This window comes from Effusibacillus consociatus, assembly GCF_042652925.1.
GTDB lineage: Bacteria > Bacillota > Bacilli > Tumebacillales > Effusibacillaceae > Effusibacillus > Effusibacillus consociatus.
This window is the reverse complement of sequence record NZ_JBHSHC010000158.1, coordinates 1-52,283: the sequence shown is the minus strand read 5'-3', so window position 1 is coordinate 52,283 and position 52,283 is coordinate 1. Positions and strand designations below refer to the sequence as shown.

Below are 52,283 nucleotides of genomic sequence, written 5' to 3'. Positions count from 1 at the left end.
TGGCTCCAATTCGTTAACAAAGTGGCTCTCACTGATTAACTCACTGGCCTTATGGCAGTGAAATATTCAGGATGCAAAAACGCAGCAAAACTACGTCGAATTCATAGCTGAGAATGGGGCAAAACATCAGATCTGGATGGAAGATCAACAGTCCATGACCATGCTTAGAGATCTGGTCAATAAGTACCGGTTGATTGGGATTGCCGCGTGGCGAAACGGAATGGAAACAGCCGATATCTGGCCCGTATTTAACGTCTATCGGTAAAGGCAAACAAGGAGCCCCCGTCGAAGCCGGTGACTGGGGGCTCTGTCTATTGTTTCTGTATGGGGATGCCAGGAGCATAGTAATAGGGAGGAACTTTCAGCCAATAATCACTAGAGATGCATAAATATTGACAGACTTTTGCCATCTGACTTTGAAACACAAAAATCCTTAAGTCTCGCAAAAAACCATCTTCAAAGTACCTTGAAAACGATAAGCCGTATTCAAACACTCGCTGGAATAAAAAAAATAGAAGTCGACACCCCCCAGCCTACAACACATGGAAAAACACAAAACGAAATTTTCCCATTTTCCTCGTATTCATCACTTTACTCTTTGTTGTGAATTCATTTTGATCATCCCCAGTCACTTACAGTAAGCTCGGTGTTAGTCTTTCTTGGGAGATCCCTACTCTATAGCCCTCCCAACTACAAGTTCAAACTGCGACTTTGTAAGTAGAAGTTGGTACTTACTCTTGCTGTAGTCAAGTTTAGCTTTATTAAGTGCGGAGCGCATGTTTTCAACATCCATGGAGGAAGCCAATCCATTCTCGTATTGCAGTTGGATAATTCGCAGGCTTTTCCCCGCTTTTTCCAGTTCCTTAGCAGTGTATTCCACATTTTTATTGACTATTTTGTAATTTGATAATGCTTCCATAACGGATCGCTTTATCTTTCCAGTCTCATTTTTCAGTTCTAATTCTGCAAATTGCTTAGCCACGATTTCTGCTTGCTTGATTACTTGTTCTTCCTGTTGGGATTGTTGCTTTTGTTGTTTGATCTGCTCAATTTGGTCTTTAATTTCTGCTGATTTTTGTTTTATTTCTTCAATTGCTCTTTTCGCCTGTTCGGTGTCTTCTTTAGACAGCTCTTCAAGTTGTTTGGTGAGTTCGGCGTCTTGACTAACTAAATCTGACTCCTGTGTGTTATATGAATTAAGAACAGATGAATAGTGTCGTGAAATTTCATTTATTCTAATATCTGCTATCTCTAGGGCAATCTGTTTTTGTTGATAATTGGGGTTATGAGTCTTCACAATGGAAACCCATTCATCCAAAGATTTATCTGTGATGAGAACAGCTCCATTTAGAATCTTATTGGTTAGATTGTATTGCTTATCTTCGGATTCACCTAAAAGTTCGTTCAAATTCCACGTCGTTTTTTTTACTTCCTCTTCTAACTCAAAAACAGATAATTTGGTTTTCGCAAGATTTGTTTCGGCCTCAAGTATTTCTTTTTTTGATGCTATACCGGCGGTATATTTCTTCTGAGTGATTGTCAATTGCCTTTCCGCCCATTGTTGAGCGAATTGGGCACTTTCTAATTGTTCAATAGTTTGAGCTAGATCAAAGTACGCTTTTTTCACTTTAAATCCGACTTCCAATTTAGCGTAATTACTAGCAAGTTGTGACTGTTTGACTCTGAGCTCCGCTTGTTTTGGATTTGCGTATTTTGCCAAATGTGTTTCTAAAGTTGCCAAGGGCAGGTTGTTTGAAGGAATACGAATGGATTGAGCCATTTGATCTGCCACTGCTTTATCGGCTTTAGCCTTTTCAACCTCTAGTACCGCCTTTTTCATCTCATAGCTACTTTCGTAACCTTTTTGTAATGCTTGGTTGAGTGTAAGGTCTGTTGTCTGTTGAAATGCCAGAGGCTGGCTGATTGTTATTGCAAGTGCAGGAAAAACAAACAAATTCATTGGTAACCACCTGACATAATTTTTTTAAAACTTGCTGCAGACCCTAACTTAATCTCTAAGATCAATCTTCTCCAGCAAATAATACAAGATTTTCTTAGATTCTGTAACAATATAAGCTTCCGTAATCATTCCCACTTTAATAGTTGCTTCTTGCCCTTTGTAACTGTGAAGAGGCTTATTATCAAGGGTCGCTTCCGCCAAATAAAAACTTTCCCCCGTTTCCTGTTTCAGGATCGCATCCTTAGCTATTTTTGTGATTGTACCTGTAAGCTCACCATATTCATCGAAAGGAAGAGCCAGGAAATGATATCTAACGCGATCTCCTTCCTTAATTTTGGCAATATTTTTATTTGGCAGAGAAAGCTGAATCTTATATTGGGAGTTATTCTCGGGGATAATTGTTGCCAATTCTGTTCCGGTTTGAATGAGATCCCCTTTGCTAACTTCGGTTGTTACATTAACAATGCCATCGATCGGGGACTTGATCTCACGCTCCTGTATGTGGAGTTCCACGCTTTTTAATTGCTCTTCCAGTTGTTTTATTTTTTCATCTTCATTTTTGATTTGTTCGTTAATCCCGACCAATGTATCCATTTTCAGCTTTTGCAAAGCCACTGTCCGGCTGTTGGAATACAAATAGTCATCCTGATTCGTTTTTCTTAAGTTTTTTTTATACTCTACAAGTTGTTTTTCATGTTCTTCCATTTTCTCTCGAATGGCTAACAGATATTCATTCTGATAGCTATCCAATTCCAATTGCGCAAGCTCCAACTGATTTTTTTCATTCTCTATCTGCTGTCTCGAAAACACCTCGTCCCCCACAGTTTTCATCGTTTCATAGGATTTTTTCTTTTGATCAACAGCGTTTTTCAGTTTTTTGATTTTCATTTCATAATCGACATACTTGTTAAAGTATTCCTTATGTACTTCCGAAAAGAGATTTTGATTCTGCAAGATAGATCTCTCCAGCAGCCGCAATTGGTGTAATGTATCTTCAATTTCAACGATTTTTGAGCTGTAACTGGATTTGTTTTGGGACAGGTTTAAACCGGTGCTTTCCAGCTCCGTTTTTAAGCTTTGGGAATCCAACTGATACTTTAACAATCTTTCGTGAAACTCCTGTTCCCCCTTTACACCCCTGGAAAAGTAATTGTTTCCTTCTTCAACACCTTTTTTAAATTTATCGAGCAGAGCCACGTTTTCTTTTGATTCTTCCAACTGGTCCATCAGCGCTTTCTTTTGAACTTCCAAATCCTCTTTCTCAAGCGCAAACAACAGCCCCCCCTGTTTCACGCTTTGCCCCGCTTTTACATAGACCCTTTCAACCTTTCCTAACACCTTGTTTCGTATCGAACTGACACTGTCATTGGGTCTAACCACTCCTGCTGCCTTTACAACAATCTCTTTTTCCCCGAAATAGGCCCATAAAAATGCGATCGTAATCAAAGCCATCAGAATGTACATAAAAAACGAAATCACCGGGTTCGGTCGAGCCTCGTACAGTTCCCGGCTATCGGTCAACTCGCTAAAGTCTTTTATAATTGCTTTCATTTTCCCTACCTCTATGTTGGTTAATTACGGTTGCATAACAACTTCCAAACTTTTTTCATCTTTAAAATCAGGCAATTGGTCTTTCCATAATTCAAAATACTTTCCTCTTTGTTCCATTAGCTCCTCATGAGTTCCTGACTCAACGAATTCCCCTTGATTCATTACGTAGATCTTGTTACATCTCATAATCGTGCTTAAACGGTGGGCAATAATAATCGTTGTAATCCCTTTGCAGAAATCGTTTACCGTTTCCGCTATTGCCTTTTCGGTAGTGGAATCGAGATTGCTAGTTGCTTCATCCATAATTAAGATATCCGGATTTCGCAGTATTGCCCTGGCAATTGCCAAACGTTGCCTTTGTCCACCTGAGAGATTTGAGGCATTTTCCTCCAACATCGTGTTGTATCGTAATGGGAGCGTATTGATGAAATCATGTGCTTTTGCTATCTTTGCAGCCCCAACTATCTTTTCCAAATCTGTATTCGGATCAATCCCAAGACATAGATTTTCTCTGATTGTCCCGCTGAAAAAGAAGGTATCCTGTGAAATATAAGCAATTCGTTCACGCAACGCATCCAAATTTATATCTTTTATATTGGTATCATTGAGCAGAATTTCCCCTTTTTCATAGGGGTAAAATTTCATCAAAAGTTTCACCAGGGTCGTCTTGCCTGAGCCACTTTCCCCAACCAGAGCAATTTTTTCTCCCGGTTGAATGGTCAGGTTGATATTTTTTAATATCAATTGCCTCGTACCATACCTGAAATCGATATTTTGAAAAGCAACAGTGCCTTTCAACGAGGCGGGTTTTATTTTCTTATCCTCTTCAGGATCTTTTTCCAGGTCCAGATCAAATATTTCACCTAGTCTGTCCGCGGCAACCACTGCAGTCTGCACGGTAGGCTGCAAATTGATCAGATTTTGGATTGGTTCCAAAAAATAGGCCAACAGTGCATTGTAAGTAACCAGTTGTCCTATGCTCAACTTGCCCGTCAGCACTTCGTTGGCACCCACCCAGAGGATGACAATGCCGCCAACCGTCTGAACAAACAATTTGATGGAAGACTGCAGGTTATTCAGGTATCCGTTCTTAAAATAACTTTTTAAGAGTGCGATAAACCTTTTTTCGGTTTCAAAATTCGCCTTTTCTTCAGCGTTATACGCCTTTACGGTTTCGATGCCGTTGATCGACTCCACAATATAGGAGGTCAACAGAGCATTTTTCTCCATTTGGTCCCGATTGACTTTCTCAAACGGTTTGTGAAACGCCCATACAATCCCGATGAAGAGAGGGATCATCAATACAGTAACGCCAAACAAGAAGGCATTTTGGGAATATAAAATAATCCCTCCCGCCATCACCATTAAAATATCGATCATGATGGTGAGAGTAGCACTTGAAATCGCATCTCTTACTTTTGATGCATCCATCAACCTTGAGATGATTTCGCCAACTTTTCGGGTTCCAAAAAAATTCATGGGAAGATTCAAAACATGGTGATAGTAGCCCAATATCAAGGCAATATCGAGTTTTTGACTGAGATAGAGCAGCAGATGACTGCGAAAAGCGTTAAGAATCACCTTGAAGACGGTCAGGAGAATCACTGCGATGGAGACGATATGCAATGTCTTTTGCAATTGATACGGCAGGATCTCATCAATAAGAAATTTAAAATAAAAAGCGCCCAGTATCCCAAAGACCGTATACAGAACAGAAGCGGCAAAAATCCCGAACAGAAGCCGTTTGTGCGGGAGTAACAGACCGAAAAAGCGCGAAAACAATCCTTTTGTTTCGTCATCTTTCTGGAATTTCGGCGCAGGGACCATTAAGATTAAAATCCCTGTCCAGATTTGGTAAAATTCTTCCGGTGTAAGGGTCACGATCCCTTTTGCGGGATCTGCGATGATGATTTTATCCTTTGTAATTCGATGAATCACGACATAATGAAGCAAGCTTTGATCAATGACTACATGAGCAATAGCTGGAAGCGGAAAGGGTTCAAACAAAGCTTCCTGAGTACCTTTTACTCCTTTAGCTGTAAAACCTAGATGTTCTGCAGCCTTTATCATTCCATAAACATTCGTGCCTTGTTTATCTGTGCTGGCTATCTCCCGTATTCTCGAAATGGGTATTTTTAGCCCATGTTGTTGGGAAATGGTAGCTAAACAGGCTGCTCCGCAATCTTTCATATCGTGTTGTTGGATACAGACGTATCTAACAAATAAATTATTAAACATATTTTGTCCTCTCGAAAATAGTTGAAAACATTACAAAATGAAAATCTAACTGACTAATCTAATACAACTACTCCAGACATAACATAGACATTTCTCTGGTTATAAAAACGACAAATAAGTTACAAACCAGAAGATCAAAACAAAAAATTTAAACAAAATCCTCAAAAAGGAATTTTTATATTTTTTATCAATTTTATTAAATACATCCTTGATCAATTTCCAATCCTTGATCAACAGAAGAATCCATACAAAAAATAAGCCTATTACAATTAAAGCGTAAATCAAAGATTAGTCATCTCCTATTTTGAAAAAGTGCATTTCAAATTCTCCCCCGAATATAACAACTTGTTATTACCATCAAACGTACAGAAGGATTGTTTTAATGCGTCTTTGAGCTGTAGTAGGCATATCCAACTACAAAAGAAGTTAGTATGACGCTGATGGTTAAAGTAATAATACCGTGTTTAGCGAAAAATTCTGGGTAAAAAAGATCATATATTAATCCAGATACTCCTAAAAATATAAGTCCATAGATGGTTATCATTACCTTCCGTTTTTTTGTTTCAATATTTTTGAAGTTAATGACTCCAAACACCAAATAAATTACTCCCACAATAATTGTTATATAATAAAACAAAAATATTACCTCCAATTGTAATTAGATATTTATCAATCCATCTCTGCGAATTTTTTAATAAACGTATAAACAGCGCACGTAAATAACGTGCTCAAACATTCGCTTGTTTCATCACTTTCATGGCTGCTATGACTTCTTAAAAGCAGGGTTCTGGTTTTCTTCTTGGAGAATGTATTTTATGGCATCCGCCTGACACAGGCATGTTTTTATGTTACCTATAAGAATTATACATTTACCTCCAAAAGCCTTTTAGTTCCAGAAAATTCATCGAGGAAGAGATTTTATTCTCTTCCTCGATAAATTTTCTTAACTTTTAATGTGAATAAGCAACGTTAGAGCCATAAATGCCCGCCACAATCATAGCTGTTCCTACTCTACCTGCAGTCTGTCTTAAAGCAAAACCAAGTGCAGGGTTAGCAATACCGGCAGCTGCCACTCCTCCCCAAACAGCAACCCCGAGTGCTACCCGCCCCCAGTTCACAGCACCTCCATCAATCATTTGCATTTCCTCTTGATTCAATTCTTGCAACATTTCATACACTCCTTTTCAATTTTATCAATTAATTTATCCAATCAATAATACTCCCCTAGGATAAAAGCTCAAGTATTATTGATGTCGGATAAAATTAATCATTATATAAATAAATAATCATTAATTTAATATACATGTATTACGGTATTACATAAACAATAAACAGTTAATTCAATATCGTTATAGTATAGAAGGATTAACTCCAATATAAATATCGATTATTGGTTCATTACCTTGTAATGTATGTATATCATTTAAGTTCATATTGTAAGCCGGAGTAATTTGCTGTAATTTATTTTGTTGCAAAAAATCAGTCAATTCATTGTAAGTATTTTCTATTTGTAATGGATCACCAATATATCTCGCATAGACCGCATGAACTAAATGAAACAACGGTTTAAAAGTATATTCATGTGGCATATCAATTTGTTTATCAATTGGAATTAGGAATTCGATATCTAAAATTTGTTCTTGTTGATCATTCTCAACACCAAAGGTAGCAGTTATCATAGGACCATTTTTCTGTACGTTGTTCTGTTGAAGAAAATTAACAAACTTACCTAATTCCAAGTTAACCTCTGACTGTTTCATTTTCTTTCGAAACGAAGCAACATTTTCAAATCTAATGCTTTTACCTGTTTCAATTTGGATAGCATGGTTCACTTTTATCCCTCCAGAAACCACCTGATCTACTTTCAACTAACCACTACGGTTACGAGAACACGCAAGATAATTATGACGTATATATCAAATCGGATATTTTTCTGTAAAATAACCTTTTCTGACTCAATGATTGAATCATTGTATTGGAGATTGAAAGTTTTTTCGAGAAGTAAAAACGGATTGAGCCTTTGAGGCTGGTTTTTAGTCCACTCTTTTCATCACTTGAGTTCTCCAGATTTAGAAAAATTTCTAATATCGCAACCAATTTGATTCTACCGTTTAATTGGTAGATTCAGTAAGTACTATCTTTTTCTAGTACCTTCAAATTATTCCCATCTCCTTAGCTTTCTGCCCTACTTCCTTACTGCTTTTTTCTCCCAACTTCCGAAGTATATTACTTACATGGACTTTGACTGTCCTAATAGAAACAACCAATGTTTCTGCGATTTCTGCTTGCGTGTAGCCCTTGTAAATAAGGCCGATAATCATTCTTTCCGTGGGGGTAATCAGGGACTTGATCTGGTTCACTTTATATTCTTGCTCCAGATGCTTTAACCTGGTAAATTCCGTGCGAATTCTTTCGGCGACACAGGGACGAATCGGAGAACGATTGTGGTATGCCGCCCGAATAGCCTCCGGAATCTCTTCAAAATTGGTTTTGATTATGTAATCGATAGCACCAGCCCTGAATGAATCAAAAATAATTCGATCTTCCTCCATTGAAGTAAGCATGATTACTTTTGATTCGCACGACTGATGAATTTGCTTCGCTGCCTCAAGTCCATCAAAACGATTCCCCAAAAGGATATCCATAAGAACAACATCCACATCCAACTGTTTAGCTAATTCTATTGCCTCTTTCCAACTGACGGTTTGTCCCACGACTCTAATATCTTCCTGTGTCGTGAGAAAATGGGACAATCCCCGCAGCCACACCGGGTCATCTTCAACCAACAAAACATTGATCTGTCCCATTAGCAAGACCTCCTTAAGCTTCAGTCCACTTTCATTTCGGCAATTTGATAAAGACCGTCGTTCCTTGATTTTCTTTACTGAGAATTTCGATTGATCCTCTGTGCATCCTGATAACGTTATAACAATATGACAGACCCAAGCCAAAATTCCGACTGGAATCTCCTTTCGTCGTGAAAAAGGGATCAAATATACGAGGCAAATTTTCTTTCGAGATGCCTACCCCAGTGTCTTTGATTTCCACTACAACGTTCTTCTTGCTTTCCAAGACCCGGATGGTTAACTTTCCTCGATAGGACATTGCCTCGAGAGCGTTCGATAGAATATTGTAGAAAACTTCTTCAATTTGGTCCTCATCACAGAGTAACAGAGCGCTTGATCCATAATCCCTTACTACACGTATTTCTGTAAGAAACGGTCCTAGAGTACGCAAACACCGTTCTAAGATTTCAATTAAATTGATCATGTCCAAATACAAGGTTCTCTCTTTGATTTGTTCCTGAATCCGATTCAATAAAGAATAAATATGCTGTTGGGCATTCAGGATCACCTGTATGTCTTCCGTCAATTCTTGTTGTGAGCAATCGACCGCAAAACGTTTAATCTTATCAGAAAACAGCTTGATTTTTCCGAGGTCATTTTTTAGTGCGTGATTTAACATGGCAGTGCCCGATGTCATCGTTTGCATCTTATGAGTCAGTTGCTGCCTTTGAAAGGAAAGTTGAATTCCCAAAAATCCATGTCGAATAATCGACACAAGAAAAATGACAAAAGAAAATACAATAATCCACGTATTATATCTCCACTGATCTTCTACTCCGAGGCTTCGCAGGATAAAATTTGTCATTAATCCAAAAAGAATGGGCGGTATAAACACGAGATTGGTATAAAATCTGTTTCGTTTGAGAAACGGGTTTGTTTCTTTAAAGAATGAGTACATCAATAAATACACACCGAGCAATATATACGGAGCAACCCATAAAGTGGCGGTTGCGTAAGGTATCTTCAAATTCGGATAAAATGGATTAAGTAAAAACATAAAGAAGATGGGGAAAAGAAGACTCCAAGAAAGCAGTTTCTTCCGGTTTTTGATAAACAGTTCTGAATAGCTTACGGCAAACATTAAAAACGTGTAGGGTGTAAAATGTAGGGTGTAAAATAATGAGATATAAAGGAAAATGAAATCGCTGCAAAATTGAGAAGGTTATCGATTGGCAAGTTGTAGAATAACGCTTTCAAATAAGGACGAATCGTTTCATCGATAACTACAGAAAGACCTCCGGCTCCTCCGCAAAAGGCTGTTACACTCGCCCATCGAGTCGATTCTCTTTTTGGATCGCTGTAAAGTAAGATCGCCCCGCTCGTCCACAAACACAAAAAAAGAATGAACATGTATTCTTTCCCCTTACCCGCTTATCAGTGAATCTTCTATTCACCGATCCTTTCTTTCACAAACCGTGTGACATCTTCCGCAATTTTCCTTCGATACAACACAATCCCCGAATGTCCACAGGATATAAAAATCGTTTCGGATGATTCCAAGCCGTCCACAATGCCTCCGAGTCTTCCTTCCGGATATATTGATCGTGAATTCCTGAAATAAGTAAGATGTTCTCTTTTTTTACTTTTGGCTGCCAACAGCTTGGTTCCAATACTGACCAGCATTTTTTTAGTTGCTCATATGTAAATCCATGTTGTTCGAAATCCTTCTTGGTATACTTCCCAATTGGTGTCTTCCACACTTCGTACGATAAACTGTTCGCATACATCACCGATACAAGAACATCAATCTCTTCTTCCACTGCAGCTGAAAGGTTCGCGATCAATCCCCCCAAGCTTACCCCAATTAAAATCACTTTACCGCCGTAGTTTTTCTTAAGCCATTTAATGAGCGCACGGATTTCGATAACAGCTTGTCTTACGGACGCCACCGAACGGCCGACATTTGCACTGATCATATATTCCCCGCTGTAAAGTCCTCCCGAAGTCCGTTCAAAGTGATAAGGCAAATGAACAAAATACATGTTATTCCCCAACTTCATAAAGCGCTTCAGAAAGATGTTTTTTATTCGGTCCAAATTGTCCATTCTCCAACCATGTACAAAAATCACATGAACAGGTTCCTCTTCTGTTTCCTTCATGTAATAACTTCCGCTTGCGATGTTATTTGACGGATCTTCCGACTTGATTTCACTTTCAAAAAAATATCGGCCTACCCGGTACTCAAGGTTTTGGGAATCCAATTGCAATGTAACGTCAGGTAAACGAGGGAATGAGTAAAAATCTTCCGTTCTCTCAATATCCACCCATACTTGCTTTTCGCCCCCCTCATAAAACTGGGAGGTTCTACTTTTCTTCAAATGAAGCAGAAACAGCCCCATTTGATCTATTAATTTAGCTGTGTATTTGTCCATCTTTCCCCACCTATCTTGTGCACCAGTTCATTTATGTAGCTAAAATCCGTTAATGTCGCTTACAAATTATCAACCCTCTTTATAAAAGAGAAGAATGGGGTACAATCCATATAAATTTAAAGCAGTTTTTTAGTCTAATAATTTCATAAATGAACATGCAATGCCCAGAAAAATGATTAACTCGATGGTAACCAAACAACAAATCACTACGCCTTGGTTACAGAAACAATTCCAATTCAGGTAAATTGTATATAAATTCTTACATAACATTACAAATTTTTCAAGATAAAAGTTCCGCAAAAAACCCACGATCAACCGACCGTGGGTCAACTTCAATTTTTCACTTACTTACAAAAACCTGCGATGCGACTTCTTCCCGTCGAACGTAAACAGTACCGGCCGGTTTTCCAATACGGTCTCGATATGGACCGGGTGCTGTTCAGTCCTTCAAGAAGGCCGTTTTTCATCTTGGTTTGAAACCATCTGAGGATCCCTCTCTCATGTTTCCGGATTGTCTATGCGACATCTGCCATGGGCTGTAATCGACTACGGTTGGCCCGCTGAATCCATTCCGCAAGGGATAGATCAGCCAAGAGCATGGACACGCTCCAAAAGTCCTACAACGCCAGCTTCAATCGGTATACTTTGCCAGTCTTAAGATTCATGTCCTACAATCGCATCAAGTTCTCCCGATGGGGTTCTGACAGTTTGTCAGCATTGCCCAGCCACAAGTACTTGCTTTTTTTGAGCTCGGGTATTCCCCGTTGTTCTTCTCGCCGGACTTGATCTACCGCTTCGTTGACCAGGTCAATGAGAGTGAGCCACCGCCACAGCTTTCTTCACTTCCGCACAGCGGGCCGGCTTCGGAAAGATTTTATCCGGGTTGCACAGGTTATCCGGGTTGAAGACACGCATGATTGCAACCTGTGCATCGAGTTCTTCCCGCGTAAAAATTTTCGTCATGTCATTTTGCTTTTCAATGCCGATTCCGTGCTCCCCTGTAATACTGCCGCCAACATCCGCACATGCCTGGAGAACCTCGGAACCAACTTGAACAGCCAGCTCCGTTTCACCCGGAATGCGTGAATCGAATAAAATCAGCGGGTGCAGATTGCCATCCCCCGCGTGAAACACGTTCGCGATTCGCAGGCCCGATCGTTCACTAATCTCCGCAATTCTCTGAAGCACCTCCGGCAAACGGCTGCGCGGAATCACTCCATCCTGCACGAGGTAGTCGGGAGACAGATTGCCCATGGCTCCAAAAGCGGTCTTCCGGTTCGACCACCACAGGGTTCGCTCCTGTTCATTCCGGGCTACCCGCACTTCCCGCACGTTATACCCTTTACAGATCTCCACAATCTGATGGGCCGTTTCTTCCATTCCCGCTGTCAGCCCATCCAGCTCAATAATCAATACGGCTGCCAGATCTTTCGGATATCCCACTACGTACGTTCCCTTTTCAACGCCTTCAATCGCCAGTGTATCCATCATCTCAAGCGCACCGGGAATGATTCCGTTCGCGATGATGGCGGAAACGGTTTGACTGGCATCATCGACCGAATCGTACAAGGCAAGGATCGTTTTAACCCCTTGCGGTTTTTTCAGGATGCGGACAAAAATCTTTGTTACGATCCCCATTGTTCCTTCCGATCCTACAACCAGTCCTGTCAGATCGTAACCGGGCATATCGGGAACTGTTCCACCCAGTGTTACGACTTCTCCATCCGGCAATACCATCTCGACACCCAACACATGATTGCTTGTGACTCCATATTTAAGGCAGTGGGGTCCTCCGGCGTTCTCCCCAACGTTCCCTCCAATTGTGCATGACATCCCGCTTGAGGGATCCGGTGCGTAATAGTAGCCTTCATGTGCAATCGCTTTCGTCAGCCGCAAATTGACGTGGCCGGGTTCCACCACAGCAATCCGGTTTTTGAAATCCACCTCCAAAAGCCGATTCATCTTCACCAGACTGATAATGACCTCACCGCCAATCGGGATCGCCCCGCCTGACAGTCCTGTACCGGCTCCGCGTGGGAGAAAAGGGATTCGCTCCCGATGAAGCAGTTTCACTACAGACGCCACCTGTTCCGAATTATTCGGAAAGACAACCGCCCGGGGCCGGCTTTTGTGGATTGTAAATCCGTCACATTCATAGGCGAGTAGGTCATCCGGTTTGTGGAGGACAGATTGTTGGCCCACTATCTTTTGCAGTTCCGCAATTAAACGCTCCTGTTTCATGCCCCTTCCCTCCCGCGAACCAGCTCGGGTTTCGGACTTTCTTCCCGTTTGACTTGATGAGCAAGATCCGTTTCCGCTTGGTATGCTTGGTCGAGCAGGGAAACGGTGTGTACGACTTCCATTTCGGCCCCCGTGCGAAGGACTCCGACGGAGATTTGCATCATACAGCCGGGATTCCCCATTGCAACGCAGGAGACTCCGTCCGGCAGGTCAGCCATTTTTCGCTCCAAGAGAGGACCGGCAATTTCCGGGTGAGTCAAATTATAAATTCCGGCCGAACCGCAGCAGCGGTCCGATTCCCGCATCTCGATCAATTCCACTCCGGGTATGGAACGCAGGATCTCTCTTGGCTGGGACCGTATTTTTTGAGCATGGGCAAGGTGGCACGCGTCGTGATACGTTACTTTGACATCAAGGCGGCCTTTCGGCACTTCATACCCCACTTCCACAAGAAATTCGGAAATATCGCGGATCCTGGCCGCAAACAATTCCGCCTTGTGAACATAATCCGGATCAGAATGAAGCAGTTCCGGATATTCTTTAACGGCAGCCCCGCATCCTGCCGCATTCATAATAATGTAGTCAACGTTAGCCTCAAGAAAAGTATCAATATTGCGGCGAGCCATCTCCTTGGCTGTTTCCCGTTCCCCCGCATGAACCTGCAGGGCACCGCAGCAGCCTTGCGCTTCCGGGATCACCACGTCGAACCCATTTCGGGCAATCACACGTGCGGTGGCCATGTTGATGTCCGCATACAAAACATCCATCACACAGCCGAGGATCAAACCGACTGTTCCCCGTTTGACTCCAACAGCGGGAAGTACGGTCGGAAGTGCTTCACGGGATGTTTTCACTGGGACTTCCGGCATCGCCGCCTCCATCTCCTGAAGATGCTGCGGCAGGAGTTTCATGATGCCGGTGCCGCGAGCCAATTTTTGCAGCCCTGACTTCTGATAGAATCGAGTCAGTTTGCCAAGTTTCCGCAGACGGTGAGGAAAAGGAAAGATTTGTTTTAAAAAGGTGTTGCTGATCATCCCTTTCATTCCGGTCAACGGTTCCGCTTGGCGAATTTGTCCGCGAGCCTCTTCGATCAATGCCCCGACCTGAACTCCTGAAGGGCATGCGGTTTCACAGGCCCGGCAATCCAGGCAGCGAAAGACGGGATCGACAAAAGATTCATTTATGTCCAAGCGGCCTTCCGCAACCGCCTTGATCAGATAAACACGTCCCCGCGGGGATTGCGCTTCATTTCCCGTCTCCTGATAGGTAGGACACGCATCCAGGCACAATCCGCAATGGACGCACACCGAGAACTTATCCGGGTCCGGCGGGTCTGGCCATTTATAGTTCGACTTCGTTAACATTTCTGCCAGTTGCCCCTGCTTATCCATCTCAGATCCCCCCTACAAATCGTCCGGGACTTAGAATTCCGTTCGGATCGACCGTTTGCTTGATTCCTTTCATTAAAGAAAGCCCACCGCGAACCGTTCCCCAAACTCCCAAATCCTGCTTCAGGTTGGGGGATGCATGTTCGATCACCAAATATCCGCCGTTTGCTTCGGCCAACTCGCGCAAAACCGAAGTTGTTTGGTGAAGCCTGGTTGCTGCTTGCGGTGCTTCCATCTCGTTATCTTTCAATTGAATACGGAGTGTCGCGGTTCCCAAACTTGCCGAATATTGAATTTCCACGCCGCGGGAGGAGGCCTCCTTTTCATACAAGTCAAGGAGTACCGTCATCCGAGGAATTGGAAATCCGGCTCTAACGGACAGTACTTCAGGATCGGTCTGTCCCCATTTGCTCCGATACTCCAACCAGAATTGTTCCACCTCATCGTTGACCAAGGTTGTGAAGACAATACCACGGCTGACTTGTTCAGCCATCTCAAGAATTCGATCCGCTTGGTATTTGGCGGCACTTTCCACCTCATCCGAACCAACCGCCAAATGGTAAGAGACTGTCCCACCTTCAGTTGTCCGGATCAGTTCCAATGCGCTGGGAACACATTCCGATGCGAGAATCCGTTCGGCCAACTCAATCAGTTCACCGGGACGAGCACTCGCAGCAAGGATCAGCTCCCGATGTTTCGGGTAAGGCCGGAGTTTCAGTGTGACTTCCGTAATGAATGCCAATGTCCCTTGGGAACCCACAAACAGCTTATTCATGTCATAGCCTGCAACATTCTTCACCACTTTACCGCCGCTCCGAATCACTTCACCGTTTGGGTATACCACCCGCAGGCCAATCACGATGTCCCGCCAAGACCCGTATAATACACGCTCCGGTCCGTTTGCGGCAGTTGCAACAAGCCCGCCTATCGTTGAGCCCGACAACGTGGGAGGTGTAACGGGCACGAATTGACCGGAAAGCTTCAGAAACTCCTGCACCTCCGAAAAAGGGGTGCCCGCTCTCACGGTCATTGTCAGGTCGCCTGCGGAATGTTCAACGATACCGGCAAGTCTTTGGGAAGACAAAAGAATGTCCGCATGTCGCGGCATCGCTCCGATATGCAGTTGCTGCCCATTGCCAATTGGAATCACGGATAACCCGTGCATGTTGGCATATTTAAGAACCGCAGAAACCTCCTGTTCGCTACCGGGTTTAACCAATAACAAATCCGCGTCTGGAACTCCCAGTTTGTTCAACAGCTCCTCCGGGCACTCTGAAACAAACTCTCCACCAATCAAATCTTGCAGCTCTGCCCTGGTCTGCAGGAAATCTTTCACACAATCTCCCCCTTGTACAACGAAAAGAAGGCGCTTACATAATGCCGGTCACTGATCTGCCAAAGAGATCGGATCACCGGGTGATTACACCTTTTAAAAATATTATAAATTATCTAGTAAATTATGACCAGAAGCTTTTTGGTCATCGGCATGAAAAAAGACCTGTTCCCGAAAGAACAAGTCTCGGTTTCGATCATTAGCGAAACAGTTCGATCAATCCAAGCACCAAAATGACAACTCCCAGCAGGAGAGACACCCGACTAAAAGTGCGGGCAATTTTATTCATTTGGATCCGCTCGTCTCTCATATCCAAATATCCTGTTCCGATCAGGAAGATTGCAATGGCAATACTCCACAGGGCACCTTGCAGTTTACCTGTGAAAGCAAGCCCTAACACAATCACAATATAAATCAACAATCCAATCCGCGCCATCTTCATCCTGATAACCTTCCTTTGTTCATTCTCTCTTACATCCCGACAGTCATGTCCGCACCTATAAATTTAGACTATATCCCGCTTGGGAGCAATAACCACCATGCGGCTTATTTGTATAGGCAGCTAATTTTCAGGGGATATTGAAGCCAACGTTACAAAAGGAGGGCAAACACATGAGTTTACTCGATATTCTAAATATTTGCAAAATTCCTGGTGATGAAAGCAACCTGGGGAGTGACGTTAAAACACACGATGGCCAAACACGGATGGTTGAAGATCCCTCCTTATCTGAATGGTTGACAGAAAAAAGCTTCCTCTATACCCCCGTAAAACAAAACCACTTCCCCCCACTGAAGTGGTTTTTGTTTGCCCGAAAAAAAATTTCCGTCCACATCCACTTTGCTGTTGTTTTTCACAAACTTTTTAGCTAATACTGGGGTAGTAAGAAATCATTGTCCGTTTTATACAAGGAGGTTTCTCCAATGAGTACATTAGCTGCGGATGCTCCAACCTATCGCAAGCTGTTGTTTATTGCAGGAATAGGTTGGCTGTTTGACGCGATGGATGTGGGATTGGCTTCATTCATTTTCGCCGCTCTTTCAAAGGACTGGAAATTGACCACTGAACAAATTTCTTGGTTAGGCAGCATTAATGGAATCGGAATGGCGATTGGCGCCCTGCTGGCCGGGGTGTTGGCCGATCGGATTGGCCGAAAACCTGTTTTTATCTTCACACTGCTCGTGTTCAGCATCGCCAGCGGCCTTTCCGCCTTGGCCACAACGTTCGCGGTTCTCGCCCTGCTTCGTTTTTTCATCGGTGTTGGACTTGGCGGTGAACTTCCCGTTGCCTCCACACTGGTTTCTGAAAGTGTACCCGCAAAGGAACGGGGCCGCACCGTAGTCCTGCTTGAGAGTTTTTGGGCGGTCGGCTGGATTCTGGCGGCCGTTGTCGGATACTTTCTGATTCCTGCGTACGGGTGGAAAGGCGCTTTTTTGATCGGCGCGATTCCGGCACTCTATGCGGTCTATCTCCGCTGGAACCTGCCCGATTCCCCCCGCCTGCAAGCTCCTGCCGGAAAGGAAAAAGAGAAACGGTCTGTATTTCGAAATATCGCAGCTGTCTGGTCGCGTGAATATGCCCGTCCAACCTTGATGTTATGGATCCTGTGGTTTTGCGTGGTGTTCTCTTACTATGGAATTTTCCTTTGGCTGCCAACGGTCATGCACTTAAAAGGGTATGCTCTCATTAAAAGCTTCGAATATGTATTGATCATGACTCTTGCTCAGCTCCCAGGGTATTTTAGTGCCGCTTGGCTGATTGAGCGTTATGGCCGCAAGTTTGTGCTCGTCAGCTATCTTGTAATGACAGCCGTTAGTTCATACGCTTTTGGATATGCGGAATCGACTGCCGGTCTGATCATTTCGGGCCTCTTCCTGTCCTTCTTTAATCTTGGGGCTTGGGGAGCTCTTTATGCTTACACGCCGGAACAATATCCGACTTCGTTTCGTACGACCGGGGCCGGAATGGCGGCTGCGTTTGGCCGAATCGGCGGTATCTTGGGTCCTCTGGTGATTGGGTACCTTGCAGCGGCGAAAGTCTCGTTTCCCGTAATCTTTAGCGTCTTCTTTACAGTAACACTCATCGGTGCGCTTGCTGTTTTACTTCTCGGGCGCGAAACACGGGCACAGGAATTGGTGGACTAGTTGAGGTATCTGATTTTTTTGTTGACTGTTGGGTTGCTCGGGTGGTTTATATACACCCGACAGGAGGATTTGCTGCAAATGCCCGGCTATCTCCAACGGGTGGGATTTGGTTCAGCTGCCGCTCTGTTGTCTCTTGAATTTCTGTTCCTGCTGCTGGTTGCACAGTCGAACCGGCTTGTGTACCGGTCGATTGGCGTACGAAACCGACTGTTTGATCAGCTGCAGCTGCTCTTAGCTGCGGGAACCATTGAGAGGCTCCTGCCAAGCGCCGGGGCAGCCGGCATGGGTTCTTATGTCTGGCTGGCCCGCAGGCGCGGCATCGATGTCTCTGACTCGGTGAAGATGACAGCGACCACCTTCGTGCTGGGATATGCACAGATTGTTCCGCTGCTGCTGATTCCCATTTTTTATATGGACACATTTCATTTGCCACCGGAGCAGTCGAAACTTTTAATTGGCATTTCGGCGGGATTTGTGATTCTTGTTATCGGATTGGCGGCATGGATCGGCTCCAAGGAAATGAATTCCCGCATAGAAAAATGGGCTTGGCTTTCCCGCTTCCCCCGCGTTCTCGCAGGGATTGGCCCGATCCATGACCATGTGCGCCTGAGTTGGCGGAGGCGCAGGAAATTGGTTGCTCCGCTTCTTTTCTTGTGGGCTCTGTATCCCGTTCGGATTGCAATGCTGTGGGTGTGTTTTCGAGCGTTTGATTCAACAGTCTCGCTGCCGCTGATCTTGACGGGCTACAGCGTTACGATTCTTATTTCGTTCTTGACGTTTCTGCCTACCACACTTGGCGTCTTTGAGCTGACGATGGTGGGAACGCTCTCTGCACTTGGGGTAGCTACCGATCTTGCAACCGCCGTTACGGTGTTGTATCGTCTAGTGACCTATTGGAGTCCGATTCCGTTTGGACTGTTATCATGGTGGAATCTGCAAAGGAGGTCTGGAGCTTGAACAGAAGACCCGATTCAGGTTTCAACGGTTACGAAGATCCGATTGGCACTGAAAAGGCAGGACTTGCTATAGCAGGCGGCGGTGTTTCCGGTTCTGCGGCAATTGGAGTGATTCAGGCGTTAGAAGAAGCAGGGATCACGATCAGTCATATTGCCGGCAGCAGTTCAGGGGCTATGGTTGCTGCTCTTTATGCGTATGGATATTCGGTGGACGGGATGAAACAAGTGATGCCCCGTTTCACCAAAAGGCACCTTGATTATGATTGGAAAGCGATCCTGGCTCGGTTTCTTCTGCGTCGTCCGCATTTGGACGGATGGATCAAAGGAACCCGTTTGCAATCCCTCATCGGTGAATTAACCGAATGGAAGAATGTGTCCGCATTTCGAATTCCTTGCGGAATCGTCGCCACAGACCTTAGACAGGGAAAACCGCTCATCTTTTCGAAAGATCCTGTTCCAGGGTTTCCGTTCGAGTCAGATATCACAATTGCACAAGCGGTTCAAGCGAGTTGTTCCATTCCGGTGATTTTTCAACCCGTGAGATGGAAACAATACATTCTTTCTGACGGGGGCGTGTCTATCAACTGCCCGGTACGGGTGGTGAAGGCTTTGGGCGCAGAGCGCGTAATTGCCGTCGATACCGTGACCGCTTTTGCCAATAGCGATGTGGGACAACTGCGGTCCGGCCTTTCCATTTTTGCACATGTAATTAATTTGAACCTGCGAGATCAAATGGCCCGGGAGCACGAATGGGCCGACCTTTCTCTCCACCCCCATGTCGGTTATGTGGGTGCCCTCGATTTCCACAAAGTGCAGCAGTGTGTAGAAGCCGGCTATCTATATACCAAACAACGGATTGATCAGGTGAAGAAGGTCCTTGTCAAATGACAAGGACCTTATCTCCGTTCGCTCCGTATTCGCTTCAAATCCTCATAGTACTCTTTCAGTTCCTCGTAGAAATGGTACAGCGCCGCCCTCGAAACAAACTCCAGGCGGTTTTTGGGAAGTTCCATCTCTCTGAATACTTGATCCAGAAATTGAATCGCTTGATCCGCCAGCTGAAAATGTACCGTCTTGCCGCGAAACACCCGTAATTGAATCCGCATCAGCACATCCATGAACCGTTGGATGTGCGGGATCGCCTCCACCCAAACGCCTACCTTGTCCAACGCCTTATTAAGAATCAGGATATGGGATGCCAACAGCTCCATTTGCTGCAGTGTCTGGATCGCCTGCTTGGCTTCGATTCCTTTGCGGTTATAAATCCATTGGTCTTCAAAAATCAGCTCCGCATAGTGACGGGCCTCCTGCATGTACTTGCGGACATCTTGTACCTGTTTGCCATACTCTTCCTCTGACAACCCTTGTTCGAGATGAGTCAAGTTATTGTACATCAGGTAGATCAAGCCCCGCAGCATTCCCTCTGATCGTTCAATCAGTTCTTCCAGCTTTTGTTCATAACGCGGGACTGCAACAAGATTCACAACTATAGAGCAGCCGATTCCGATCAGAACGATCGAAACTTGCTTTAGGGCGTGCACGAAAAGCTCCCCCTGAAAGGTAGAAAAAGAATTGATGCCCGTGACTAACGACAGCAGGATTGTATTCCGCCATCCTAATTTCAGGTGGACGGCAAACAAAGCGTACACCAGCAATGCCCCGAACAAAGGGTGAGTTCCAAACTGCAGCGCGACCAAGTTTCCGCCCAGAGTACCGATCAGGGCAGAGACCACCTGATATTTTGCCAATCCAAAGGAACGGGCCATTGACTTTTGCGTTGCCAACACCGCAACCAGCGCGGCATACGTATACCCGGTAAAATCAAGTAAAGAAGCAAAATACAAAGCCAATCCGGCTGCAATCGATGTTTTTGCCACACGGGCTCCCAAAAACAGTTTCATCAAATGTGTCATCAAATCACCCAGTAAGGCTTTTCGACACGTTGAGAAGAAATCCTTGCGATCAACTTGTTTTATTCTGCCGGCGCCGCATCTACAGCAATCTGATACGCATCAAAAATCGCTGCCTGTTCCTCCGGATCCGTGATTCCGACCAGATACTGCTCATCACCCTCCCCTTCGACCCGCATCAAGATCGTTTCGTCCTCAGCCGACAAAAGAGCATAAACATTCTCGTCCATGTCGAACAGCGCCTCGATTGCATACTGTTTTTCACGTCCCTCTGCGTCCTCAATTGTTACGTAATCCCTCACATCGTTTTCCGCCATATGGATCACCTCACTGAAAGTCTACAGCGATACGTTGCCCCGAAACCGGACGAATTATAGCTACCGTCCATTTTTCGATTTGTTGGGACCCCCATCCAATCAATTCCCTGCATCTCCTCGTACACTAGTAGAAAGTTTGAAAGAGGTGATATTTTTGCTCACTCTGCATTGGATGCTTAAACACAGCGGAAAGATGGACACACACCTGAAAAGAGCCCTGGTTCATTCTTACCGTCCGCTTCGAAAAACCCCCTGTTTCTTGCAAAGGTTCACACGATGGCTGTTGGACCGGACTAAAAAATTATCCGTTATTATTCAATTCGACGACCAAGTGACCACGGCAACGGCCGCCGCTTTGAATGAACATGCGAAATCACACCGGTTAAAGGTTACCCGACACCATCCCATGATCCAATCTGTCACAGCCAAAGTATCGATATCACGTTTAAAGTGCTTGTGCGATAGTGAGGCAGTGAAGGGGATTTATCTGGATAGGGAAGTTCATGCCGTTCTTGACAGCGCAACCCCTTCAATTGGTTCTTCAGCTGCACAACAATCCGGATTAACCGGAAAAGGCGTAACGATTGGGGTCATTGATACCGGAATTTATCCGCACCCCGACCTGACTCAACCCCGAAACCGAATCATCGCTTTCAAAGATTTTGTAAACAACCGTACAGAACCTTATGACGACAACGGGCACGGGACACATGTGGCCGGCGATGCCGCCGGAAACGGGCTGAAGTCGCAAGGAAAATACAGAGGATCTGCTCCGGAAGCCGACTTGGTGGGAGTGAAGGTTCTGAACAAGCAGGGATCGGGTCAACTGTCCAGCGTGATTGCGGGGATTGAATGGTGTGTGGTGAATTGCCACCTGTTTGGAATTCGTATCATCTCCCTGTCACTCGGTTCAACCGCCACAACTGCCAGCAAAGATGATCCTGTTTGTCAAGCGGTGGAGAAAGCATGGAAGGCTGGTTTGGTCGTCGTGGTTGCCGCCGGAAACGAGGGGCCCGCTTCCGGGACAATTGCATCTCCCGGCATCAGCCCATCGGTTATTACGGTTGGGGCGGCTGATGACCACAATACAGTCTCCCAATCGGATGATACGGCAGCCAACTTTTCCAGCCGGGGTCCGACAATTGAAGGCCTTACGAAACCCGACATCCTGGCACCTGGTGTTGCGATCACATCTTTACGGTCTCCCCGTTCCTTCTTGGATAAATCAAATTCCGGAGCCCGGGTCGGCGACTGGTATTTCACCCTTTCCGGAACCAGCATGGCAACGCCGATCGTATCCGGAGCCATCGCCCAAATTCTGGAACAGAAGCCGAACTTGACACCGGATCAGGTAAAAGCCCTCTTGAAAGAACATGCAGTAGATCTCGGATTAGATCCAAACACACAGGGCAGCGGAGAAGTGAACGTTAATTTTTTACAGTAGCATCGAATAAGCAAACAAAGAAGCACCGGACAAATGCAGGAGCATAAAGATCTTCTCTACCTTGTCACAACGCTTCCACCACCAAAAAATCGTTGCAAACCCGAGGACGGTCTCAAAGAACAGGGAATAGGCAACGATCGTATTCAGCATTATGCAGCCTCCTCTGACGAAGCCTCTGCCGGAAATCGGTTCTTTCCCGACTCTCCCAAATTTCGCAGTTTTGCAATGAGAAAGAGCACGGCGGGAACTGTTCCTATATAAAAAATCCCGACATTTACAATAGTTTTTCCCATCGCAAACGCATCTTGAAGATTTTCCGGAGTTAACGCAATCCAAACAACCAATGGGGTCAGGATTAATACAGCAGTTCGGATCTTTACCCGATAGAGCTTCTCGATCCCATAGGAAGCTACAAACAATCCAATCGCAATCGTTGAAAAAATCGACATGATCCACACCGTCAGAAAAGCAGAATCCAACCGCTCGACAAAACCGCCTGGAATCTCGATTTCCTTTGCCATCTCCGTTACCGGAAACACAACACTCGGCAATGTCAAATGACCGAATGCCGCAATACCCAACAAAATGATCAGCGTGTTCATCCCTTTAACGATAACAATGGAAGTGATCCCTGCCTTTAACCCCTCCCGGGGGTTTTTCATAAGAGGGCCAAAGATCATAATCATTTCAAATCCCAGAGCTGCAAGCACAGTTATGGGAAGGCCCTTTAATACAGGGAGCATTCCTTGTCCCATGATCGGTTCGATCTTCTTCAACTCCACCGCAGAATAAAGCAAAGCCATTAAAAGCAGAATTACAGTCATAATGACAGGAAAAAATATCTCCTGTATGCGGACGACGGAGGTCATGCCGCCGTACAATAAGTAAATAACCGGCATCAAAACAAGTAAAACAATGATCTCCAACGGAGTATCAGACAATAAGTAATAACGTACAACTTCTCCCAATACCCTGGTCTCATTCGCAACGAAAAAGACAAGATATGCCGCATAGCCCGTAGTCAACAGATATCCCGGTATCTTTCCAATAATCAGCTGCGTGAATTCGAAGAATCCTTGTCTGACAAACATTCGGGCGACAAGCGCGGCAACAGCAACTGCAATCACACCCAAAGCCAGATCCAGAAGAGATGAGATCCATCCGTCCGGGGTTCCGGTTGCGGCCGTAACGTCACGGGGAACTGTGAGAAGACGAACCCCTATCATCATCGAGGCGACTGTAATAATTGCCTGAGTTGAAGTGAGGCCTTTTTCTGTTCTTTTCAGATCCCATCCCTCCTTTCAATGCCACTCTACTCTTTTCCTTTAAGTTTCGAAATGGTACCCGGGAAACGAATCACCACTTGCACGTCAACATCGACTTTTGCATCACGAAAATAATTCTTTCCGTGATCCCAGTCATTTTTGACCTTTTCCCACACTTTTGGCTCTTTGCGAGCCAAAGTGCTTCCCAATCCAGCCACATCCGCCTTGAGCTCAGTTTGCAGTTTTTTGATGACATCTGTAATCGATTGTTGAATGTCTTTCTCAACAGCCTTCTCTACTTCACTGATGAATTTTTTATCCAATGTATCGCGATTCTCCCAACTCTCGCCAAGAGACCCTTCGGATTCCACCTGAATATGAAAATAAAACTTTCCTTTCTCCACTTTCGGTTCGATCTTGGTATTGGCGGTTCGAATCTCATAAACCACCCGTTCACCGGACGGAAGAACAGTCTCCGTAATCCCTCCTTTCAGATCGCCCGTGATCCACATCAGCGCTTCCGTATCTTCTTCATCGAGCCATCCCACCAATTTGTTGTTATGCCCATGGATAACAGCTCCCCCGGCCATTTTCAATTCTTTCTCATTGAAAGCCACCCGCTGTACGACAAAACTTGTTTTGCTGATGATCTTCTCTGAGAGATCTCCGATTGCAAGCTCACTTGGCATTCGCGCGGTTTTCTTGGTGTTCTCCGTCAAGGATTCCAAGTATTCGCTGGTCATCCGTTCCTGTTTCGGCATGACATCCAATGCCTTCCTCGCTTCCCCCTTCACAACAATCACCTTCATCCGGCGGCGCATCTCATGGTCACGCAGCAAAAAATCGATCACCCGGTTCAAATACCCCGAGCGTGCCACTTCCTCTCCGATCAGCACCAACTTGACATGTTCAAAAAAGAGGGACCGGCTGCTTCGTGTAGCCATGATTCTGACAGTTTCAAACAGCGTGTCTCCTTCTGTTGTCATGTTCACGTACGGCTTCCCCCCCTGTTCTCCGCCACCTCCTTCCCTCCCGCCTGCTCCAGTCTGAATTTTTGCAGGAACGGCAATCTGATAGGTGAGGGCCAGGCTTATCTTCTGCTCTTCCTCCTGTTTGGGAATCATATCGATTCCGATCGCCATGACAAATCCTCTTTGTTCTATTTCCACCCGGTCCCAGCAACCGGTAAGCAGCGAAACAGTCAGAAGAGCGGTTATCAGAAGTGAACACCTACTTTTCCGCATATGTTCCAAGCCTCCGTATTCTTGCAATCAACAGCAAGAGAATCGGAACTGCTCCTGCGAAGAAAATCCCGATGTTTGACAAGAATGCTCCAAATGCAAACACGTCAATCAGCCCTTTGGGTGACATCGTAACGATGTATGAAACGGGTAGAATTGCATAGGAGAACCATCTCTGATCGCGATTGAACAGTTGTCCAAGGATCAGACTGGCCAAGAAGTGCATGATCGATAAGGTGGTAAATATAGCCATGATCCAGATGGTCAGAAAGAGAGACTCCAGCCGCTCGACAAATCCTCCAGGAATCTCAATCCCTTTCACCATTTCCAGTGTAGGCCAGATCAGCGTGACCAAAGTTTCAGCCCCGAATGTTCCTATTCCAAGAAAAACATTTACCGTGTAGATGACGCAAACGATCGCGACCGCCATAATGCCCATCAGGACAGCTTTCTCCGGTTTCTCCAGATACGCGGAAAAAACCAGCAGAATATCAAATCCCAGATAAGAAAGTGTTGCCTGAGGTATTCCCTTCGCCAGAGGGGAAAAACCTTTTGACAATATGGGCTGTACATTCTTCATTTCAAAGTTTTGAACGGACAACAGAAAAACGGTAAGAATTACCACCACCATTATGGGCAGAAATAGTTGATTGATACGCACTACAGAGCCAAGTCCGCCTGTCACAAGATAGACGGAGGAAAAAAACGCCATTACTATCAAAACTTCCTTGGGGGTCTTGTCCATCAGGTATTGCCTGACTACTTCCCCCAGCACACGCACCTCAAATGCAAGAAACATAATGAAATAACAGGAATAAAGAAAACCAAGGAGCCATCCTAAATGTTTTCCCGCAATTTCCTGGCTGTAGTGAAGAAAATGCTGTCTCGGGAACACAGCGCTTAATTTTCCAATCGCTGCTACCGGGATGGTGGTTAGCAATCCTGCCAGAATAACAGCTATCCATCCATCCGGTGTCCCCACAGCATCCGTAACACCTCTTGGGAGTGTCAGAATACCGACACCCATCATCATGGAAACCAACAGCACAAGCAATTGAATCGGGCTTATTCGATAAAGCCCCTGCATAGAAACATCCCCCTTCGTCGATGTGGCAGAGGTCATATTTCATTCACGATGTTACGCCATTCGTTCTTCGTCCTCCACATCAATACTTGCAGGCCGTTTTTTGAACAAGGCAAGAGGAAAACGAAGAACGAGATCCTTCCAGTCTGTAAACTTATACGGAGCAAACGGTGCTGAATAGACGGTTCCGAAGCTCTGCAAGCGAACAATATGAACATTCAGGAATATATACGCAATGATGATCCCATACAGCCCAAGCATAGCGGCCGAGATCATAAAGCCGAATCGCAGGATTCGAAATGTGATTGCCACACTGTAAGATGGAATGGAAAAAGATGAGATAGCTCCAAGTGCTACAATAATCACCATAATTGGACTGACGATTCCGGCGGCAACCGCTGCCTCCCCGATGACCAGGCCGCCGACAATTCCGACAGTCGGTCCGATGGGTTTTGGCAGGCGAAGACCCGCTTCCCGCAGGATCTCAAGTGTCGCTTCCAAAAGGAATGCCTCAATGGCAGCCGGAAACGGAACGCCTTCCCTGGATGCCGCAATGGACAGAGCCAATTTTGACGGAATCAGCCCTGGGTGAAACGAAACCAATGCAATATACAAGGCAGGAAGGAACACAGAGATAAAAGCCGTTGAATAGCGAAGGAGCCGAATGAGTGAGCCGATGATCCATCGATCGTAATAATCTTCCGGGGCCTGCAAAAGCTGGGCAAACGTAACGGGAACAAGCAATGCGAATGGTGACCCGTCAAGCATGATGGCAACCCGCCCCTGCAGAATTGCCGATGCAACCTTGTCGGGCCTTTCGGTAACCTGCGCCTGTGGAAAAGGAGAGAGAAAGTTATCCTCGATCAACTGTTCAATGAATCCGCTATCCGGTGCTTCGTCAATATCGATCGCCGATAACCGTTGTTTTACTTCAGTAACCAATTCCTCGTTGGCAATTCCCTTTATGTATGCAATCACCAGTTCGCTTTTCCCTCGACGGCCAACATAAAAAGGTTCGAAAGCGAGATTCGGATCCCGCACACGCCTTCGTATCAATGCCATATTGATCCGTAACACTTCAATAAAACTGTCAAACGGCCCCCGAACACTGATTTCGGTCAAAGGCGCCTCAACATTTCGGGACGGTATTTTGCGTGTTCCGATGATTAGAAACTCAGAACTTCCATCCACCAGTACAACGGTATCCCCGGACAAGACGAAAAGAGACAACTCGTCCAAAGTTTTCCCTGTCCGTGCCTCCCCGGCTGTAATCGTATTTCGCTGTAAATACACGGTCAGTTGTTTTAAAGGCGGGATTTGGTTATTTTGGATCTCAGGCGATTCCAAAACAAGCGATCGGAGAATTTCAGCCTGAATGGTCTGCTTGTCCACCAGGTTGTCCACGAATACTATCGCACCCGGCAGTTTCATACTTCCGATGACAATTTCCCGGATGACAACATCAGGGCTATGTCCAATTGCCCGTTTGAGAATTGTCAGGTTTTCCTGCAAATCGGAGGTCAGTTCGATGGAATACTCAGATGATCCATTTCCGGATGCGCTATTTTGTGCCGATGGCGGATTCGAATTTGATTTCTTGCGGTTCTTTTTGGAAAAAGAACTGACAGGACTTCGCTGCATTGGAATACCCCCTCATCTCAAACAGTTTTGCCAACTTTATGTATGCAAAAACTTCGAATCGAGAATTCTAAAAACAAAATTTCAAAAATTGTGAGGAACCCGCATGTTGAAAGCAATCAGCGGCATGCTTCCTTCATTGGACGTATGGATTGGTGCAGCCGCCAGCCTTGTGATTCCCCTTCTGTTCACTTGGGTAACGCGCACCCTTTATCAATGGGGAAGTCCGCCTTGGATAAAAAAGCAGCAACAAAAGCAAAAAAGACCACCAAAATAAACTCATTCTTCAAGCAGTTTTCCCAGAGGTTTATAAATAGTGTCAATCAACTGAGTCGGTCCCGGCATGTCCGGGAAAAAAAGGAGCAGGACGGCGAGCAGCCATCCAATAGCCGTCAATGTCACAAAAGCGGCTTTCTCCTTTTTCTGGTTCTGATTCATTTTCGGCCATTCGTACAGAGCCATGAGTCCCGCTACTACAGTGACACCGAATACAAATCCCCATTTCACTTTTCCTCCACCTCTTCCTCTTTCTTTTTGATCTCTTTCTCTTTCTTTTTCACTTCTTTTTCCGGTACGGCCGGCGGTACGGTGGATAACCCGGGTCTGCGTATAAAGGCCTTCGCTAGAACCTTCACTTCCACATTGGGAAATATCTTGTCCCAACGATCTTTCGCTGTTTCCCACTGTTCCGGGTATTTGCGGTGAAAAGCCTCCGCAAAACCGAGGATGTCCGCCTTCATCCCTTTCTGAACCTCATTCAGGGCCATCCTGATACGATATTCAAGGTCCTTTTCCGCTTCTTGTTCCACTATTTTCACAACGATCGGATTCATCGGATTCAGGGAGGTTGTGTTTTCCGCAAAATCGTCTTCGGTCACAGCCTTGACTGTCATTTTCCATTTTCCATTCTCGATCTGCGGGATGAGCTCCGTTTTGGCACGAAGCATCTCCAGTGAAACACGCCCTTCTCCCTCTTTTGGCTCAACCGTGACCGTAGCTCTTCTGATCTCGTTTCTCAGCCACAGAACCCCTCTTGTCACCTCATCATTGATATATCCGACCATTTTATCCTTCTTGAAAACAGCCGTACCGTTAAGGCGGACAGTCGTTTTGTCTTTCTCTTCCCCCTGTCTTGGGGCAACTTCTTCCAACCAGGGGAGGGCAGCCGCGCCCGACTCGCCCCTTAACGCCTCTAACAGCTCTTTGACGGTTACCTCCATCCCGAACCGGAATTCAGCCAGTTCCCGCATCTGTTCCGCCGAGTATCGTTCGAGAGAGGGAAGAACTACCAAAAGATCTGCCGCCTTTCCCTTGCCGACAAATACACTCATTCGCAGACGAGGTTCCGGTTGTCGTGCAATGAAGTCTACGTGTTCACGAATGCCTTCTTTCGCCAACTGTTCACCAAGGATGAGGACCTTCGTGTGTCCCCAGAAGATCTTTCGCGGGATCTTTTCCTGGAGCTTTGCCGTTGCATCAGAAATCGTGACACCAGTTTGCGATCTCACCACAGTTGGTTTCTCTCCCCCCCCACCGCCTCCGCCGCCTCCCAATCCTCCCTGCCCGCCGCCCATGGCTCTCGGAATGATCATTTGGATCGAAACTTCGATCTTGTCATCTTTTTTGTCAATCGCTACCGCAGACACCAGCAATACATCGTTCAATTCCCTTCTGTCCCAGCAACCGGCAAGCGGCAGAATCAAAGCACAAAGTGATACGGTCAGGAGTAATCGTGTTATTTTCCTTAAAAAAAAGGTGTTCATCTTTTTTGTCCCCCCTTTCGGTTCCCGTCTCGTATGAGAGCAATCAGTACTAACAACAAAGGAATTCCCGTTTGCACGGATGTCAGGTAAAAAGAAGAGGAAGTTGCCAGAAAATGAGCCAGTTCCTGCAGGTTGGGACCTGACCAAATACTGAACACCGCCAAAAGGAAACCGATCGGCAACACGATCGGGCGGTAATCGGACAGATTCAACCATTGCGCGGTGCCAAGAACCAGAGCATAATAGAACACCGAGATCTTGACAAACGTTCCCGCTATCCAAATCGCCATCACAATTGAATCAAGATGTTCAAGAAATGCTGCAATGCTAATGTACCCCGCAACTTCCATCACCGGGTAGGTCAAAGTTGCCGTAATTCCCCCGAACACAAAAAGGGTGGCCATATTTGTAACAAGCATAGTCAGCATTACAGCAAGCACTGAGATCATTCCCCATTTCATTCCTTTTTCCCGGTCAGTCAAAAAAGGCAGCAGAAAAGAGATCAGAATGAATTCACTGAACCAGCTCTGCGGTGTAACCGCTCCCTTGACGGATGGCATGATTCCTTTTGCCATGACCGGAAACATATTCTTCCCTTTTACCTCAGGAATGAGCAGGACAATGATAAACGTCAGGAGGAGAATGGTAATCGGCACGAACATCTGGGCGGCCCTTCCCAAAACTTCCACCCCTCCGCGTACAGCGAAGGCACAGACCAGTAACATGCTTGCGATGATCACAATCATCGGGGTTCTGACAAGAAATTTTCCTGTGATAAATTCCGCATATTCCCGAACGACGATGCCGTTGGCGTGCAGATAAAAGAACAAATACACCAACCCGATTCCCTTGCCTGGAATCCTGCCGACAATGCGCTCGCTGTATTGGACGATCGTCTCCTTCGGGTAGAGATTGTTCAACCGATACGCAAGATAGACCGTAAGAAACCCGATGAGGGAAGCCCAAATCGGCGACAGCCACATATCACGCTCCGCGTGCTTCGCCGTAATGGCCGGCAACAAAAGAAGCGCTGTTGCCACTATTGTCGGATGCATCATGATTCCCATCTGAAACGCGGAGATTCTGCCTTTCTCGAGCATGCTTCCCTCACCTCTTTCCCAGGGTTGACTCAATCCCGTACCAAACTTTTTACTGTTCGTCCCCTCTAAACGGCCCCGGTTTTTGGTCGGGAGCTTGCCGGTATTTGTTACCCTCTCCCGTCAAATGCGGTCTCGTGTTCAGCATCCACCATGGTGCCCGCATCAGTACGTCTTTCATTTCACGGCCTTTCATCGGCGCCATCGGAGTCAGGTACGGAACCCCGAAGGAACGGAGAGTGCACAAGTGGACAACTATTGTGATGATTCCAAGCATGATACCCAGCAATCCCAGCGTTCCCGCGAGAGAGATCATCGGGAAGCGCAGCAATCGTAAAGAGATCCCCACGGCATAGCGAGGGATTGTGAAGGAGGCGATCCCCGTAAGGGCTACCACCATAACCATCGGCGCCGAGATGATCCCCGCTGATACTGCAGCTTGTCCAATCACAAGAGTACCGACAATACTGACGGCAGCGCCCACCTGTTTCGGCAGCCTGACACCCGCTTCCCGCAGCGCCTCGAAAGTGATCTCCATAATCAGCGCTTCAATCAGTGCCGGAAACGGAATCTCTTCCCGTGACCGAGCCATACTGATCAGGAGCGTGGTAGGCACCATCTCATGGTGATACGTGATCACCGCAACATATATTGAAGGAAGCAGCAAAGAAAGTGTCAGGAAAAAATAGCGCAACCAGCGAATCGCTGTGCCAATCGTAAACCGCTGATAAGAATCGTCTGCCGCCTGCAATAACGAATATAGGGTAATTGGAACAACCAGGGCAAAGGGGGTGCCGTCCAGCAAAATCACCACACGTCCTTCGAGCAGGTTCGAAACGGCAATATCCGGGCGTTCCGTATTGAGCACTTGAGGGAACGGTGACAGCGGATTATCCTCGATCATCTCCTCGATATATCCGGTTTCCAGGACGCCGTCCATATCGATTCGCTGCAGCCGGTTTTTGACCTCCTCAAGCAAGGTCTTGTCAGCGATCCCTTCTATGTAAGCAATCACGACCCGGGTCTGGGTGTAGCGGCCCACTTTCATCGATAGCATTTTGAGCTGCGGACTTCTGATCCTTCGCCGTATCAGGGAGGTATTCACATCCAGTGTCTCGGTGAATCCGTCGCGGGGCCCCCGCAAAACCGGTTCAGCGGATGGTTCTTCGATCGCTCGCTTTTCCCACTTGGACAGTCCCAAAGAGAGACCCCGATTTTCTTGCTCGATGAGAAGCACAGGGTTGCCGATGGAAATTTGTCCGATACAGTCGGCAAATGTCTTCACTTCCTTAACCTTTGGGGCCGAAACCTTTTTTTCAAAAATTGCGCTGAGGCTGTTTAAATCCGCTGCTGAACTTTCCATAAGCGGGGTAAGGACACTCCGGTCCATCTCCTCGAGATTGGAAAGGCCACCTATGTAAACAAGCGCCGCTTTTTGATTGCCGCCAATCAAAAAGGGACGGAAGACCACATCCGAACAATCCTCATAAATCGAGCGGAGAATTTGGAGATTTTCGTTAAAATCGGCGGAAAGCGGATCCTGTTGTGCGGTATGCGGCTGTTCACTTCCAAACTGTTTGGGCTTTCGAAACCATTTGCGAACCAACATGATCCCCCCTTGCAGTATTCCTATATAGATTGTGTTATTTCCGGAAGTTAATTCCTCCGCTTTCACCTATTTTCCAACGGCTCATAGTATAGGAAGAGGTCCTGCAGAGGAGGATGCAGCATGCGAGAAGTCAGCATTGCGATGGCCGGTCCGTTGACTCCTTGGGAAGAGCATCATTTTTGGCTGGAAATACTGGAGGACCACGCCCATTTTGCCCGTGATTTTCTGTCTCCGATCGAACAAAGGTGGGTTCAGTTGGCAATTTACTATATTGGGGCCTTTCGAGGATTACGGCAAAAACTTCTGCAAGTGGGGCGGGATCTCCCAGCCGCTTCGCCGCAAATGGTGGAATTGGCCGGAGAGATTGTTCCCGTTGCAACGGGATACTACCAGTTTGAAAGCGAACTGCAGCGTTTACGGTTACAAAATCGGATTCATTTAGGTGCTTCACCGTCGTATTTTGACGGTACATTACTTGAAAATAGGGAATACCTCCGCCTGCTGGCGTATTATGTGCGGGGAGAGGATTCCCCGCCTTTATCCTTTGTCGATTTGCTGGATATGTGGCTGGAAGATCAAATCGGCCATGCAGTGCTTTTGCGAAACGGTCTCGACCCGGCAGAAGTCTTGCTTGTCCAACAGTCACAGTTGTTTGTGCAAACCTTTCAGTCCCATTTGGCAAAACATGAGGCAATCAAAAAATTCATTCTTTTGAATCCCTTCAATCTTGAGAACGATGCAGGGCGTCCGGTTATCAACCGCTTTGCAATCGATGTTACGCTGTCGGTCAACGCGTTTTATGAATTCGTGCAGAGGGTGGTTGAACTTCATAAAAAGCAAGAAGTGATGAATCGAGTCACACTGCGGTTTCTCGAACACCACTTCCCTGAAACTTGTTACTTTTTAAATAAACTATTCCTGTATGTGCCTCAGATTAGGCCGATCCCCTGCACTTTGTCGAAACCTTCCTTCAGGTGACCGGTTCTTGGAACACCCGGAATGTCCCGGTCGCCATCGCAAGCAGGGTTCCATCTTCCTTTTCGACACGGGCTTCCGTGGTAACAGTTCGCTTTGTTCTGTGAACGGTGCGACCGCGGGCATAAATGGTTCCCTCGCTGACAGCCGCCACAAAATGAACATTCATATGGGTGGTTGCCTGAAAACGCCCCGCCTCGGCACGTGAAGCCAACCCCATCGCGTTATCAAGAAGTGTGGCATATACTCCGCCGTGGACTGTCATGTTCCCGTTCAAATGTTGTTGTCCGATCTTGAGAGAAAGAACTGCATGTCCCTCCTCCACTTCCTCAATGACGCACCCGATATACTGCCAAAAAGGTACAGTCGAAAAATAGTCTCGAAGCTCTTGCAGGTCATTTGAATTGCTCATGGCGGGTGCCTCCTGTTATCGTCCTTTAAAGTTTGGTTTTCTCTTCTCCAGGAATGCCGTGGTTCCTTCCAATTTATCTTCAGATGAAAAAAGAATCGCTTGCGACAATTTCTCGATCACCAGACCGGTAGGCAGATCCGTCTCCAATCCGGTCTGAATCGCAAGTTTGGCAAGCCGTACAGCAAGCGGTCCTTTCGCAAGAATTGCTTCGGCAGTTGCATGAGCCGAAGCTGTCAACTCGGCCGGGGAAGTCACCTGAGTGACAAGCCCGATTTGTTTTGCTTCTTCCGCTTCGATAATCGCCCCGGTCAGAATCATCTCCACCGCTTTTCCTTTCCCAACCAGCCGGGCCAGTCGTTGTGTGCCGCCGGCACCGGGAATAATCCCCAGATTGAGCTCCGGCAGCCCCAACCTGGCGTTGGAGCTTGCGATCCGGATATCGCACGACATCGCAAGTTCACAGCCGCCTCCTAGTGCAAAGCCGTTGATCGCAGCTAGGGTCGGTTTTTCATAGAGCTCAAGTTCACGATAGAAAGCCTGCATCTGGGATTCCAGCGCATCGAACATTGTCCGTTCCCGCAATTGTGCGATATCGGCACCCGCAGCAAATGACTTTTCGCCTGCCCCGGTAAATACCACCACGAGTACGTTGGAATCATTTTTCCAGTTTTGCAGGACAGCCCTCATTTCATTGACTGTCTCCAGATTCAGGGCGTTTCTTACTTCAGGGCGATTGATCGTGATCGTTCCAATCCCATTTTCCACTTCGGTCATCAGATTTTTCAATTCCATAGTTATTCCTCTTCCCCCTTTAATCGGATGCCATACTTATAGGCTTTTCGAATCGCCGTGGACTGGCTGATATTCAGCGCTTTCGCGACTTCATACGAACTTCCGTACTGCTCGTAGGCTGAAGCCAGAATTTCACGTTCGAATTGTTCAACTGCCGCCTGCAGCCCCCCGTTTTCCACCTGATCCAGCGGAACCGCTTGCGCCGTTTTTGCTTCAACACTCTGCTCAACTGCTTCTCTATCGACCGGCAATGTGCTTCCAATCGACAAATCCGGAAGATGTTCCGGGCGAATTTCGTGCGACGGGTTGATCACCAATAAACGTTCGATCAGATTGGCAAGCTCACGAATATTCCCGGGCCATTCATACTGCTGCAGAATGGTTAATGTGTCCGTGGTCAATGTCTTATCGGATCGGTACTTCCGGTTAAATTTGTCCAAATAAAACTCAATCAACGGCAGAATGTCTTCCTTTCGTTTGCGGAGCGGCGGAATCTCAATCGGCACCACATAAAGCCTGTAATACAAATCTTCCCGGAAGGCTCCCTCCGACACCATCTTTTTTAAATCGCGATTGGTGGCCGCTATAATTCGAGCGTTGACTTTAATCGGTTTCACACCACCGACCCGATGAAACTCTTGTTCCTGCAGTACACGAAGCAGCTTCACCTGCAAATGCAGCGGCATCTCTCCAATCTCGTCAAGGAAGAGAGTTCCTTCATGCGCAAGTTCAAACATTCCCGGCTTGCCTTCCTTCTTCGCTCCCGTGAACGCTCCCGATTCGTACCCGAACAGCTCGGATTCAAGAAGCTCCGGCGGGATGGCCCCGCAGTTGACTTTGATGAAAGCCCCTTTTTCGTAACGTCCGCTGTTCCGATGAATCATTCGGGCAACCACTTCTTTGCCCACCCCGGATTCGCCGAGCAGCAAAACGGTTGTATCTGTATCGGCCACCCGCAGTGCCAATTCCATCACTTTTTCCATTGAATTGCTTACGACAATAACGGGATCTTCCCCAAAATGGAATTTGCGCAGCTGCGACAATTCTTCCCGTAAACGGTTCAATTCCGTAATGTCCCGCAGGTTGGTCACCACGCGTATGACCTCTCCCTGCTCGTTGAACACGGGGCTTCCGGTGATCAGGATAGCCCTGCCCAACGCATTTTCCTGAATTACCGTAACCGGCTTTTTTTGCTTCATCACTTCAAAAGAGACTGATTTTTGGACGACACCCCGTTTTTCGAGATAGCGAAGATCCTTGCCGATATAATATTCCTTTGGAATCCCGGTCAGCCGTTCAATTGCATCATTCGTCTTCAGGGTAATTCCATTCTGATCCACAATGTAGATTGCATCATAGGAATTTTGAAAAATCGCATCCAACTCGTCCGCAACCGCTTTCATTTCATGCAGCCGTTCCTGCATAATCCGAATCGGCACCGTGTTGTATGCGATCAACAAAATTCCTGATTCGTTGCTTTCGTCCTCATGCGGGTACGCATGGATTTGCAAGTCGAGTTCGCCTAGAACTACCCGCCAATCCATTGGTTCTCCAGAATTCAAAATGTCCGATAATCTCTGATTTGGCAGGATTAACTCAAATCCCGCCTTGATCAGTCGGCCGCTTGACTGACCCAGCCAGCGCCGAATCGTATCATTTGCATATGTGACAAATCCCTCTTTGTCAAGGATGGCAACTCCAAGATCCATTTTGGTGAGCATTTCGATTCCCCCTCGTTTCAGCAGAACTCCCCTGGCTGTAAACTTCTCTGCGGTACCGGGCGATTCCTCCGCCTTTGCTGCAAAACAGCCTATGCCAATAACTTGTTGATCACCCAAATCCCGGCACTTAAGAACAGGGCCATCACCATCATGTACCATTTATTCTGACGCCATCCCGCCTCGAGCATCGTTTTGTCAAAGATACCGGAGATGATTACGATAAATGGGGTAATGACCGACACAGTCATCGCGAGGGACCATCCAGTGAGCACCGAGAGTCCCATTGCTATAGGGTGCAGCCCCAACAGATCGGGCGGAATCGAAGTTAAAAGCACTGTCACAGTCAAAATGGGATGGACTAGCGCCAGCGAAAGCAGCAATACTGTCAGGACAAGCGCAAGAATCACCGTGTAGGAACCGAATGCCGCAAGCGGCGCATACAAAGCGGCCACTCCCGTTCCGAGGTCAAGCGTTGAGAGAACTCCGCCCAAAAAACCGGCCGATGTAAAAAGCATCACCTCGGTAACAAGTTTGCTTAATCCGTTTCTGTATCCGTCTACTCCATGAAAAGCGGCTTGACGGTTGACAAAGGGAGCCATCATCAACGGAAAAACCAGAGCCAGTACTGAGATCACTGTCAACATCGACAACTGTGTAATATGTTCGATTGTTAGAGCGGCGGCCAACAGCAGCACCAATAAGAGCAAAAACACGAACAGTTTCCGGCGGGATTCGACTGGGATTGACTGCTCCATGTGATGTTCTGATGAAGATGCCGTTTCATCTTTAGAAGCTGCTGCAGCAGAATGCAGCTTTTTAGCAAAACCGGATGCCTCGATCAGCGTATAAGCGATCCCCCCGATTAAGCTAAAAAGTGCCAATGCAAGGGCGGACGGAAGAAATGTTTGGACCGGCAAATGCAGATAGACAAGAGTCAGTCCAACCGTTGCAAAGTAGGGCGACCACAGAATTGAAGAGACAAAACTCCGGCACATCGTACGAAGCACCAAATCCCCGTAACGTTCGTACATCGGGCCTGCCAAAGAAGACAAAAAGCGAAGACCTCCCAGATTCAGCAGAGACCCGACCACGAAAACAACCGCTCCAAAAATGTTGACTACTTTTTGTTTCGAATCAAAGGAACGTCTCACAAATTCCTCGACCGCGTCCAGATATCCGCCCGCTTGAAAAGGAATCTGAAGCAGCGGAACCAGGATAAGCAGACTGAGAAGAGGGACGTTCTTTGTAATTGAATTCCCCCACTCCTGAAACGTTCCCCCATGCAGAAACAACAGGGAATGTCCTGCCAAAAGCATCGCGCAACTTAACACAAGGGGAATGCCGCGAAGCAGAAACAACCCGCTCACCAGCAAAAAGAGCAGTACCCCGTAGGTTCCCAGATGAGACCAGGAACTGGGGATAAACACATCAATCAGATGCAAGAAGGCTAAAGCAAGAAGGGACAGGCAGACCGTCCCTTCCCGCGGATGTCGTGACATGTTCAAGTCCTCTCCCAGTCACCGCCGCAAATTTTCGACGATTGTTGTGATTCCCTGTCCTCCGCCAATGCACAGTGTAACCAGCCCGTAACGGGTTCCGCGGCGCTCCATCTCATTTACCAATTTGGTCATTAGGACGGCACCTGTGGCCCCGAGTGGATGACCCAGAGCAATAGCTCCTCCGTTAACGTTTACCTTTTCCAATCCCACCCCCATTTCCTTGATGACAGCAAGCGATTGGGCGGCAAATGCCTCATTCAGCTCGATCAGGTCAATGTCGGCCAATTGAAGTCCGGCAAGCTTCAACGCCTTGGCGGTCGAAGGAAGCGGACCAATCCCCATAATTTCAGGAGAAACTCCGGACACAGCTTGCGCCAGGATTCTGGCTTTTGGTTTGAGTCCGCGTTTTTCCGCTGCTGATTCGGACATCACCAAAACGGCTGAAGCACCATCATTTCGGCCGCTGGAGTTCCCTGCAGTGACAGTTCCTTCCTTTTTAAAAACGGGCGGTAAAGCAAGCAGTTTCTCCACCGGGGTAAGACGCGGGTGCTCGTCGACTTCAAAGCGGATTGTCTCTTTCTTGCTTTTCATTTCGAACGGTACAATCTCATCCTTAAACTTACCGGAAGAAATCGCATACGCCGCACGGCTCTGGCTCAGGAAAGCAAACTCATCCTGCTCCTGGCGGCTGATCTCATATTTTTCGGCCAAATTTTCCGCGGTCAGTCCCATCGTTAACTCTTTGCCGTAAACTTCAGGCGGCTGTGAACGGGGCTGGCTTTCCGTATTTGGATCCAACAACAGTCCGTTCCCCGCTTCAAGCCCATACCGCACTCCCCGAATGTAATAGGGCGCAGTGCTCATGCTTTCAGCTCCGCCGGCGATAATCATATCGGCCAGTCCGCACTGGATTTGCTGGACCGCATTATTGATGGCCTGCAGTCCGGAACCGCATTGGCGATGCACCGTATAGCCGGGAATCTCAACCGGCAGACCTGCCCGCAGCAGAGCCACCCGGGCCATATTCGGGGAGTCCGTGCTCTGTTTTGCCTGCCCCATGATCACTTCATCGACATCTGTCCCCTCGATGCCGGTACGGATAACAATTTCGCTTATGACTTTCGCCGCAAGATGATCGACCTCGACCTCCCGCAACGCGCCGCCCATTTTCCCAATGGCCGTGCGAACTGCGTCCACAATCACAACTCCGTTCATTCTCTTTTCCCCTTTCCCCATCACATTCCCAGGTATGCCTTCCGGAGTCCCTGATCGCTCAATAACTTGCTTCCTGTTCCTTCGAGGACGATTCGTCCATTCTCCAACACGTATCCCCGGTCGGATATTTCAAGCGCCTTATTTGCGTTTTGCTCAACCAGCAGGATGGTCACCCCGGTGTCCCGAATTTCCCGAATGAAATTGAACACCCACTGCACCAGGATCGGTGCGAGACCAAGCGTGGGTTCATCCAACATCAGCAGATCCGGCCGCGACATGAGCCCTCTGCCGATTGCACACATCTGCTGTTCTCCGCCGCTTAAGCTGCCCGCCAATTGTTTCTCCCGCTCTTTTAACCGCGGCAGCATTTCGTAAATATTCAACAGAGTCTGAGCCCGGCTTGAACGGGCTCTTCGAATATACGCACCCATCTCCAGATTTTCGCGCACAGTCATGTTTTGGAACAACCTTCTGCCTTCCGGAACATGGATCAGCCCTTTTTCCACCCGTTGGTGTGGCAAGACGGACGTGAGCTCCTGCCCCTGAAACAGAATGCTCCCTTCCATCTTGGGTATGGTGCCGGATACGGTTTTCAGTATGGTTGATTTACCGGCTGCATTCGCCCCGACAATCGTAACGATCTCGCCCTTTTTTACGGATAGCGAAATGTCTCTCAGCACCTGAACGTCACCATAGTAGGAATTCACATTTTTAAGCTCCAGCATGGGCAAACTCTCCTCCCAGATACGCTTCAATAACTGCCGGATTGCTGGTAACTTCGTTGGCAGTTCCTTCCGCTATTTTGCGGCCCTGCTGTATCACCACGATCTGTTCACATAAAGCCACGACTGCAGCCATAACGTGTTCGATCATACAGATGGTGATTCCATTCTCCTTGTTCAAAAAGCGGATCAGTTCCATCATTTCCTGAACTTCTGTCGGATTGAGCCCTCCCATGACTTCGTCCAAAAACAGCAGCGAAGGCTGTGTTGCGAGTGCCCTTGCCAGTTCCAGTTTTTTCTTCAGACCTACAGGCAGTGATCGAGCTTCTTCATTTTGGTAAGGGGTTAACCCGAGCATCCCCATGACATCGTGCGCAGCACGGTTGGCGTCCGCAAAAGAAGCGTGCTTCGGAAGAGCTCCCATCATGACATTCTGCTCAACCGTCAATCCGCCGAAAGGTTTTACCATCTGGAAGGTCCGCCCGATTCCCAGCCGGGCGATTTGGTGCGGCTTCTTTCCGGTAATCAACTGGTCTTTAAAACGAACCTCTCCCTGATCGGCCACAAGATTCCCGGTAATCAAGTTAAACAGAGTGGTCTTACCCGCTCCGTTCGGACCAATGATGCCAAAGATCTGCCCCTTTTCGATTTCAAAGCTGACATTATCGACTGCCGTCAAACCGCCAAATCTCTTAGACAGGTTCTGTACTCTCAACATGAACAGGACCTCCATTTTGTTTTGCCTTGCGTTTTGCCATCATTCGTCGAAACCACGGCACGATCCCCTGCGGGATGAACAAAACGACCGTCACCAACAAGACACCGTACACAACCGCTTGTAAGCCACCTTGTGCTCCGCCAAGTGTCGCCCGCAACACAGTGCCCAAAAGGGTAATCAATACCGCACCAAAAATCGGGCCTCCCGCCGTACCAATTCCTCCAATTATCGCCATCAACGCAATCTGAGCGGACAAAGCAAACGAAAATTCATGCATCGGCTCAATGATGCCGATGTATTGAGCGTAAAAAGTACCCCCCATCGCAGTCAGTCCACTGCTGATCACCATCGCGATCAATCGAACCTTAATACTCGAGATTCCCAATGCGGTGGCGGCCTGCGCATTTTCCCTTATCCCGATCAGGTAATACCCAAAGTGGGAACGGTTCATCCAGCGTGACAATCCATATGGAATTGCAAGCATCGCCAACGCCAGATAGAAATAGGCCGCTTTGCTGTCAAACATCATATTGACGGCACCGGGACGATAGGGCACTGGTATGCCGCTCGAACCTTCCGTAACGGACTTCCAGTTAATTGCGATAATCATGAGCACTTCCATGACCGCAATCGTACAAAGGGTAAAAAACGGTCCGTGCAATCGCAGAGTCACAGCCCCGATAAACAGTCCGAACAGCCCGGCCAGGACTGCACCCGCCAGCATGCCAATCCAGGGGGACACATCATAATGAACAAACAGGATGGTCGAGGTATACGCCCCGATTCCAAAGAATGCTGCATGACCAAGTGACAACATTCCGCCATACCCGCCGACGATGTTCCAGGAACACGCAATAAACGCCCATAACGCCATCAAAATCAGGGTATCCACAAGGAAATCCTGATCTCCGAGCCCAAGCGGGAGCCCTAGTACGACAAGCAAGCCTGCTACTTGAAAAATAGTTTTGCGACTCATCAAACAGCCTCCTCCGCATCACCCGGTCTGCCTAACAATCCGTTGGGGCGCAAGATCAGAATCAAAATAAAGACCGTAAAATACACCAGCTGTTTCATTGAAGGAGCAATAAAGTAACTGCTCATCGTTTCGATCACGCCGATTAAAAGCCCTCCGACAACCGCTCCGGGCAAACTTCCCAATCCTCCCAGCACGACTACCACGAAAGAGATTAACGCAAACTGTTCCCCGACAGTCGGATAGACCGAGTAGATGGGGATGAGGAGCGATCCGGCGATGCCAAGTAATCCGACGCCAATCCCAAACGACAACATGTAAATCTTCTGATTTGAGACCCCCATCAATGTGGCGGAAAAACGGTCCTGTGAAGCCGCTCGAATCGCTTTGCCGACATACGTATAATTCAGGAACAGAAACAGCAATCCCGTTATCGCACTGGCAACCGCAAACGCGACCAGAAGCGGGATCCCGATATGAATGGGCCCCATACTCCAAACGGCTGACGAAAGGGCGGTATTAATCCCGCGAAAATCGGCCGAGAACAGAACGAGGGCAAGATTCTGCAATGCCACCGACAATCCGATGAACGCGAAAATTTGCACTACATGAGGCCGCCCTATCGTCCTTCCCACGATCAGCTTATAGAAAATCACGCCCAACAAAAACATCAGGGGTGCCATAAGAAACAGGGATACGTAAGGGTTCAGTCCCAGCAGCTGGAACAGAAAGAAAGCACCGAACATGCCTAACATCAGAAAATCTCCGTGCGCAAAGTTCACAATCTTCATCACGCCAAACACCATAGTCAGTCCAACACTGACCAGTACGTAGATCCCGCCTAACAAAAGACCGGAAACCAACAACTGCAGAAAAATATCCATTCGGTCACCCCCTTGTAGAAATTATTTCCGCTCACTCCATGCAGGAAGCGGAATATGAATTGGTTTTTCAACCGCGAAGTTTTCAGGATAGACCACGTTCAGTTTTCCATTTTGCCACTGCATAACCGCCATCTGAGCGCGGGTATTTTGACCGTCTTCACCGAATTTGATTCCCCAACCGACAGGTGTCGCTCCAACCGGCAGATCAAGGGACAGTGCCTGTTTGCGAACTTTTTCCGGATCGGTCGTTCCCGTTTTTTGCAGGACGTCGTTAAACAATACATAGGAAGAAGAGAATGCAAGCTTTGCAATCAGATCCGGTTCTTTTCCGAATTTTTCTTTATAACGCTTGAAGAATTCGGAATCGAGCTTTTGGGCTTCCGGCGTAAGCGCTTGCTTGTTGAGCAGCATTGCACTGGAAGTGTCCAAAACACCATCCGCATCTTTGCCAAACGTATGCCCGAAGTTATCCGAGCTTTGGCCGGCACCGTTTCCAATCACCACTTTCACGTTCAAACCGAGCTGCTTCGCCTGTTTCCAGAAAAGCTGTGCGTCCGTATCGTATTGGACCACATCCAGCACATCGGGATTGAGCTCTTTCAGTTTCAAAATAATAGATGTCATATCATTGGTAGTTTTTGCGTTATACTTGATTTCCCCAACAATTGGAATCCCCGCTTTTTGGGCCGCTTCTTTGGTCGCCTTTGTAACGCCTGTTCCAAAGTCACCGTCTTCATGCAGAATCGCAACTTTCATTTTCGAAGGTTCCATCCCGAGCTTTGGCGCCACCACTTTGGAAAGATATTCGATCGTAGTCGGACCATATCCGGAAGCACTCGGATTCGGACGGAAAATATACTTATATCCGCGACCGGTAACCCGCGGATCGGTGGCTGCCACTTCCCACAGCACAACCTTGTTTCTTTCGGTTACTTCCGATGCAGCCATCACAAGCGGACTGGCATACATCCCCACAATCGTTTTCACCTTTTCCTGGGTAATCAGACGGTTGACTTCGTTTACCGCTGCCGTCGCATCCGGGGTATCCGCTTTTACCAGTTCAATTTTCTTGGCATTCGGTTGTTCGTTTACGAGATCTTTCGCGATTTCCACTCCATTTGTAGAGGCTTGCCCGATTTTTGCGAGATTCCCCGACACCGGAAAAGCAACGCCTACTTTTAACGTCTGTGCCGAGCTGGAGGTTCCTGAGGAACACCCCGCGATCAGACCGGTTGCCAAAGCCGTGGATAGCAGGGAGAACACTGCTCGTTTTTTGAATTTCATTATGACCCCTCAACTTTCTCTTCATTTTTTTATTTACTTCAAAGATTCACGTCACTTTGATGGGTGACGAGTAGACTTCCGGTCGACTGACCGCATAGAAATTCTTTGAAAGCTCGAATCTTGCCGGAGTGATTTCGTGAAGCTGATCTAACGACAGTTCGTCCACCATTTCGACCAGAATCATCTTTGAATCTTGGAATCGAAACACCGCATATTCCGTTACCAATATGTCTACTTCTCCCTTGGCAGTGAGCGGATACGTACAGGACGGAACGAGTTTTGGCTTTCCATCAGGTGTCAAATGAGTGGTGGCCACAATCACTGTCTTGGCACCGACAATCAAATCCATGGCCCCGCCTACGCCCAGCACATCTTTCCCTGGGACTGCCCAATTTGCAATATCTCCCGTCTCGCTCACCTGAAGAGCACCAATTACAGTTTTGTCCACATGTCCGCCGCGCATCATTGCAAAGGACAAGGCGGAATCAAAATAGGAGGCTCCCACCAGTTCGGAAATTGGAAGCTTGCTTGCATTAATAAGGTCCGGATCGCTCTTGTCGGGAGGAGGTGTCGGGCCTACACCCAAAATTCCGTTCTCCGATTGGAGAAACACCTGTCGGTTCTCCGGAATATAATCGGCTACCAGCACCGGAACCCCTATCCCGAGATTTACGATATCGCCGTCTTCCAATTCCTGAGCGGCTCTCCAGGCGATGTAATGCCGGGTATCCATCATCGTGCCTCCCCCTTCAGAACCACCACATCAACAAAGAGATGCGGAGTAATTATTGATTCCGGATCCAATTCCCCAATCTCGACTGCTTCATCCACTTCCACAATCGTCAGATCGGCAGCCATTGCCATCATCGGGTTAAAGTTGCGGGCGGTCTTGTAGTATATCAGATTACCGTATCGATCCGCTTTGTAGGCCTTGATTAGCGCGACATCCGCCCGGAGGCTCTTTTCCAAGACATATTCCCGGCCATCAAATTCCTTCGTTTCTTTCCCCTCCGCCAGCAATGTCCCGGCGGCGGTCGGAGTATAAAATGCCGGGATGCCGCTGCCTCCTAGCCGGATCGCCTCACTGAAAGTACCCTGGGGAACCAATTCGACTTCCAGCATTCCTTCCCGTTTGTACCTGGAAACATCAGGGTTACTGGTAAAGTAGGTTCCGATTGCCTTTTTGATGCGATTGTCCAGGAGCAATTTTCCAAGCCCTTGCCCTGGCTGCCCGACATTGTTGCTAATCACCGTCAAGTCTGTTACATCCGTCTCCAGCAGGGCCTCCACCAGGCTGAGGGGCTGACCGGACAAACCGAATCCTCCAACCATAATCGTCGCCCCGTTTGGGACTAGTGAAACCGCTTCTTTCGCCGTCATAAACCTAGCAGGCATTTTCTCTACTCCCCTCCCCTCATAGATTCACGTAAATTCGGTGACTTTTTTATTCGGATGTATTCTCTATGATCATCGCCACGCCTTGCCCCCCGCCAACACATTGGGTCGCCAATCCGAATCTGCTTCCCCGTCGCTTCATTTCGTAAGCCAGAGTTACAACCAGCCGGGTTCCCGTGCATCCCAGAGGATGTCCCAAAGCAATCGCTCCGCCGTTGACGTTTACTTTTTCCGGATTCAGTCCCAGTTCCCTGATGCATGCCAACGATTGGGACGCGAACGCTTCGTTCAACTCCACAAGATCGATGTCATCAACTGAGAGACCTGATTGTTTCAAAGCTTTTAGAGTTGCGGGTACCGGTCCGATTCCCATATATTCCGGCTCAACTCCGGCCGCCGCAAACGTGACGATTCGTGCAAGAGGGGTGAGCCCCAATTCTTTTGCCTTATCGGCAGACATCAAAACCACTGCAGCTGCCCCATCGTTTCGTCCGCAGGAATTCCCGGCGGTGACAGTTCCATTTGGACGAAATGCGGGTCTAAGAGATGCCAATTTGTCCATTGTTGTGTCCGGGCGGAGAAATTCATCCACCTGGAAGATGATGGTTTGCTTCTTTTGTTTCACCTCGACCGGCGCAATCTCGTCTTTGAAGACACCGAGTTCAGTTGCCTTTGCCGCTTTCATCTGGCTTTCATAAGCAAACCGGTCCTGATCCTCGCGGCTGATTCCGTATTTTTCCGCGACATTTTCTGCTGTTTGCCCCATCCCCAGATCTTTGCCGTAGATATCCACCGGTTGCGATCCAGGTCCGCCTTCCAAATTTGCATCGACCAGCTCAGGCGGCAGATCGGAGTTGCGGATATTGCGGAGATAGAAAATCGACTGGCTCATATTTTCCGTTCCCCCGGCGACCACTGTGTCAGCAGCCCCCATCACAATCTCCTTCATTCCTAGGCTGATCGCCTGCATACCGGAGCCACACAACATATTCACTGTATAAGCAGGGGCGGAGATCGGTATTCCGGACTTGAGAGCCGCAACTCTTGCAATGTTATTTGCCCGGCTGGTTGACCGAACATGCCCCAATATTACCGCCTCAACCGATTCCTTCCCGACATTGGCCCTGCCGATCGCCTCCCGTATGACCGCATCCGCCAGATCTTCCGGATTGACCGGTGTAAGTGTCCCGCCATACTTCCCAATCGCGGTACGTGCTGCACTGACAATCACTGCATCCTTCATGCTTGTCCCTCCTTGGCTCCCACTGCCGCCGGTGCGGTACGACCCGTGTTCTGTGAGCTGTTTGTGTAGTCATACCACCCTTTGCCGGTTTTACGTCCCAATTCCCCTTTTTCGAATTTCTCGATCACCGCTTTTTTCGGCCCCGCTTCCGGGTTGCCTGTTTCCTCCATACGCTGCATGCGAACGTAATAATTTACGTCAATCCCGGTAAGATCCATCAGAGCAAAGGGGCCAATCGGATGATTCAACGCTTTCAGACAAGCCAGATCGATATCTTCCACCGAAGCGATTCCCTGCTCATACAACGACACAGCTTCATCCATCATGGCTCCCAGAATCCGGTTCGCAACGAACCCGGAAATTTCTTTCTGCAGGACAATCGGAATTTTCCCGATTTTGCGGGTCAATTCAATGGTGGTATCAACCGTTTCCTGCGAAGTGTGGGGATTGCGCACCACCTCCACCAACTCCATGACAAGTGCCGGATTAAAAAAGTGCATGTTGCACACTCTGTCCGGACGCTTGGTTGCATCCGCCACTTTGGAACTGACAATGGTCGAACTGTTTGTTGCGAGAATGGCATGCGCCGGTGTCAGACGATCCAGTTCAGAGAACAGTTCCCGCTTCACGTCCAGCTTTTCGATAATCGCTTCAATTACGAAATCCGCTTCCCTTGCAACCTGTTCCAGATTGTCGGCAAACGTCAATCTGGCAAACGCCTCATCCACTTGTGCCTGCGTGAGTCTCCCTTTTTCCACCCGTCGTTTCATGTGCCCTTGCAGGGCATCTTTCGCTTTGAGCAAGCTCTCGTTCGAAACATCCTGCAGCGTGACCTGATAACCTGCTAAAGCACAAACCATGGCGATTTGCGACCCCATCGCCCCCGCACCGACTACCAAAATCTTCTGAATCTTATCCGCAGTCATAGTTTCACCTCCGATTTCTATTTCCCTAGAAGTTGAGCTGCTACGATATTCCGCTGAATTTCATTCGTGCCTTCGTAGATTTTCGTAATGCGGGCATCCCGATAAAAACGCTCCACCGCGTATTCCTTCATGTAACCTACACCGCCAAATATCTGCAGTGCCCGATCCGCCACTTTATTGAAAGTCTCCGTCGCATACATCTTGGTCATTGCAGCTTCCTTAACCGCTTTTTTCCCGTTCTGCAATTGTTCGGCGACCTGATAATTGAATGCCCGGCCAACCTCCGTTTCGGTTGCCATGTCTGCAAGAATCCATCGGAGTCCCTGATTTTCCGCGATTGGCTTGCCGAATTGAACGCGCTGGTTCATGTAGTCACTCGCCAATTCAATCAGTTTCAAGCAGGATCCGTATGCCCGGGCTGCCAATGTGCACCGGCCTTCTGTCAAGATCTTCAGAGCGGATGCATACCCCATCCCCACTTCACCGATGACGTTTTCTTCCGGCACTTCGCAATCCTCAAAGAATAATTGCGCCGTATGAGAACCGCGAAGCCCCATTTTCTTGTCAACCGCTCCCACCTTAAAGCCGGGAAAATCTTTCTCAACGGCAAACGCGGTAAACCCGCCTTTTACCCCTTTTGACGGATCGGTTACAGCAATCACAGTAAACAGATCAGCGTAAGGGCCATTTGTGATAAAATGCTTCATTCCGTTGATGATCCAACGATCGCTTTTTTTCTCCGCCCGGGTTTTAATGTTGGTAGCGTCTGAACCCGCTTCCGGTTCGGACAATGCGAAGGCAGCCAAGAGCTTCCCTTCTGCCAGATCAGGCAGGTACTTTTTCTTCAAATACTCACTTCCAAGTCTTACAATACCGGTGCTGCCAATTCCCGTGTGAGCGCTGATGATGGAGACAAACCCGTTATGGGTGCGGCCCATTTTTTCCAAAACCAAACATTTGCCGATCACATCGAGTCCCAAGCCGCCATACTCCTCAGGAATCCCCATTCCGTAGAGGCCCAATTGCTTTGCCTGTTCAAGCAGATGTTCAGGCACATGATCCTCTTCTTCAATTTGCTGTGCGTATGGTTCCACTTCATTATCAACAAACTCCTGTACCGTTCGGGCGATCTGGCTCAATTCTTCTGACAACTGTATCATCGACATCCACTCCTCTCACTTGATTTGCTTGATTGTTTTTGTGTTACACCGTTCTTGTTCCACCAATCTCCGCTTCAGAATCTTCCCGACCGCGGTTTTGGGAAGAGAATCCCTGAATTCCACGCTCCGCGGTCTCTTGTATGCAGCCAACTGGTCACGGCAGAAGTCCATCAACTCCTGTTCCGTAATCACGGCTCCCGGTTTCGGAACAATGAACGCTTTGACTGCTTCTCCCCTATAGGAATCGGGAATTCCGATCACCGCCACCTCTTGAACTCCGGGATGCTGATAGAGAACTTCCTCGACTTCCTTTGGATATACGTTGAATCCGCCGGTTATAATCATCTCTTTCTTGCGACCGACTATATAGAAGTAGCCGTCTTCGTCCATCATGGCGATATCGCCCGTGTAAAGCCAGCCGTCCCGTAAAGCGGACCGGGTGTCCTCCTCATTGTTCCAATATCCCTTCATCACCTGCGGTCCTCTTACAAGCAGCTCCCCCGCTTGGCCGTGAGCCAAATCCCGGGTTCCCGTTTCCAGATCGACAATTCGCGCTTCCGTATTCGGAAACGGAATTCCGATGCTGCCAGGCTTGCGAAGTCCCACTGCAGGATTGCGATGAGTGACGGGAGAAGCTTCCGACAACCCATATCCTTCCACGATGCGGGCACCCGTTTTTTCTTCAAACAGTCTGATCACCTCGACCGGCATCGGGGCGGAACCGCAGAAGCAAAGCTTAAGGGACGACATATCGACCTCCGCACTTTTCGGGTGATGCAGGAGTGATATATACATAGTCGGCACACCTAAAAACAGGGTGGGGCGATGCTTGCCGATTATCTCGATCACTTCGTCCTTGTCAAACTTCGGAAGCAGGATCATGGTGCCTCCAATCAAAACCGCCACGTTCATGCAGCTGGTCATCCCGTACACGTGATACAGTGGAGATGTGCCGAGCAGCACCTCACCCGGAATCTGTAGAACAGGGGATGAAAATTGGAAGCTTTGATAGGCATTGGCGACCACATTGTAATGCGTCAGCATGACCCCTTTTGACCGGCCGGTTGTTCCGCCGGTGTACTGCAAAACTGCCACATCCTGCTGTGGGTCAATCCCGATATTCGGAGGAGAAGGCGGAGTGGAAGCAATCAGCTTTCCGGCATCATGAATGAATCCGCTTTCATGAGTTGGATCGGAGCTTTCCCCGAACAGCAGCAGCTTCCGCAAATCTGTCTCTTCCCGTACCCTGCTCAACTTCTCCAGGTGTTCAAAGGAGGAAATCACCCATCCGGTTCCCGAATCTTGAAAGATATAAGCAAGCTCGTTTTCCGTATACAAGGGGTTGGTCTGAACAACAATTCCTCCCGCCTGCAGAACTGCATAGTAAGAAATCACATATTCCGGGCAATTCGGGAACATCACCGCTACCCGCTCCCCTTTTTGCAGTCCCAAGTCTGCCAATGCCTTTGACCAACGATCCACTTGATCCTTGAGTTGTCGATACGTATACGTTTGATCCTCAGAACGCAATGCGGTCTGCTCCGGAAATTTCTCTGCCGTATCCGAAAGGAATTGAAAAACCGGATGAACGGGAATCGCGATCATTCTCTACACCCCCACGGGCGAATGTTTGTGACTGTATTCCTTGATTAACTGCGCTCCAATGACGTTGCGCTGAATCTCGGACGTTCCTTCGTAAATCCTTGTAATTCTGGCATCCCGATAAAATCTTTCAATCGGATATTCGGCAATGTACCCGATCCCGCCATGGATTTGGACAGCTTTGTCCGCCACCCGGTTGTAGACTTCCGAACCGTACAGCTTCACCATTGCTGCTTCTTTGATCACATTCATACCCTGATCGGTCATCCAAGCCACGCGATACGTCATCCAACGCAGTGTTTCAATTTCTACCGCCATATCTGAAAGCATGTGCAGAACTGCCTGTTGTTCGATAATTGGCTTCCCGAACTGTTCTCTTTCCATTGCATATTGGACAGATTTGTCGAGCAGATACTGACAAGACCCCAGGTTTCTTGCGGCAAGCCCCGCACGTCCGTTAGCCAGGATCTTCAGTGCATTGACATATCCTTCACCTTCCTCCCCGAGCCGGTTTTCAACGGGAACTTCAAGATCTTCAAAGAAAAGTTCACAGGAATGGGAGCCTTTCAGCCCCATCTTTTTTTCGGTTTTTCCGACAGTGAACCCCGGAGAATCTTTCTCGACAATAAAAGACGTGATTCCTTTTGGGCCTTTGCTTGGATCGGTAACCGCCATTACTGTAAACACATGGGCGTCTTTCGCATTGGTAATGTAATGTTTCGAACCGTTTAGAACGTAGCGGTCTCCTTTGCGAACCGCAAACGTTTTTAAATTCGTTGCATTCGAACCGGCACTGGGTTCGGTCAATGCGAAGGCGCCGATCCATTGTCCCGTGGCCATCTTCGGCAGGTAACGCCGCTTCTGCTCTTCATTTCCCATTTCAACGATCCCGACAGAGCCGATTCCCGTGTGGGCCCCAATCAATGTGGTAAACCCGTTATGGGTTTTTCCAAGTTCTTCATAAATCCCGCACTTTCCGACCATCCCTACGCCAAGACCGCCGTACTCCTCCGGGATACTGAGGCCGAACAACCCCATCTCTTTCGCCTTCTCCACTATTTTTGGCGGTATTTCATTCTTTTCTTCTATCAAATGAGCCACCGGTTCCACTTCGTTCTCGACAAATTCCTTTACAATCTGTCGGATCGACTCAATCTCTTCAGGCAGCGTAAAATCCATTTTTTATCTCCCTTTCAGTACGATTAGTCAGCTTTTCCAGCCTGAATCTTTTGGCCGTCTTCTCCGTATTCAAAGATGCCTCGACCCGATTTTTTGCCAAGTCGACCTGCTTTTACATACTTGGTTAGCAGCGGGCACGGACGGTATTTCTCCCCGAGTGTCTTATGCAGATACTCCAGGTTTCTCAGGCGGGAATCCAGCCCAACCAGATCCGCCAGTTCAAGCGGTCCCATCGGATATCCAAGCCCCAGTTTAATTGCCTTATCGATGTCTTCCGCCGTTGCCACGCCCTCCATCAACATGTACATCGCTTCATTTCCCACTAGAGCACTGATTCGTCCCGGCACAAACCCGGGAAATTCGTTGACTTCAACCGTTTCCTTGCCCATCCGCTCCGCAACCGTCCGAACGATCCTCACTGTTTCATCCGATGTATCCATACCACGGATAATTTCAACCAGCTTCATCTTTGGCACCGGATTAAAAAAGTGCATGGCCACACAACGATCGGCTCTGCGGGTACCGGCGGCGATTTCGGTCGGACTCATGGTCGATGTATTGGTTGCAAGTATCGTATGGGGCGGACAGATCTCATCCAACTGACGAAATAGATCGATCTTGAGATCCATCAGCTCCAAAACGGCTTCGATCACCAAATCGGCATCCATTGCGGCTGCTGCCAGATTGTCAGACAACCTGATTCTTTTAAGAGCCGCATCCGCTTCCTCTTGTATCAGCTTTCCTTTTTCTATACCTTTTTGCAGATCATGCGCGATTGACTTAAGGGCCCGTTCCATAGCGTCTTGCTTCACGTCGTGCAGTGTGACTTGGAACCCGCCAACCGCAGCCGCATAAGCGATTCCCTGTCCCATAACGCCTGAACCGATGACTGTAATCTTTTGAATCTCCAAGTAGGTTCCCCCCTCTCCCTGTTCCAGGGTATCGATTGATCCCGGTATTTCTTTACACCTCTTTTCTAAATGCAAATACCGTGCCAATGTAAGAAAATAAGACAAATTCTGATTTTATTCGCAAAAATGGGCAGATCCTGTTTGCAGGACCGGCCCATTCAAGTCAATGTTGCATGATTTAATTCATTTCTGACTTACCCAATCAAAACTTTCTTCAATTCTTCTGTCAGAACCGGAACCACTTCAAACAGGTCGCCTACGATTCCGTAGTCTGCCA

Annotated in this window: 49 protein-coding genes; 7 read left to right on the top strand and 42 right to left on the bottom strand. The window is 47.6% G+C overall.

Going from position 1 to position 52,283, the window contains the following annotated elements:
- Positions 1–670 precede the first annotated feature (670 nt).
- The 13 genes from ACFO8Q_RS23705 to ACFO8Q_RS23645 form a co-directional block, all read right to left on the bottom strand.
- Entirely contained in the window at positions 671–1,960 is a 1,290-nt protein-coding gene (locus ACFO8Q_RS23705) for a TolC family protein (protein ID WP_380029817.1), read from the bottom strand.
- Positions 1,961–2,008: 48 nt separating this feature from the next.
- Positions 2,009–3,511, bottom strand: a complete 1,503-nt coding sequence (locus ACFO8Q_RS23700) for an HlyD family efflux transporter periplasmic adaptor subunit (protein ID WP_380029815.1) — start codon at positions 3,509–3,511, stop codon at positions 2,009–2,011.
- Between the two features lie 24 nt (positions 3,512–3,535).
- Positions 3,536–5,749 carry a peptidase domain-containing ABC transporter gene (locus ACFO8Q_RS23695; RefSeq protein WP_380029812.1) on the bottom strand — a complete coding sequence of 738 codons (2,214 nt, stop codon included), beginning with the start codon at positions 5,747–5,749 and terminating at the stop codon, positions 3,536–3,538.
- 950 nt (positions 5,750–6,699) lie between these two features.
- A complete protein-coding gene (locus ACFO8Q_RS23690) occupies positions 6,700–6,918 on the bottom strand; it encodes a class IIb bacteriocin, lactobin A/cerein 7B family (protein ID WP_380029809.1) in 219 nt (72 codons plus the stop codon).
- A gap of 180 nt (positions 6,919–7,098) precedes the next feature.
- A complete protein-coding gene (locus ACFO8Q_RS23685; protein WP_380029807.1) occupies positions 7,099–7,581 on the bottom strand; it encodes a GyrI-like domain-containing protein in 483 nt (160 codons plus the stop codon).
- Between the two features lie 321 nt (positions 7,582–7,902).
- Positions 7,903–8,556 carry a response regulator gene (locus tag ACFO8Q_RS23680; protein ID WP_380029805.1) on the bottom strand — a complete coding sequence of 218 codons (654 nt, stop codon included), beginning with the start codon at positions 8,554–8,556 and terminating at the stop codon, positions 7,903–7,905.
- Between the two features lie 31 nt (positions 8,557–8,587).
- On the bottom strand, positions 8,588–9,232 hold the full coding sequence (locus ACFO8Q_RS23675; RefSeq protein ID WP_380029802.1) for an ATP-binding protein: 645 nt from the start codon (positions 9,230–9,232) through the stop codon (positions 8,588–8,590).
- A gap of 769 nt (positions 9,233–10,001) precedes the next feature.
- Complete coding sequence (locus tag ACFO8Q_RS23670) at positions 10,002–10,967, bottom strand: alpha/beta hydrolase family protein (protein ID WP_380029800.1); 966 nt, start codon at positions 10,965–10,967, stop codon at positions 10,002–10,004.
- Positions 10,968–11,635: 668 nt separating this feature from the next.
- Entirely contained in the window at positions 11,636–11,725 is a 90-nt protein-coding gene (locus tag ACFO8Q_RS23665) for a hypothetical protein (protein WP_380029828.1), read from the bottom strand.
- Between the two features lie 49 nt (positions 11,726–11,774).
- Complete coding sequence (locus tag ACFO8Q_RS23660; protein ID WP_380029798.1) at positions 11,775–13,208, bottom strand: FAD-linked oxidase C-terminal domain-containing protein; 1,434 nt, start codon at positions 13,206–13,208, stop codon at positions 11,775–11,777.
- The gene (locus tag ACFO8Q_RS23655; protein WP_380029796.1) at positions 13,205–14,599 is read right to left on the bottom strand and encodes a (Fe-S)-binding protein; all 1,395 of its coding nucleotides are present in this window, start codon (positions 14,597–14,599) and stop codon (positions 13,205–13,207) included. The genes ACFO8Q_RS23660 and ACFO8Q_RS23655 overlap by 4 nt, the downstream gene beginning before the upstream one ends.
- Before the next feature lies 1 nt (position 14,600).
- A complete protein-coding gene (locus ACFO8Q_RS23650; protein ID WP_380029794.1) occupies positions 14,601–15,932 on the bottom strand; it encodes an FAD-binding oxidoreductase in 1,332 nt (443 codons plus the stop codon).
- Positions 15,933–16,128: 196 nt separating this feature from the next.
- Positions 16,129–16,371 (bottom strand): hypothetical protein, encoded by a 243-nt coding sequence (locus ACFO8Q_RS23645; protein ID WP_380029792.1) that lies wholly within the window; start codon positions 16,369–16,371, stop codon positions 16,129–16,131.
- A 170-nt stretch (positions 16,372–16,541) separates the two neighbouring features.
- Here ACFO8Q_RS23645 and ACFO8Q_RS23640 point away from each other — a divergent pair, with 170 nt between their 5' ends.
- From ACFO8Q_RS23640 to ACFO8Q_RS23625, 4 genes are read left to right on the top strand one after another with little or no spacing between them, the layout of a single operon-like run.
- On the top strand, positions 16,542–16,799 hold the full coding sequence (locus tag ACFO8Q_RS23640) for a hypothetical protein (protein WP_380029789.1): 258 nt from the start codon (positions 16,542–16,544) through the stop codon (positions 16,797–16,799).
- Between the two features lie 51 nt (positions 16,800–16,850).
- Entirely contained in the window at positions 16,851–18,071 is a 1,221-nt protein-coding gene (locus ACFO8Q_RS23635) for an MFS transporter (RefSeq protein WP_380029787.1), read from the top strand.
- Entirely contained in the window at positions 18,072–19,028 is a 957-nt protein-coding gene (locus ACFO8Q_RS23630) for a lysylphosphatidylglycerol synthase transmembrane domain-containing protein (protein WP_380029785.1), read from the top strand.
- Complete coding sequence (locus ACFO8Q_RS23625) at positions 19,025–19,915, top strand: patatin-like phospholipase family protein (protein WP_380029783.1); 891 nt, start codon at positions 19,025–19,027, stop codon at positions 19,913–19,915. Before ACFO8Q_RS23630 ends, ACFO8Q_RS23625 begins: the two co-directional genes overlap by 4 nt.
- 8 nt (positions 19,916–19,923) lie before the next feature.
- Here the strand turns inward: ACFO8Q_RS23625 and ACFO8Q_RS23620 are convergent, their stop codons facing one another.
- Both ACFO8Q_RS23620 and ACFO8Q_RS23615 read right to left on the bottom strand, forming a co-directional pair.
- The gene (locus ACFO8Q_RS23620) at positions 19,924–20,940 is read right to left on the bottom strand and encodes an aromatic acid exporter family protein (protein WP_380029781.1); all 1,017 of its coding nucleotides are present in this window, start codon (positions 20,938–20,940) and stop codon (positions 19,924–19,926) included.
- A gap of 59 nt (positions 20,941–20,999) precedes the next feature.
- Positions 21,000–21,254 carry a DUF1292 domain-containing protein gene (locus ACFO8Q_RS23615; RefSeq protein ID WP_380029779.1) on the bottom strand — a complete coding sequence of 85 codons (255 nt, stop codon included), beginning with the start codon at positions 21,252–21,254 and terminating at the stop codon, positions 21,000–21,002.
- A 172-nt stretch (positions 21,255–21,426) separates the two neighbouring features.
- Here ACFO8Q_RS23615 and ACFO8Q_RS23610 point away from each other — a divergent pair, with 172 nt between their 5' ends.
- On the top strand, positions 21,427–22,698 hold the full coding sequence (locus ACFO8Q_RS23610) for a S8 family peptidase (RefSeq protein ID WP_380029826.1): 1,272 nt from the start codon (positions 21,427–21,429) through the stop codon (positions 22,696–22,698).
- Here ACFO8Q_RS23610 and ACFO8Q_RS23605 read toward each other — a convergent pair.
- Genes ACFO8Q_RS23605 through ACFO8Q_RS23585 form a run of 5 tightly spaced genes read right to left on the bottom strand, consistent with a single transcriptional unit; the run spans position 22,690 to position 27,929 of the window.
- On the bottom strand, positions 22,690–22,848 hold the full coding sequence (locus ACFO8Q_RS23605; protein WP_380029777.1) for a hypothetical protein: 159 nt from the start codon (positions 22,846–22,848) through the stop codon (positions 22,690–22,692). The two genes, ACFO8Q_RS23610 and ACFO8Q_RS23605, sit on opposite strands and share 9 nt — an antisense overlap.
- Positions 22,848–23,984 carry a GerAB/ArcD/ProY family transporter gene (locus ACFO8Q_RS23600; RefSeq protein ID WP_380029824.1) on the bottom strand — a complete coding sequence of 379 codons (1,137 nt, stop codon included), beginning with the start codon at positions 23,982–23,984 and terminating at the stop codon, positions 22,848–22,850. The genes ACFO8Q_RS23605 and ACFO8Q_RS23600 overlap by 1 nt, the downstream gene beginning before the upstream one ends.
- 26 nt (positions 23,985–24,010) lie before the next feature.
- On the bottom strand, positions 24,011–25,207 hold the full coding sequence (locus tag ACFO8Q_RS23595) for a Ger(x)C family spore germination protein (protein ID WP_380029775.1): 1,197 nt from the start codon (positions 25,205–25,207) through the stop codon (positions 24,011–24,013).
- Positions 25,194–26,291, bottom strand: a complete 1,098-nt coding sequence (locus ACFO8Q_RS23590) for a GerAB/ArcD/ProY family transporter (RefSeq protein ID WP_380029773.1) — start codon at positions 26,289–26,291, stop codon at positions 25,194–25,196. Before ACFO8Q_RS23590 ends, ACFO8Q_RS23595 begins: the two co-directional genes overlap by 14 nt.
- Positions 26,292–26,342: 51 nt before the next feature.
- Positions 26,343–27,929 (bottom strand): spore germination protein, encoded by a 1,587-nt coding sequence (locus ACFO8Q_RS23585; RefSeq protein WP_380029770.1) that lies wholly within the window; start codon positions 27,927–27,929, stop codon positions 26,343–26,345.
- Between the two features lie 103 nt (positions 27,930–28,032).
- Here ACFO8Q_RS23585 and ACFO8Q_RS23580 point away from each other — a divergent pair, with 103 nt between their 5' ends.
- Positions 28,033–28,203 carry a hypothetical protein gene (locus ACFO8Q_RS23580; RefSeq protein WP_380029768.1) on the top strand — a complete coding sequence of 57 codons (171 nt, stop codon included), beginning with the start codon at positions 28,033–28,035 and terminating at the stop codon, positions 28,201–28,203.
- Positions 28,204–28,205: 2 nt separating this feature from the next.
- Here the strand turns inward: ACFO8Q_RS23580 and ACFO8Q_RS23575 are convergent, their stop codons facing one another.
- From ACFO8Q_RS23575 to ACFO8Q_RS23560, 4 genes are read right to left on the bottom strand one after another with little or no spacing between them, the layout of a single operon-like run.
- The gene (locus ACFO8Q_RS23575; RefSeq protein ID WP_380029766.1) at positions 28,206–28,433 is read right to left on the bottom strand and encodes a hypothetical protein; all 228 of its coding nucleotides are present in this window, start codon (positions 28,431–28,433) and stop codon (positions 28,206–28,208) included.
- The gene (locus ACFO8Q_RS23570) at positions 28,430–29,689 is read right to left on the bottom strand and encodes a Ger(x)C family spore germination protein (RefSeq protein ID WP_380029764.1); all 1,260 of its coding nucleotides are present in this window, start codon (positions 29,687–29,689) and stop codon (positions 28,430–28,432) included. The genes ACFO8Q_RS23575 and ACFO8Q_RS23570 overlap by 4 nt, the downstream gene beginning before the upstream one ends.
- The gene (locus ACFO8Q_RS23565; RefSeq protein WP_380029762.1) at positions 29,686–30,789 is read right to left on the bottom strand and encodes a GerAB/ArcD/ProY family transporter; all 1,104 of its coding nucleotides are present in this window, start codon (positions 30,787–30,789) and stop codon (positions 29,686–29,688) included. Before ACFO8Q_RS23565 ends, ACFO8Q_RS23570 begins: the two co-directional genes overlap by 4 nt.
- A 49-nt stretch (positions 30,790–30,838) precedes the next feature.
- Positions 30,839–32,395: a spore germination protein gene (locus tag ACFO8Q_RS23560; RefSeq protein ID WP_380029760.1), complete on the bottom strand. Its 1,557-nt coding sequence runs from the start codon at positions 32,393–32,395 to the stop codon at positions 30,839–30,841.
- 120 nt (positions 32,396–32,515) lie between these two features.
- Between ACFO8Q_RS23560 and ACFO8Q_RS23555 the strand changes: the two genes are divergently transcribed.
- The gene (locus tag ACFO8Q_RS23555; RefSeq protein ID WP_380029758.1) at positions 32,516–33,373 is read left to right on the top strand and encodes a DUF2935 domain-containing protein; all 858 of its coding nucleotides are present in this window, start codon (positions 32,516–32,518) and stop codon (positions 33,371–33,373) included.
- On the opposite strand, the gene ACFO8Q_RS23550 is transcribed toward ACFO8Q_RS23555, so the two are convergent.
- From ACFO8Q_RS23550 to ACFO8Q_RS23465, 18 genes are read right to left on the bottom strand one after another with little or no spacing between them, the layout of a single operon-like run.
- On the bottom strand, positions 33,366–33,782 hold the full coding sequence (locus tag ACFO8Q_RS23550) for a PaaI family thioesterase (protein WP_380029755.1): 417 nt from the start codon (positions 33,780–33,782) through the stop codon (positions 33,366–33,368). The genes ACFO8Q_RS23555 and ACFO8Q_RS23550 overlap by 8 nt on opposite strands.
- Before the next feature lie 15 nt (positions 33,783–33,797).
- Positions 33,798–34,574 (bottom strand): enoyl-CoA hydratase-related protein, encoded by a 777-nt coding sequence (locus ACFO8Q_RS23545; RefSeq protein ID WP_380029753.1) that lies wholly within the window; start codon positions 34,572–34,574, stop codon positions 33,798–33,800.
- A 2-nt stretch (positions 34,575–34,576) separates the two neighbouring features.
- Positions 34,577–36,454 (bottom strand): sigma 54-interacting transcriptional regulator, encoded by a 1,878-nt coding sequence (locus ACFO8Q_RS23540; protein ID WP_380029751.1) that lies wholly within the window; start codon positions 36,452–36,454, stop codon positions 34,577–34,579.
- Positions 36,385–37,794, bottom strand: coding sequence for a hypothetical protein (locus tag ACFO8Q_RS23535; protein ID WP_380029749.1), 1,410 nt, complete (start codon positions 37,792–37,794; stop codon positions 36,385–36,387). Before ACFO8Q_RS23535 ends, ACFO8Q_RS23540 begins: the two co-directional genes overlap by 70 nt.
- A gap of 18 nt (positions 37,795–37,812) precedes the next feature.
- Positions 37,813–39,009 (bottom strand): thiolase family protein, encoded by a 1,197-nt coding sequence (locus tag ACFO8Q_RS23530; RefSeq protein ID WP_380029746.1) that lies wholly within the window; start codon positions 39,007–39,009, stop codon positions 37,813–37,815.
- A gap of 20 nt (positions 39,010–39,029) precedes the next feature.
- Positions 39,030–39,734, bottom strand: a complete 705-nt coding sequence (locus ACFO8Q_RS23525) for an ABC transporter ATP-binding protein (RefSeq protein ID WP_380029744.1) — start codon at positions 39,732–39,734, stop codon at positions 39,030–39,032.
- The gene (locus tag ACFO8Q_RS23520; protein WP_380029742.1) at positions 39,721–40,449 is read right to left on the bottom strand and encodes an ABC transporter ATP-binding protein; all 729 of its coding nucleotides are present in this window, start codon (positions 40,447–40,449) and stop codon (positions 39,721–39,723) included. The genes ACFO8Q_RS23525 and ACFO8Q_RS23520 overlap by 14 nt, the downstream gene beginning before the upstream one ends.
- On the bottom strand, positions 40,424–41,425 hold the full coding sequence (locus ACFO8Q_RS23515) for a branched-chain amino acid ABC transporter permease (protein WP_380029740.1): 1,002 nt from the start codon (positions 41,423–41,425) through the stop codon (positions 40,424–40,426). Before ACFO8Q_RS23515 ends, ACFO8Q_RS23520 begins: the two co-directional genes overlap by 26 nt.
- Positions 41,425–42,306 carry a branched-chain amino acid ABC transporter permease gene (locus tag ACFO8Q_RS23510; RefSeq protein ID WP_380029738.1) on the bottom strand — a complete coding sequence of 294 codons (882 nt, stop codon included), beginning with the start codon at positions 42,304–42,306 and terminating at the stop codon, positions 41,425–41,427. The genes ACFO8Q_RS23515 and ACFO8Q_RS23510 overlap by 1 nt, the downstream gene beginning before the upstream one ends.
- 21 nt (positions 42,307–42,327) lie before the next feature.
- Positions 42,328–43,590, bottom strand: a complete 1,263-nt coding sequence (locus ACFO8Q_RS23505) for an ABC transporter substrate-binding protein (protein ID WP_380029736.1) — start codon at positions 43,588–43,590, stop codon at positions 42,328–42,330.
- 46 nt (positions 43,591–43,636) lie between these two features.
- Positions 43,637–44,323, bottom strand: a complete 687-nt coding sequence (locus tag ACFO8Q_RS23500) for a 3-oxoacid CoA-transferase subunit B (RefSeq protein WP_380029821.1) — start codon at positions 44,321–44,323, stop codon at positions 43,637–43,639.
- Positions 44,323–44,985, bottom strand: a complete 663-nt coding sequence (locus ACFO8Q_RS23495; protein ID WP_380029734.1) for a CoA transferase subunit A — start codon at positions 44,983–44,985, stop codon at positions 44,323–44,325. The genes ACFO8Q_RS23500 and ACFO8Q_RS23495 overlap by 1 nt, the downstream gene beginning before the upstream one ends.
- A 49-nt stretch (positions 44,986–45,034) precedes the next feature.
- The gene (locus ACFO8Q_RS23490) at positions 45,035–46,228 is read right to left on the bottom strand and encodes a thiolase family protein (protein WP_380029732.1); all 1,194 of its coding nucleotides are present in this window, start codon (positions 46,226–46,228) and stop codon (positions 45,035–45,037) included.
- A complete protein-coding gene (locus ACFO8Q_RS23485) occupies positions 46,225–47,154 on the bottom strand; it encodes a 3-hydroxyacyl-CoA dehydrogenase family protein (protein WP_380029730.1) in 930 nt (309 codons plus the stop codon). Before ACFO8Q_RS23485 ends, ACFO8Q_RS23490 begins: the two co-directional genes overlap by 4 nt.
- A 17-nt stretch (positions 47,155–47,171) precedes the next feature.
- Entirely contained in the window at positions 47,172–48,314 is a 1,143-nt protein-coding gene (locus ACFO8Q_RS23480; RefSeq protein ID WP_380029728.1) for an acyl-CoA dehydrogenase family protein, read from the bottom strand.
- A gap of 15 nt (positions 48,315–48,329) precedes the next feature.
- Positions 48,330–49,919 carry a long-chain-fatty-acid--CoA ligase gene (locus ACFO8Q_RS23475; protein WP_380029726.1) on the bottom strand — a complete coding sequence of 530 codons (1,590 nt, stop codon included), beginning with the start codon at positions 49,917–49,919 and terminating at the stop codon, positions 48,330–48,332.
- Between the two features lie 3 nt (positions 49,920–49,922).
- Positions 49,923–51,095, bottom strand: coding sequence for an acyl-CoA dehydrogenase family protein (locus ACFO8Q_RS23470; protein WP_380029724.1), 1,173 nt, complete (start codon positions 51,093–51,095; stop codon positions 49,923–49,925).
- 23 nt (positions 51,096–51,118) lie between these two features.
- Complete coding sequence (locus tag ACFO8Q_RS23465) at positions 51,119–52,000, bottom strand: 3-hydroxyacyl-CoA dehydrogenase (RefSeq protein WP_380029819.1); 882 nt, start codon at positions 51,998–52,000, stop codon at positions 51,119–51,121.
- Positions 52,001–52,283 lie beyond the last annotated feature (283 nt).

Coding starts and splice junctions, on each gene's coding strand:
- ACFO8Q_RS23560 (WP_380029760.1), bottom strand. CDS start 32,395: ATGTTGGTTCGCAAATGGTTTCGAAAGCCCAAACAGTTTGGAAGTGAA.
- ACFO8Q_RS23615 (WP_380029779.1), bottom strand. CDS start 21,254: ATGGCGGAAAACGATGTGAGGGATTACGTAACAATTGAGGACGCAGAG.
- ACFO8Q_RS23515 (WP_380029740.1), bottom strand. CDS start 41,425: ATGAGTCGCAAAACTATTTTTCAAGTAGCAGGCTTGCTTGTCGTACTA.
- ACFO8Q_RS23705 (WP_380029817.1), bottom strand. CDS start 1,960: ATGAATTTGTTTGTTTTTCCTGCACTTGCAATAACAATCAGCCAGCCT.
- ACFO8Q_RS23585 (WP_380029770.1), bottom strand. CDS start 27,929: ATGCAGCGAAGTCCTGTCAGTTCTTTTTCCAAAAAGAACCGCAAGAAA.
- ACFO8Q_RS23660 (WP_380029798.1), bottom strand. CDS start 13,208: ATGAAACAGGAGCGTTTAATTGCGGAACTGCAAAAGATAGTGGGCCAA.
- ACFO8Q_RS23675 (WP_380029802.1), bottom strand. CDS start 9,232: ATGACATCGGGCACTGCCATGTTAAATCACGCACTAAAAAATGACCTC.
- ACFO8Q_RS23620 (WP_380029781.1), bottom strand. CDS start 20,940: ATGACACATTTGATGAAACTGTTTTTGGGAGCCCGTGTGGCAAAAACA.
- ACFO8Q_RS23510 (WP_380029738.1), bottom strand. CDS start 42,306: ATGGATATTTTTCTGCAGTTGTTGGTTTCCGGTCTTTTGTTAGGCGGG.
- ACFO8Q_RS23475 (WP_380029726.1), bottom strand. CDS start 49,919: ATGATCGCGATTCCCGTTCATCCGGTTTTTCAATTCCTTTCGGATACG.
- ACFO8Q_RS23470 (WP_380029724.1), bottom strand. CDS start 51,095: ATGGATTTTACGCTGCCTGAAGAGATTGAGTCGATCCGACAGATTGTA.
- ACFO8Q_RS23605 (WP_380029777.1), bottom strand. CDS start 22,848: ATGCTGAATACGATCGTTGCCTATTCCCTGTTCTTTGAGACCGTCCTC.
- ACFO8Q_RS23700 (WP_380029815.1), bottom strand. CDS start 3,511: ATGAAAGCAATTATAAAAGACTTTAGCGAGTTGACCGATAGCCGGGAA.
- ACFO8Q_RS23570 (WP_380029764.1), bottom strand. CDS start 29,689: ATGAACACCTTTTTTTTAAGGAAAATAACACGATTACTCCTGACCGTA.
- ACFO8Q_RS23610 (WP_380029826.1), top strand. CDS start 21,427: ATGCTTAAACACAGCGGAAAGATGGACACACACCTGAAAAGAGCCCTG.
- ACFO8Q_RS23590 (WP_380029773.1), bottom strand. CDS start 26,291: ATGCAGGGGCTTTATCGAATAAGCCCGATTCAATTGCTTGTGCTGTTG.
- ACFO8Q_RS23500 (WP_380029821.1), bottom strand. CDS start 44,323: ATGGATACCCGGCATTACATCGCCTGGAGAGCCGCTCAGGAATTGGAA.
- ACFO8Q_RS23680 (WP_380029805.1), bottom strand. CDS start 8,556: ATGGGACAGATCAATGTTTTGTTGGTTGAAGATGACCCGGTGTGGCTG.
- ACFO8Q_RS23635 (WP_380029787.1), top strand. CDS start 16,851: ATGAGTACATTAGCTGCGGATGCTCCAACCTATCGCAAGCTGTTGTTT.
- ACFO8Q_RS23695 (WP_380029812.1), bottom strand. CDS start 5,749: ATGTTTAATAATTTATTTGTTAGATACGTCTGTATCCAACAACACGAT.
- ACFO8Q_RS23505 (WP_380029736.1), bottom strand. CDS start 43,590: ATGAAATTCAAAAAACGAGCAGTGTTCTCCCTGCTATCCACGGCTTTG.
- ACFO8Q_RS23485 (WP_380029730.1), bottom strand. CDS start 47,154: ATGACTGCGGATAAGATTCAGAAGATTTTGGTAGTCGGTGCGGGGGCG.
- ACFO8Q_RS23645 (WP_380029792.1), bottom strand. CDS start 16,371: ATGAAGATGGCGCGGATTGGATTGTTGATTTATATTGTGATTGTGTTA.
- ACFO8Q_RS23565 (WP_380029762.1), bottom strand. CDS start 30,789: ATGCTCGAGAAAGGCAGAATCTCCGCGTTTCAGATGGGAATCATGATG.
- ACFO8Q_RS23550 (WP_380029755.1), bottom strand. CDS start 33,782: ATGAGCAATTCAAATGACCTGCAAGAGCTTCGAGACTATTTTTCGACT.
- ACFO8Q_RS23555 (WP_380029758.1), top strand. CDS start 32,516: ATGCGAGAAGTCAGCATTGCGATGGCCGGTCCGTTGACTCCTTGGGAA.
- ACFO8Q_RS23480 (WP_380029728.1), bottom strand. CDS start 48,314: ATGATACAGTTGTCAGAAGAATTGAGCCAGATCGCCCGAACGGTACAG.
- ACFO8Q_RS23545 (WP_380029753.1), bottom strand. CDS start 34,574: ATGGAATTGAAAAATCTGATGACCGAAGTGGAAAATGGGATTGGAACG.
- ACFO8Q_RS23490 (WP_380029732.1), bottom strand. CDS start 46,228: ATGAAGGATGCAGTGATTGTCAGTGCAGCACGTACCGCGATTGGGAAG.
- ACFO8Q_RS23520 (WP_380029742.1), bottom strand. CDS start 40,449: ATGTTGAGAGTACAGAACCTGTCTAAGAGATTTGGCGGTTTGACGGCA.
- ACFO8Q_RS23535 (WP_380029749.1), bottom strand. CDS start 37,794: ATGTCACGACATCCGCGGGAAGGGACGGTCTGCCTGTCCCTTCTTGCT.
- ACFO8Q_RS23495 (WP_380029734.1), bottom strand. CDS start 44,985: ATGCCTGCTAGGTTTATGACGGCGAAAGAAGCGGTTTCACTAGTCCCA.
- ACFO8Q_RS23640 (WP_380029789.1), top strand. CDS start 16,542: ATGAGTTTACTCGATATTCTAAATATTTGCAAAATTCCTGGTGATGAA.
- ACFO8Q_RS23690 (WP_380029809.1), bottom strand. CDS start 6,918: ATGTTGCAAGAATTGAATCAAGAGGAAATGCAAATGATTGATGGAGGT.
- ACFO8Q_RS23595 (WP_380029775.1), bottom strand. CDS start 25,207: ATGCGGAAAAGTAGGTGTTCACTTCTGATAACCGCTCTTCTGACTGTT.
- ACFO8Q_RS23540 (WP_380029751.1), bottom strand. CDS start 36,454: ATGGTACATGATGGTGATGGCCCTGTTCTTAAGTGCCGGGATTTGGGT.
- ACFO8Q_RS23655 (WP_380029796.1), bottom strand. CDS start 14,599: ATGGATAAGCAGGGGCAACTGGCAGAAATGTTAACGAAGTCGAACTAT.
- ACFO8Q_RS23580 (WP_380029768.1), top strand. CDS start 28,033: ATGTTGAAAGCAATCAGCGGCATGCTTCCTTCATTGGACGTATGGATT.
- ACFO8Q_RS23525 (WP_380029744.1), bottom strand. CDS start 39,734: ATGCTGGAGCTTAAAAATGTGAATTCCTACTATGGTGACGTTCAGGTG.
- ACFO8Q_RS23530 (WP_380029746.1), bottom strand. CDS start 39,009: ATGAACGGAGTTGTGATTGTGGACGCAGTTCGCACGGCCATTGGGAAA.
- ACFO8Q_RS23670 (WP_380029800.1), bottom strand. CDS start 10,967: ATGGACAAATACACAGCTAAATTAATAGATCAAATGGGGCTGTTTCTG.